The sequence below is a fragment of the Shewanella sp. GXUN23E genome (assembly GCF_050865035.1).
In the GTDB taxonomy this organism is placed as follows: Bacteria; Pseudomonadota; Gammaproteobacteria; order Enterobacterales; family Shewanellaceae; genus Shewanella.
Window position 1 is genome coordinate 115343 of record NZ_JBOZWP010000006.1, and the last position, 57671, is coordinate 173013.

The window sequence follows — 57671 nt, forward strand, 5'->3', positions numbered from 1 at the left end:
CCGCCATGCTGGCGGTGAGTATTAACGCCGCCTGTCGCGAATATATGGTGTTTGCCCATGAATCTTCCGAACAGGGGCATCAATTGATGCTGCGGCTGCTGGATGCCAGACCACTGCTGCGGCTTGGGCTGCGACTGGGTGAAGGCACTGGAGCAGCGCTGGCGCTGCCACTGATCCAGGCGGCTGCCAATTTCTACAATGATATGGCCAGCTTCGATGCTGCGCAGGTGACCGATGTCAGCACTCAAGACTGAATTGGCGCTGGTGTGGGTGGCCATAGGTTATTTCACCCGTATTCCTGTGCCCGCCTGGGTGTGGACCGATCAGCAGCGGCTGAATCGCGCCAGCCGTTATTTTGCGCTGGTGGGCTTGCTGGTGGGGCTGCTCAGCGCGCTGGTACTGTGGCTCAGTGAGCAGCTGTGGCCGGTTGGCGTGGCCGTTATCCTTGCCATGGTGACTTCGCTGCTGCTGACCGGTTGTTTTCACGAAGACGGGCTGGCGGATACCGCGGATGGTCTGGGGGGCGGCTGGCAGCTGGCAGACAAACTGCGGATCATGAAGGATTCACGTATCGGCAGTTATGGCGCCGCTTCGCTGCTGATGGCGCTGCTGTTGAAGTGGCAGCTGCTCAGTGAGCTGGCGCAAAACTCGGTAAATTTCACGGCAATTGCACTGGTCCTTGGTCATACTTTGAGTCGGGCGGTGGCCGCGAGCCTGATGTTCACTGAGTCCTATGTCAGGGATGAGGACAGCAAGAGCAAGCCGGTGGTGACAGCTCAAAGCCGTCAGGATTTGTGGGTCTTGCTGGCAACGGCCTTGCTGGTTTGCGGCCTGATGCCCTTGAGTCAGGCAGCCGTCATGCTGGTGGTGTTGTTGCTTGCCCGCCAGCTGATGGTTCGTTGGCTGCGCGCGCAACTGGGAGGCTACACAGGCGATACGCTGGGGGCCTGTCAGCAACTGGCAGAGCTGCTGGTGTATCTGGTTCTGGTAGCCTTATGGACAGGAGCGGCAGGGTGATCCATTTGATTCTGGGTGGTGCCCGCAGCGGTAAGAGTCGGTTTGCCGAGCACTGCGCCGCGCAATTTGCGGCCAAAGGTTATGAGTGCCACTACCTGGCGACGGCGCAGGCGCTGGATGAGGAAATGCGCCTGCGCATTGACAGGCATCGTCAGGACAGGCTGGGTTCAGGTCTGCAATGGCAGACTCATGAAGTGGGGACGCAGCTGCGTGCAGCGCTTGACCGCCTGGCCGCCCCGGGAACGCTGCTGTTGGTGGATTGTCTGACCTTGTGGTTGACGGGGCTTTTGTGTCGCGACACTCAGGCGTACCATGAACAGACAGAAAGTCAGATGCAATCCGGTTCACAGCGGGAAACTGAGCAGCTGGTTGAGTTACTGACCGGACTGCCCGGCGAAATTCTGCTGGTCAGTAATGAGGTGGGGTCAGGCATTGTCCCTCTGGGCAGTTTGAGCCGGCAGTTTGTTGATGATGCCGGTCGTTTGAACCAGTCGCTGGCCGCCATCGCCGATAGGGTTACCCTGGTGGTCGCCGGATTGCCATTAGCATTAAAAGGATAACAGGATGGGGAAATTAATATCGCCCAAGGCACCTGTAGGAAAGGAAGCATTGACACTGATGGTGCAGGGTACTGCGTCAGACGCCGGAAAATCGATTTTAGTCGCTGGCCTGTGCCGGCTTTATGCCCGGCAACATCCACAGCAGGTTGCGCCATTCAAGCCGCAGAATATGGCGCTCAACAGCGCCGTTAGCGTTGATGGCGGCGAAATAGGCCGGGCGCAGGCACTGCAGGCTGCGGCCTGTTTCCTGCCACCTCACACCGACTTCAATCCGGTATTGCTTAAGCCATCAAGCAACACTGCGGCGCAGGTCATCTTTCAGGGCAAAGCCCTGACTCAGCTGGAAGCGGCTGCCTTTTTTGGCAAGCATCGCTCTGAATATAAATCCCGGGCCATGGAGGTGGTGCTGGACTCCTGGCAACGCCTGAAATCCCGGTATCAACTGATTTTCGTTGAAGGCGCCGGCAGCCCGGCTGAAATCAATCTGCGTGACGGTGACATCGCCAATATGGGGTTTGCCGAAGCGGCTGATTGCCCTGTGATCCTGGTGGCCGATATTGACAAGGGCGGCGTGTTTGCCCAGTTGGTGGGGACGCTGGAGCTGCTCAGCGAATCCGAGCGGGCGCGGGTAAAAGGCTTTGTCATCAACAAATTCCGTGGAGACATCAGCCTGTTGCAGCCTGGGCTGGATTGGCTGGAAGAGCGCACCGGCAAGCCGGTTATTGGTGTGCTGCCCTATATTGAAGGCTTGCGACTGGATGCCGAGGATGCACTCGATGACAGTGGCAGTCAATCAGGCCGTGGTGAGCGTGGTTTTCGTATTCAGGTGCTGGTGCATCCCCGCATCAGCAACCACACCGACTTTGATCCGCTGCGGTTGCACCCTCATATCGACTTCAGTTACTTGTCTACTTCATCTCAGGCATTCAATGCGCCGCCGGCAGATCTCATGATATTGCCGGGTTCCAAAAGTGTCCGGAATGATCTGCAGATCCTCAAGGACAACGGCTGGGATGAGCATATTCGTCGTCACCTGCGTTATGGCGGCAAGCTGATAGGCATATGTGGTGGGTATCAGATGCTGGGGCTGGAAGTGGATGATCCAGCGGGGGTAGAAGGTGCCGCCGGCTGCAGTGAAGGATTGGAGCTGCTGTCCGTGGTGACTGAACTTAAGCCGCAAAAACAGGTACACAATGTCACCGGTACTCTACGGCTGAATGGTCAGCAACTGCCGGTAAAAGGCTACGAGATCCATTGTGGTTACACCCATAAGCTCAGACCCGGGGAAGCGCCGCTGACCTGGCAGCGGGCACTGGCAGATGAAGACAGTGTCAGCAGTCTGCATCGTGGTGATGGTTTGCTGGTGGATGATGGCGTGCTGTCCGAAGATGGACAGATCCTGGCTACCTATCTGCACGGGCTGTTTGATTCTCCTGAGGCTACCGCGGCGATTCTGCGCTGGGCAGGCTGTCGCACTGAGCAGGCCTGTATCAACATCGACGAGTTGAGGGAGCAGGAACTCAATCGTCTGGCGGATGTGCTGGCGCAGCATCTGGATATCAAGCTGCTCAACCGTATTCTGGCCGCAGAGCCGGATTATCAGGAAGAAGCTGCCGGGTGACCGGCAATCATCAGTTTTCAGGGAGTTGTGATTCAATCAATGTCAGCTACGTCAGAGCAGGAAGCCAATAAGGCCAGCCGTCATAAAGTCCGTCAGCAAAAAGTGAAAGCCGCTGTCGATGCCAGAATTGCCAGTGCCCAGATAGAACGCGGGGTACTGATGGTGATCACCGGTGATGGCAAGGGTAAAACCACCGGCGGATTCGGCACTGTGGCGCGCGCCGTGGGACATGGTCAGCAAGCCGCCGTGGTGCAGTTTATCAAAGGCAACTGGGACTGCGGTGAGCGTAATCTGCTTGAAAACGCCGGTGTCCCGTTTGCGGTGATGGCCACCGGCTTTACCTGGGAGACCCAGGACAAAGAGGCCGATACTGCGGCCGCGCTGGCCACCTGGCAGCAGGCTGAAGCATTCATGCAGGACAAGCGCATTAATCTGGTGCTGCTTGATGAGCTCACTTACATGGTGAGCTACCACTACCTGCCGCTGGAGCGGGTGGTTGAGGCGCTGGAAAATCGCCCCAAACATCAGCATGTGATCATCACAGGGCGCAATTGTCACCGACAGCTCATTGAGATGGCGGATACTGTCAGTGAAGTGAAGTGCACCAAGCATGCGTTTAACAGCGGAATTGCCGCCCAGCCGGGCTTCGATTTTTGATCCAGCTTCTTGATTGACGTTTTGGCGGTATTGCCATCGCTCCGCCACCCCATCACGTAGCGCTGCTACGCTCAGGGGCTGTCGAAACTCGGCGGCTTTGCCAAAACGCCAATCACTCTGCTGGTGCATCCGGCTTTGTCTAAGCCTCGAACAGATTGCACATCAATGATGGTAACTCCATCACGCACTCAGGGGCTGAAATCTTTGACGGCTTTGCCACCGCAGCGAGCACGGTGAAATAACCCATCTCTGATAGCACAGAATGCTTTGGAATATCTGACCGTCTTGTCAGCGCCTCATACAGACCTCTGGTTATAGTCGGTTAAACCTGATTGGCCTAAACTGTTTTTTTACAACATTTAAAGACAATGTTTTTCCCATATTGTTTTCACTCCAATATCACCGTATTATCCGCCTCGTTTGCCCCGGGATGGGGCGCCTACGCACTCCTCGAAAATTAGCGTGACTGGCTATTGAGTACAGCAAGGCGTTTTGCGTTTTGGAGTATTTGATGGCAGCTATGCCTTCTGAGTCCCAGCTGGATGGGATTGCTGATGCCCTGGTTAACTCGGGGTATGTGATCGTCGATGATTTAATGTCACAGTCCCTGGCTATGCGCCTGCGGGATAAGGCTGTGACCTTATCTGTGGCTGCCATGAAACCGGCCCGAATTGGTCGGGGATTTGAGCGGCATCTGGACAAGGATATCCGCCGTGACAAGATAGCCTGGCTGGATAAGCAGGATGCAACCGACAGCGAATTTCTCGCCTTGATGAATAGCCTGAAAGATGGCCTCAATCGCCGTTTATTTATGGGGCTGTTTTTCTTTGAAAGCCATTTTGCCCACTATCCCTGCGGCGGCTTTTACAAAACTCATCTTGATGCCCTCAAAGGCAGTCAAAACCGCATACTGACGACCGTCACCTTCTTTAACCCCGACTGGCAACCTGAGCACGGTGGCATGTTGCGGCTTTATGATGAACATCATCAGTGGCTGACGGATATCGCGCCGCTCCATGGTCGCACTGTGATTTTCCTGTCCGAGGTGTTCCCCCACGAAGTGCTGCCCACCACAGTTGACCGCTTCAGTATCGCCGGTTGGTATCGGGTGGCGGCTGCCAGACACGGGATTTAAATGGCATTAAAAGACAGTTGAATCAGCATCGCCAATTATGCCCGGGCGTTATTTGTGGCTGTCTGAATATATGGCAGTGATGCACGCTTGTTAGTTAAATTGGCCGATATCAGCAGTATTGGTGAGTGAAAATAAGCATTCAGATTGGCTATTTTCAACTCAACTACATATGCATCACTGTGTATATTTTGCCGGTATTTCAACTTTGAAATATTCCGTGATCGGGTTCGCGCTTGTATTGGCTGGTTAATTGATATTCTTGATTGTACTAAATGATTTATATCTAATTCATCGGCACAACATTGATTGTGACAATAACTATAAAGTTGATGATGGTATAAATAATGAAAAAGAAGTTGATCCCTGCGTTACTTTCTTCAATGTTTCTGATGGCCTGTAATTCTGATGAAACTGTAATAACCCCTGATCCTGCTCCTGTCTCCCAAGTTAAATTTGCTCAGTTTAATCTGTCATTCGCGGTGGATAATGATCCAACCGAAAACTATGACCGTTGGGTTGAGTATATGGGCCTGACCGTGGCGCAGCAGGATGCGCTGATCTCTGCCTGGAAAAAGGATGTGGAGTCCGGTGAAGCGGGCGGAGCTGAGCATCTGCTGGCAGAGCGCGTGATTCAAATCCGCAATGTCGCGGCCATTATTCAGAAGAACCGTCCGGATGTGCTGTTGATGAACGAGTTCAACAACGACGGTGATGCAGTTGATACCAGAGTGCTTGACGGTTTCCAGAAAAACTATCTGTCAGTGTCCCAGAGTCTGAGCAGTGTTGATGGCTTCATTAATGGTGAAGATATGCTGGAGCCTATCGAGTACCCGTTTGCCAAAAACTACGCCACCAACACCGGCTTGCTGACCGAGTTTGACCTGAACAACGATGGTCAGACCGGCGGCGCCGATGATGCCCATGGTTTTGGCTTCTACCACGGTCATTATGGCTTTGCGCTCTTGTCCAAGTTTGAAATTGACCACAGCAACACCCGTACTTTCCAGAAGTTCCTGCGCAAAGATCTGCTGGGCGCAGTTAACCCTGTGATTGAAGTCTGTGATGGCAGCAAGCCAATTCCTGACGGTATGGCCGGTGGTGATTTGTGGTTTAACGAAGCTGAGTGGAATGCTCTGCGTCTGTCTTCCAAAAACCACGTCGATGCGCCGATTCTGGTGAACACACCTAAGGGGAAAGTCGCCATTAACGTGCTATTGGCGCATCCAACGCCGTCAGGCTTCGATACCGTGACCTACAACAACCGTTATCGCAACAGTGAAGAAAACCTGTTCTGGCACCAATATCTGAATGGTGAAGAGAGCCTGTACGATGACAAAGGACAGAAGGGCGGTTTTGCCGGCCAGCATTTCGTGTTTATGGGGGATATGAACGCCGATAACGTGGTGGGCACTCAGGTGAACAAGCCCTGGGATGGCATCATCCAATTGCTGGGTAACGAAAAGGTCAACCAGAGCGTGGCGCAGGTAGGTCAGGAATTTACCCCAACCAGCCTGGGCGCCGCCGAGTCTAAGAACCCTGCCAACAACTGGAATCCGGTGCACACCTATCCTGAGATTCGCACCAGCGTATTTGGCTCCCGTGCCGACTATGCTGTGCCATCGGCCAGCCTGGAAGTGGTGGACTCAGGTGTTTACTGGGCCGCAGAAGGTTACACAGGCCGCCTGCTGTTTAACGATCCGCGCGTGGGTAAGTACGGTGACAGCAAAGAGGTCTCTTCCGACCACCGCTTTGTGTGGGTGACTGTGAAAGTCGACTAAGCATTCATTGAAGTGTGACACTGGCAAAGGCAAGCCTGCGGGCTTGCCTTTTTCATGAGTCTTGCCAAGCACCTATGTATCACTGTGTTATTCAGCCTGAATATCTGTTTGGGGCTGAATATGGATCTGACTGGCCACTGAGTTGGCGATATAGCAGGCCTTGTGGGCCATCTGGTGCAGCTTGGTAAGTTGCTCAGATGTAGGTTGTTTATCGCCACTGAAGCTGACCATGGGATACAGGGTGACTAGTCTGATGCCGGTAGTGCCATCAGGCATAGTTCCAAGCTCGCCTACGGGGGAGTCCTGATACTGACTGACAAGGTATTTGCGCTTGGCGGCAATGGTGAGAAACGCCAGCATATGACAGCTGGCGAGCGCGCCGATAAAGGCTTGCTGCGGATTAAGGGCATCGGCGGCTGACAAAGGTTCGGGGATAATCAAGGGTGAGGAGGAGGCGCTGAGCACCTGGCCATTGTCCAGACGCCATTGGTGGCTACGGTTAAACTTGCCGGAAGCAAAATCTGCCTCAGCATTCAGTCGCCACTCAAGCTCCAGCCTGTGCTTTGTGTTCATCCCTGATACTCCTGGAGGTCATGAAAGTTGGGTGGCCGATGTCTGGTGGTACTACTGCAAATATGCCTGACGGGCTTTATCCAGCACATCACAGGTGGCTTTCACCCCCTCTACCACCCGCGGGCCGGCGCGGTGCAGCAAATCGGCATTCAGCTGATAGATTTGCTGCTGACGCACTGCCGGAATGTCAGGCCAGGCAGACCAATCAATGCCCTGAATATTACCGGCATCCTGACTTTGCAGGATCACCTGGGGCGAGGTCAGCAGCACATTTTCCAGGCTTATTTGCGGGTAGGGCGAAGGGCTGGCAGCAAACACATTGTCGGCGCCGCATACCGTCAGAATTTGCTGGATCCAGCTGCCATCGGCCACCGTCATCAAGGGCTGCGACCACAGCTGATAAAACACCTTGATCCCGGGTTTGTGCTGGTTGGATTGGCGCAGCTGCGCCAGTTGCTGTCTGAGTGATGCTGCCAGCGCGTTTGCCTGTGTTTGATGGCCGGTCAGTTGCCCAAGCTGCTCAAGTTCATCGGCGACTGCATCCAGGGTTTTGGCGTCTGAGTTGTACAGCGGCAACCCCAGTTCCCGCATTTTATCTATATCCTGCTGCCGATTGCCGCCGCCCCAGACCACCACCAGATCCGGGCTGAGCGCCAACAGCTTTTCCAGCTGAATACCGTGGTAACCACCGATGCGCGGAATGGCTTTGGCGGCTTCGGGAAAATCTGCATGCTCTGTGGTGGCGACGATACTGTCACCGGCACCGATGGCATACAGCATCTCTACCGCATGGGGGGAGAGTGCGACGATGCGCTGTGCTGCGGCCTCTGCCACAGTCACAGGACCAATCAATATCAGGCAAAGCAGTAAAGCGCGCATCATCTCTCCGGCAGGCCTTCAGGCTCTCAAGGCATTCAGGGGGTTACAGGAACAGCAGCGTGGCCAGTCCCAGGAAGGTGAGAAAGCCAACCACATCGGTCACTGTGGTGAGGATCACCGAGCCGGACAGGGCGGCGTCCTGCTCGAATTTATCCAGTATCACAGGAATGAGCACCCCGGCGGCCGCAGCCACCAGCATATTGATCAGAATGGCGCAGGCGATCACCATGCCAATGCCCGTGCTGTCAAACCACCATCCGGCCACCAGACCAATGACGATGGCCCAGAGTACGCCGTTGAGGCTGCCGATCCCCAGTTCGTTTTTCAACAGCGCCACCACGTTGCCCGAGCTGATCTGGCCGGTGGCCATGGCGCGGATCATCAGTGTCAGCGACTGACTGCCGGCAATGCCGCCCATGGAGGCGACAATTGGCATCAATACTGCCAGTGCCACCACCTGAGTCAGCACATTTTCAAACAGGCCGATGGTGGCCGAGGCCAGAAACGCCGTCAGCAGGTTGATGCCCAGCCACACAGCGCGCTGGGATGCGCCCTTGATAATGGGGGCGAAAAGGTCGTGGGTTTCATCCATACCCGCGGTCGCCATCAACTGGGCTTCATAGTGTTCCCGCACCAGCGCGGTGGCAAAGCGCAGAGTGATGCGGCCAAGCAGGCGGTCGTCGGCATCAATGACCGGCAGTTCCAGCTGATCGCTGTGCTCCATGGATTCGGCGGCATCAAACAGTGAGGTGTCGGCGCGGATACTGCGGGCATCATCGGCCATCAGTGCGCTCAGCGGTGTTTCGGGATCGGCCTTTTGAATGTCGTAGTGACTGACGCAGCCGACCAGCACATCATTGTCATCGGTCAGAAACAGGGTGTCGTTACAGTCCAGTTCAATCCGGCGGATGAAGCGCTGCGCCTGTTTGACGCTGGCGTCCGGGCGCAGCACCAGCATCTGGTGATCCACATAACGGCCGATTTCATCATCTTCGTACAGATCAAAGCGTTCAAAGCGTTGTCGCTGACGCTCGCCCATCTGTGCCAGTGCCCGGTCGGTGTAGGCGTCGGGCAGCGAGTCACTCCAGTCGATCAGCTGCTCGGCGCTTAACTGGGCGAACAGCTCATCAATCTGCTCATCCGGCATTTGCCTGAGCAGATCCACCCGAGGATCGCCACGCATCAGGTTCAGTACCGCGACCTGCTCCTCCGGCGCCACCTGCTCCCAGCGTTCGTGACGTTCATCCCGCGGCAGGGCTTCCAGCAGCAAAGCGATGGTGCCGGGCTCTGAGGCTTCGAGAATTTCGTCAAACACCTCGGCCTGCTGCTGACCTTCTGCTTCAGTCAGTTGCTGGACGACCTGGCCGACTTCGGGCAGGGGGATGACCTCGGTGTCTGGGGTGTTGGGAGTTTGAGTCACAATGGGCTCTGGCGCAGGGAAATTTGGCGTCACTATAGCCAAGGGGCGCCTAAGCAGCAAGCTTGTCAGACCTGAAGGCGCTGCAAATGCCGCCGTAAATCAAAGGACTGACCATTGCGGCAGGCGTGTGGTTCGGTGTCATACTGACTGGTGTGCTGGCTCAGTTTGTTGGACATGCTGGCAAGGCGTGAGTTATCCAGCTGATTTTTCTGGCCTTAAGAAAACCTTAAGAAAGCCTGCCTATTGTCAAAATAGCCATAATTTAAGGGAGTTGCGCATGAAGTGGATGTTGGGGATGTGCATGTTGTGCTGGTCGCTGGCAACAATCGCCGCGCCGTCGCTGGATGTCCAGGTGCAGGACGCACAGGGGCAGCCGGTGTCGCTCAGTGAGTTTAACGGCAAGGTGGTGTATCTGGACTTTTGGGCGTCCTGGTGCGGCCCCTGTCGCAAGTCATTTCCCTGGATGGCGCAGATGCAGGCCAAATACGGCAGTGAGGGGCTGGTGGTGGTGGCCGTCAATCTGGACCCGGAGCAGCAGGATGCGGCACAGTTTCTCAGCCAACTGGCTGGTGAAGGGCTGAATGTCAATTTCGCCGTGCGCTACGACCCTGAAGGCAAGGTGGCCCGTCAATTCGATCTGCTGGGGATGCCCAGTAGTTATATCTTCAATCGCCGGGGCGAGTTAGTGGCCCAGCATACCGGTTTCTTTACTGCCAAAGAGGCTGCCTATGAGCAGCAACTGGCTGATTTGCTCAAGGAGTGATTCATGAAAAGAAAAATAAGCATAGTGTTGCTGACATTGGCGATGGCCGGCTGTTCGTCGCTCGGGGTGGAACCCTGGGAGCGCGGCCAGTTGGCCCGGGCTGATATGGCACTGGATCATGAGAAGCTGGATATGGCGCTGGATGACCATATCTATTTCAGCAAGGAAGGCAGCAGTGGCGGCCGCTCATTTGCCGGCGGAGGTTGTGGATGCAATTGACCAAAAGCAAAAACATTGCCTCGGCACTGGCAATGGCCAGTTGCAGCCTGATTGGCACAGCGCAGGCAGAGGATAATAAAGCGGACGACTGGAAAGTCGATGCCGCCATCATGTATTACGGTGAAAACGAGCGGGTGCAGGCGGTTGAAGGTATTGCCAATGTGCAGAAAGCCTTCGGCGACACCTCCACCCTCGACATGAAACTGGTGGTGGATGCGCTCACCGGCGCCTCAGCCTCCGGCGCGGTGCCACAGGGCACAGTACAAACCTTCACCCGGCCGTCGGGTCAGGGGCAATACCAGGTTGAGGCCGGAAAAACGCCGCTGGATGATACTTTCCACGATACCCGGGTGCAGCTCAGCGGCAACTGGACGGAAAAGCTCTCGCCAGTGTGGACGGTCAGCGGCGGTCTGTATGGCTCCAAGGAGTTTGACTATCTGTCCATGGGGGCCAACGCCGCTCTGGAGCGCAGCTTCAACAAGGACAACACCACGCTGGCACTGTCCGGCTCCTACTCCCACGACCAGATAGATCCTGTGGGCGGCACGCCGGTGGCGCTGTCAGCCATGGTACTCAGGGGCAATTACGCCTCCGATGATGCCTACTGGCAGGCGTTTAATGCCACCCGTGATGGCAATTCAGAAACCAAGGACACGGCGGATATCCTGCTGGGGGTCACTCAGGTGCTGAACGCCAACTGGCTGATGCAGGTGAACTATGGCTTGTCGTCTGTCTCCGGCTATATGACAGATCCCTACAAGTTGGTGAGTGTGGTCGACAGCGAAGGCATAGCACTTGAACAGTTGTATGAAAGTCGCCCTGACTCCAGACTCAAGCACAGTGGTTATCTGTTGTTTAAAGGCGCGCTGGACTCGGCGGTGATGGATGTGTCCTACCGTTTCACCACGGATGACTGGGGGATCAGTTCGCACACCCTGGAAACCCATTACCGGCATTATTTCAATGAAGGCTTCTACGGTCAGCTGCATCTGAGGTATTACCAGCAGAGCGAGGCGGATTTCTATACCCCGTATCTGCAGCAGGGCGCACCTTTGCCTGAGTTTGCCAGTGCCGACTATCGTATTGGCAAGATGAATGCCTATACGGTCGGGCTGAAATTCGGACACCGTTTGCCAGGTGGCCATGAATTGAGCTATCGCATTGAATATTATCAGCAGAACCCTGACAATCCAGGAGTAGAGTTACTCAATGGATTTAATGGCTACGATCTGTTCCCGGACGTCAAAGCCATTGTCGCCCAGGTCAGTTATTCCTTCTGAGCCCGGGCGCAGCTCACACAAGGAGACGGGCTGTTGTCAGGATGCACCCACAGCTCAGCTGCCCGCGCAGCTGAGTATCAACTCAAACAGGGTAGCTGGGGGCTGACCGGTTGCTTTCAGGCAATGGCCAGCCCCTGCGAATTACTGTTTGCCACCCAGGACAAAAAGCGGGTCGCCAGTGCCATGCAACTGGCGGTGACCGAAGCTCGCCGTATCGAGAGCAAGTACAGCCGTTTTCTTGAGGGCAATCCCCTATGGCATATCAACCACAGTCAGGGAAAGCCGCTCGCCATCGACAGTGAAACCTTCTCCCTGCTCGACTTTGCCCGCCAGTGTTATCAGCTCAGTGACGGTAAATTTGACGTCAGTGCCGGGCCGCTGATGCGCCTGTGGCGCTTTGATGGCAGCCACCGGCTGCCATCACAGGCTGATATTGAGGCCGCCTGCGACTGTGTTGGCTTTAACCGAATCGCCTTTGATGAGCAGAGTATCTGCCTGCCGGCGGGCATGTCGCTGGATTTTGGTGGCATAGGCAAGGAATACGCGGTGGATCGGGTAGCGAGCTTGCTGGCCCAGCGCTGGCCTAAGGTGCCTGTGCTGGTGAATTTCGGTGGTGATATCGCCTGTCCGGTTAGCAAGCTGCCGCCCTGGCAGGTGGGCATAGAAAACCCCTCACAGCTCGACAGTGCCGGCGCGCTGCTGAGCATCAGTCAGGGGGCGCTGGCCACCAGTGGTGATACCCGCCGATTTGTGGAGGTGGCCGGTAAACGCTATGGCCATATTATCGACCCTTTGACGGGTTATCCGGTGCCGGGGGCTCCCCGCTCGGTGACAGTGCTTGGGCCCAACTGTGTGGCCGCCGGCATGCTGGCGACCATGGCCATGTTGCAGGGCGATGGGGCCGAGGATTTTCTGGCCGCTCAGGGAGTGGAGTTTCAACTATTCAGACAGGAGATGGGGCAGGAGCAGGATGCGAATACTGGTCATTGAAGACAATCATATGCTGGCAGAAGCTATCTGCCAGGGGCTCAGGCAGCAGGGAATGCAGGCTGACAGTGTTGATACCTGCGCCCGGGCCGAGCTGGCACTGCCGGGGGAGAGCTGGAGCGCCATGGTGCTGGATCTGGGCTTGCCCGATGGCAATGGCGTGGCGCTGCTCAAACGCTGGCGCAAACAGGGGCTGGATATTCCCGTTATCATACTGACCGCCAACACCGACTTTGACACCAAGCTTATCTGTCTGGATACCGGCGCAGACGATTACCTTGGCAAACCATTCGATGTGCGCGAGCTGGCAGCCCGGCTACGGGCCGTGGTGCGCCGTCACTATGGCCGTCATCACAATCAACTGTGTGTCGGCCCGCTGACCTTAAATCTGGACACCTGTGACGTGACTTTTCGCGCCGAGCCAGTACAGCTGTCGCGCCGTGAATATCAGTTGCTGCTGGAGCTGGCCCAATCCGCCGGGCGGGTGCTGAGCCGTCAGCAGCTGGAGCAGCTGACCTATGGCTGGGAGGAGGTGGGCAGCAACTCGGTCGAGGTGCATATCCACCATCTGCGTAAGAAGACTGCCAATGAGCTGGTGAAAACCGTGCGTGGCATCGGCTATGCGCTGGTGGAACTGACGGATTAATCCCTATGTACTCACTGAGATTGTGGCTGGCGATACTGATGGTGGTGGGTGTGGGCTTGTCTGTGGTAGTGGCTGGCTGGTTCAGCACCCGGGATGCCACCAATCAGGTCGAAGAGCTGTTCGATGCCCAGATGCTGCAGACCGCCAAACTGCTGGAACGGATCTATACCAGCACGCCGATACCCGCGCAGCGACGAGGGGTGGTGTTGCCCGTGGATGAAACCGAGGTAGAAACCTTTGTGGAGGATCGTGAAGCCACCCAGCTGGCTTATGAACAGAAGCTGGCATTTATGCTCGCCTCAGCCCAGGGCGAGCCACTGCTGTCCACCGGCAACCTGCCATTTTCAGCTGCTGAGCTGATGCGCCCGGGTTACCGGAAACTGCATGACAGCCAGGGCAACTGGCATGTGTTCGGTTATTTCTCCCCTTCGCAGCATATCTGGATAGTGACCGCGCAGCAGGATGAGGTGCGCCGTGAATTGGTGGAGCAGATTGTCCGCAATGCGCTGCTCACTCCCTGGCTGATTATCCCGCTGATTTTGATTCTGATGCTGTGGCTGTCCGACTTGTTGTTGCATCCCATTCAGGCGCTGGCGAAAGTGCTGTCGGGCCGCAAGGCCGATCAGCTCGAGCCTATCAATATTCAATTGCCCAAAGAGCTGCTGCCTGTCGGCAAGGCGCTCAACGCTTATATCGCCCGCTGCGCCGCGGTGCTGGTACGCGAGCGGCAGTTCAGTGCCGATGCGGCCCATGAACTGAAAACCCCGCTGGCGTTGGTGCGACTGCATCAGAATGCGCTGCAGGAGCTTTTGAAAGAGGATCCGCAGGCGCAGGAGCACCTCATGGCCACAGAGCATGGGGTGGTGCGAATGACCCATATGGTTGAGCAGTTGCTGTTGCTGTCACGGCTGGACTCGCTGGCGCAGCTGGATGAGCGCGCCAGACTGGAACGTCTGCCGGTGGAGGCGCTGGTGGGCGAGTCGCTCAATGGCCTGCTGCACATCATCGCCGATTATCAGTGGCAGCTCACCATAGATCCGGCGCTCAGGGTCAAAGGCCAGCAGATTTATCTGCAGATAGTGCTCAGCAATCTGATTGAAAACGCCTGCAAATACAGCCCGCTCGAATCCCAGATAGATATTGTTGCCCACCGCGCCGATGAGCATAACTCGGCCTCAGAGGTGGTTATCTGTATCGCCGATCGCGGCCGGGGCATGACAGAGGCTGAGCTTGAGCGCGCCTCAGAGCGGTTTTTCCGGGTGGATAAACACAATATTGACGGTGCCGGGCTGGGGCTGTCGATTTGTCACAAAATTCTGGCCCTGCATGGCGGCCATCTGGAGATGCGCCCCCGGCAAGGGGGCGGACTGGAAGTGAGGATTTATCTGCCGGGGACTGGCGATTAACCTGCGCGGGCATGGGGTGTGGTGTCCTGCCCCGGCTCATTCCGGTCGTCGGCTTTGAGCTTTTTTTGCGCCTGACGATGCTCCTTAAGTTGCCGCTCGGCGCGGGAAAAGATGCTGCGCTCGCCTTCAACCGGGGTGCCGGTCAGCACGCTGGCGGCTTCAGTGACATGGTTGACCGTCCAGATATGGAATTCGCCCCTGTCGATGGCTTCCACTATGTCTTTGCGCAGCATCAGGTTCTGGCGGTTGGACTCAGGAATAATCACCCCCTGGCCCGGTTCCCGCCCCTTGATGCAACATACATCGAAGAAGCCTTCAATCTTCTCATTGACGCCGCCAATCGGCTGCGCTTCACCGAACTGATTCATCGAGCCTGTGATGGCAATATCCTGCTTCAGTGGCACTCCTGAGATGGCTGAAAGGATGGCGCAGCACTCGGCCATAGAGGCGCTGTCACCATCGACGCCGCCGTAGGATTGCTCGAAGGTGAGATACATGGTCAGCGGAATGTTGGCACTCTTGCCCAGACGTGCCGCTAAAAAGGCGGTGAGGATGTACACCCCTTTGGAGTGAATTTGCCCGCCAAGTCGCACCTTGTGCTCGATATCCAGTACTTCGCCTTCACCGTAGGCAGTGCTGGCGGTGATGCGGTTGGGCAGGCCAAACTCATGATCTGTCGTTGCCAGCACCGACAGAGCATTGATTTGTCCAATTTTTTCGCCGGTTACATCAATCAGGGTCGTGCCGTTGGTAAAGGATTCCAGCAATGCATCCTGCAGCCTTGATACCCGCATGCGCTGTGCTTCCAGTGCCTTCTCCACATGTTCCCGGCCAATGCTGCCGGCTCCTGCACCACCGGCGTAGTAATTGGTTTCCCGCAGCAGATTGGCCACATCGGCGGAGTACAGTGACAGCTTGTTCTGATTATCGGCCTGACGGGCGCTGAATTCGATAATCCGTTCCATGGCGCCGCGCTCGCAGGGCAGCATTTGATTGTCCTGCACTATGCTGGCGATAAAGCGGGCGAACTGAGCTTCTGACTCATCGGTGCGTGCCATGACATTTTCAAAATCGGCGGTGACCTTGAACAGCTCGCCAAAGTCGGGATCATACTGCTGCAGCAGTTGGTAGGTGTGACGATCACCAAACAGCACAATTTTCACATCCAGCGGCACCGGCTCAGGCGACAACGAGATGGCACCGGACAGGGTGACTTCCCGCTCCAGTGAGCTTAAATCCAGCTGGCGGGATCTCAGTGCCCGCTTGAGCCCGTCCCACACGTAGGGGCGCTCCAGCACTTTGACTGCATCCATCATCAGCACGCCGCCGTTGGCTTTGTGCAGGCTGCCGGCGCGGATCAGCGAAAAGTCGGTAAACACAGTGCCCTTGTAGGTGGCGTTTTCCACATAGCCAAACAGACTGTGATAGTTGGGGTTTTCCTCCACCACCACAGGGAAATTGTCTTCATCGCCGCTGACCAGCACATTGACCTGATAACGACGGGGCAGTTTCTTGTCCAGCGAGGCATAGGAGAAAGCGACTTGCTCATCGCTCTGTTCCAGGAAGATATCCAGATTATCGAGAATATCTTTTTGCATCTCGCCCAGATAATCCAGTAGCGGCTGCAGGCCTTTGTATTTTTTCTTCAGTGGCTGCAGATAGTGCTTAAGCACATCTTTGGCCACCTGCTCATCATGAGCCTGCTGCTGATCTGAGTATTCTTCTTCCCACTCAGTCATGTCGCGCACTATGCGCCGCAGCTTACTTTCCAGCGCTTTGATATCGGTTTCAAACTGGGCCTGCTCCTCGACGGGCAGGGCCTCGTAGCTTTCTTCACTGTGGGGCTCGTCACCGTTCAGCGCCACCAGTTGATAGTCGCCGTCACTGCTGATGGACAGGCTGATGTGTTTGTTCTTGGCATCTTCTGCCAGTTCGCTGAGTACTTCTTCCTGGCGGGAAGCCAGCTGGCCTTTGCGCTTTTCTGCGCGGCTGAAATACATTTCGTTGTCGAACGCCATGGGTAGTGCCTTGGCCAGCTTCTTCATCAGGTTTTCGATGGCCTTTTTGAAGTTGAGGGCGCTGCCGGCGGGCAGACTCAGCACCCTGGGCTGGCGGCTGTCATCGAAATTGGCCACATAACACCAGTCCTGCCGGGTGTTGCCATTAGCGGGGTGGGTACTTAAATAACGCAACATCATGGTGCGTTTGCCCAGGCCATTTTCTCCAATGGCGTAGATGTTGTATCCCTTGTCCTTGATGGACATGGCAAATTCCACCGCCTGCCGGGCCCGTTGCTGACCTATGATGTCATCCAGCGGCACCAGGTCATCAGTGGTCTGACAGTCACAGTGAGGCGTCTGTAACCGGGTGTCGCGGTACACTTGCTTGCTGCTGAGCGTCGTTATTGCCATATCCGATCCTTGTGTAGTAGGGATTCCCAATTACGACAATAAGATACGCAGTGGCAGATAGCAAAGGCCAGTTGTGCGTCAGGTGATTTTTTAAACAAAGTTCAAGCCGGATTTCAACGTCGCTGTGGCCCTGTATGGATTGGCCCTACGTCAGGGCGAGGGGATCACAGACTGATCCGTGTAAGGGGGTTATGCTGGGCGGAATAGAAGGAGAAAATACTGATGATGCAATCTGCCCCCCTGTCCCCACAAGCAGCCCGTTCCCACCAGTCACCTTTGCCGGTGATCCTCGATTGCGATCCCGGCCATGACGATGCCATTGCGCTGATCATGGCACTGGCCAATCCTCAGCTTGAGGTGTTGGCGGTGACCACCAGTGCCGGTAATCAAACACCGGACAAGACCCTGCGCAATGCGCTGCGGATCCTCACGCTGCTGGGGCGTACTGAGGTACCGGTTGCTGCCGGCGCGCCCAAGCCGCTCATCCGGGAGCTGATTATTGCCGACAATGTGCATGGCGAAACCGGGCTGGATGGTCCTGACCTGCCGGAGCCCGGCTTTGAACCTGTACCGCTTAAGGCCTGGGAGCTGATGGCGCAGCAGATACGCGCCAGTGAGCAGCCAGTAACTCTGGTGCCCACCGGACCGCTGACCAATATCGCCACCTTCTTGCTGGCTTACCCGGAGCTTAAAAGTAAAGTGGAGCGCATCGTTCTGATGGGCGGCGCTGCCGGGGTCGGTAACTGGACACCGGCTGCCGAGTTCAACATTTTTGTTGATCCGCAGGCGGCGGACATCGTTTTTCGCAGCGGCATTGCCATCACCATGTGCGGTCTGGATGTCACCCATGAGGCGCAGATTATGGAGGCAGATGTGGCCCGCATGCGTGCCATCGACAACCCAGTGGCCCAGTGTGTGGCAGATTTGCTGGAGTTTTTCGTGATCTATCATAAAGACCCCAAGTGGGGTTTTGATGGTGCGCCGCTGCATGATCCCTGCACCATTGCCTGGTTGCTGCAACCTGAGATGTTTCGCGGGATTGATTGCCATGTGGCTATCGAAACCCGCAGCGAATTAACTCTGGGGATGACAGTCGTCGACCGCTTCGGCCTGACCGGCAAACCCGCCAATGCCCATGTGTTGCTCGGTGTGGACCGGCAGCGATTTGTTGATCTGCTGGCAGACAGCCTCAGGGTTTGGTAATCATCACGCCGGATTAAGATAATTTCACCGACAGGGGTTATCACTGGTAAGGGCAATGCATCTATGATGAAACAAATTTTCTCATAAGGAGTCCTTATGACATCCCAATCCATTGATATGCATAACAGCGAGGTGTGGCAACACCTCAAATCCGGTGACGACTTTCCCCCAGGCTTTACCATGCGCGGCACACTGCCGGCCGATCCCGACGGCGTCGAGCTGATGCTGGAAGGCTGGGATGCCGGCAGCACTGAGCCACCCCATCATCATCCCGGTGATGATATGACAGTGATGAGCCAGGGCGAGATGCAGGTCCAGTTTTATCTGGAGCAGGACGGCAAGCTGGTGAAAGACGGCCCGGTGCAGGTCTTCAGCCAGGGCGAAACCGCTTACATCCGCAAGGGGCGTATTCACAGTGTGGTGTATGCCAGTGAATGTCGGCTGGTGTACATCCACAGCGGCGCGTTTGACTTTATTGAAAGCAAACTGCCTCAGGCATAAATTGCCACAGGCCTGAGCATGTTCACCATAAAAAATGCCGCAGATGACTGCGGCATTTTTTTGTGTCCATTTAACCTCAGATGGCCCGGGTGGCCTGGACCAGCCAATCGTGATCTGGCCCTTCAAGCAGCGGAGACAGCGCCGCGAATACCCGGCTGTGATAGGCGTTCAGCCAGTCGATTTCTGCCTGAGTCATCAACGAGGTATCCAGCAAACGCAGATCCAGCGGGATCAGGGTCATGGGCGCAAACTCATACATCTCCCGCTCAGCACCTTTGAGTGCCTCACAGGGGCGCACTTCCACCAGATTCTCCAGACGGATGCCAAAGCCATCGGCGCGGTAGTAACCCGGCTCATTGGACAGCACCATGCCCGGCAGCAGTGCCACGCCATTGGCATTCTTGGCGATGCGCTGCGGCCCTTCATGCACACTCAGGAAATGGCCGACGCCATGGCCTGTGCCGTGGTCATAATCAAAGCCGTGCTGCCACAGGTGCATGCGGGCGAAGGCATCCAGCTGCTGGCCTGTGGTGCCTTTGGGGAAGCGCGCAGTATCCAGGGCGATATGGCCTTTGAGCACCAGAGTCACCATCTTTTTGTGCTCGTCGGTCACTTCGCCAATGGCGATGGTGCGGGTCACGTCTGTGGTGCCATCCAGATACTGGGCGCCAGAGTCCACCAGATACAGGCTGTTCATGGTGAGTTTGGCCGGGGTGCCATTCAGATGGTTGTAGTGACACATGGCGGCATTGCTGCCAGCGGCGGAAATGGTATCGAAGCTGGGCTCAACATAGCTGTCGTCGGCCAGACGGAAGCTCTCCAGCTTGCGGGCCAGTTCGGCTTCATCATACAGACGACCGGCGGCCACTTCGCCATCCAGCCAGGCGAGGAAGCGGCTGACGGCCGCGCCATCACGCACATGACAGGCACGCATACCGGCAAGTTCCACCGGATTTTTGGCCGCCTTGGGCAGCAGTACCGGGTCCATGCCTGCCACCAGGCGGGCACCGGCATCCAGTGCGCTCAGCTGACTGGCGGCGTTGGCAGTATTGGGGTCGGCCAGCAGACGTTTACCACGGAGCTCTGCCATGGCACTGCTCAGCTCAGCTTCCTGCAGGAAGCTGACACCTGCGCCCACATGGGCGGCGATATCTGCCGGCAGTTTGCTGATGTCGGTAAAAAACTGCATGTCGCCATTGGCCCACAACAGGGCGCTGCCCAGCACTATCGGCAGGCAGGGAACATCGCGACCACGGATATTGAGCAGCCAGGCGATGGAATCCAGTTGGGTGATCAGCGCCAGATCGGCGCCCTGTTTGGCAATGAGCTCACCAATTTGCTGACGTTTCTCCAGACTTGAAGCGCCGGTATGTTTCTCATCCAGCAAGATCACCTGAGCATTGGCTGGTGCAGGTCTGTCCTGCCAGTTGCGGTCGACCGGATTGTGGTCCAGCGCCAGCAGCACTATGTCCGCCTTGGCCAGACGCTCCTGCGCCTGTTCAAACCAGGCCAGGGTATGCAGCCGGGCATCTACGCCCACTTTGCTGCCGGCTGGCAGTGTGTCGGCCAGGTAGTCTGCCAGCGGGGTGTCGGTCAGGCTTTCAAACGCGAATTGACTGGCGTCCACCTGCTGGCGCACCTGCACTGTGTAACGGCCATCGGTGAAGATGGCGGCTGAATCTGTCAGCACAATCACGGCACCGGCACTGCCGGTAAAACCGCTGATCCACTCAAGACGCTCGTTGTGGGCAGGCACATATTCGCCCAGATATTCGTCGGCGCGAGGGATGATAAAGGCCGCGAGGCCTGCCTGAGCCATGTCGCTGCGTACGGCATTGAGACGGGAGGCGATAACTTCAGACATAAAAATTCCTTGTTCTCAGGTTGGGCCGCCAGGGCGCTCAGCCTGTATGGGTTTGCTGCGGATTATGGCAGGCGCGAGGAACGGCGTGCAAGTGAGTGGCCGGAGATAATCCCTTACACAGCATGAGTTTTTGTTTACTGACATTCATGAAACAATGGCGTAACGATCAACAGGGCGCTGCGATCAATGGAGCGCAGCGTTCAACGGGGCGCAACGGCCAGGATGGGAGTGGGCGATGAACAGGGCGGTATGGATATTAACGCTGGCGCAGGCATTGGCGATGAGCGCAACGCCCATTATGGTGCTGCTGGGCGGCATTATCGGCGCGCAGCTGGCGCCCAGTGAGGAGCTGGCAACGCTGCCGATTGCGCTGACCGTGGTGGGGGTTGCGCTGACCGTGTTGCCGGCATCCAGGTTAATGCGCCGCTATGGTCGTCGGCCGGTGTTTCTGGGTGGCACCCTGTGGGGCGCATCAAGCGGACTGATGGCCATGACAGCTGTGCTGCACAGTCAGTTTTGGCTGTTCTGCGTGGCGGGTCTGATGCTGGGCGGCTCGGCGGCCATAGTGCTGCAGTATCGCTTTGCCGCCATCGAGGCGGTGGCTGTGCTGGATGCGCCAAAGGCGGCTTCGCGGGTGCTGCTCGGAGGGCTGGCAGCGGCCATTATCGGCCCGGAGCTGGCGCTGTTTGGCCGGGATCTGCTTGTCACTCAATATGCCGGTGCGTTTGTGATGCTGAGTGTCACCTGTCTGGCGGCTTTTGCCGTGTTGCTCTGGTATCGTCCGCCTGCGGTGCAGATTGCTGAGCATGATCGCCATGAAGCGGCCCGTCCCCTGAAGCAGATACTGGTATCGCCGGTGATCTGGGTTGCCATTCTGGCGGGCATGCTGGGCTATGCGCTGATGAGCCTGATCATGACGGCCACCCCTGTGCATATGCATCACCACGGCAGTCACACGCTGGCGGATACCAAATGGGTGATCCAGAGCCATATCATTGCCATGTATCTGCCGTCTTTAATCTCCGGCTGGCTGATTGCCCGTCTTGGCATACTGCCCATGATGATGGCTGGGCTGGTGGCTTATCTGCTGACCGTGGGGCTGGCGCTGGCCGGCAGTGAACTGCTTAATTACTGGAGCGCGCTGGTGCTGCTGGGCATTGGCTGGAACTTTCTATTTGTGGCGGCCACGGCGCTGCTGCCTGAATGCTATCGCGCGTCGGAGCGCTTTAAAGTGCAGGCTTTTAACGACAGCGTGATTTTCAGCGCCCAGGCGCTGGCCTCCCTGAGTGCCGGCTGGCTGCTATTCAGCTTTGGCTGGCAAACCCTGCTGTTGTGTACTTTGCCCTTTATTGGTGTGTTGCTGCTGGTGATGGTGAGTGTTCAGTGGCGTCAGCGCACGGTTGCTGCCGGTGGATAGGTGTATGCCGGAGCAGCAGGTTGAGGCTTGAAATGCACCGCAGATGCCAGTGTTAAAGGAGAATATGATGTCAGATAACCCACACGGGATTGCCAGAGGCGCCCTGTATGGTGCCATAGTTGGTCTGGTGTTCGGCACCGGCATTGGGCTGCTGGTGGGCGATCTCTGGTCTTTGATGGCGCTGTGGCTGGTGACCGGTGTCATCCTGGGTATGCTGGTGGATTTTGTCAGGTTGGATCGGCGTAAATAATGCGGCTAATAGTGCGGCCAATAGTGCTGCCAATAGTGCTGCCATCCACAGCAGGCCGCCAATGCAGGCAGCCATAAGAATTTCCACCGCTCTCTGTCCATCGTCATCAAAATTGTATATTTTATCCTGACTGTGATGGCGTACTGCCATCGACTCCTATAACCATGACAAAAATCAAAGGTGACCACATGACCCTGGGTGTCGGGGGCTCCAGCCCTGAAGTTGAACTGGCCAAACTGGCGGATATGACAGCGGGTATTGAACCCATTGCACAGGCTGAATTTCGTGCCCGTATCAACAAGGCGCAAGCGCTGATGCGTGATCAGGGGATTGCCGCCCTGTACCTGAATGCCGGCTCCAATCTGTATTATTTTACCGGCCTGAAGTGGTACGCCTCTGAGCGTATGGTGGGCGCCATTCTGCCAGCCGAGGGTGAGCTGGAATATATCGCGCCACATTTCGAGCTGGGCACGATTCAGGGCTTTATGAACATTCAGGGCAAGGTCAACACCTGGCATGAAGATCAAAGCCCGTATGCGCTACTCAGTGCTGTGCTGGCACGCATGGGGATCACCTCTGGCAAGCTGGCCATTGATGAGTCGGCAGCCTTCTTCCTGTGTGAAGGTGTGCGACAGGCCAATCCGGCCATGCAGCTACAGTCGGCGCAAAGCGTGACTCAGGGCTGCCGTGCCTGTAAGTCACCGGCGGAGCTGGCGATTATCCAGCGCGCCATGGACATGACGCTTGAGGTGCATAAAGCCGTTGCCCGCATTCTGCGCGAAGGCATAACCGTGGCCGAGGTGGAGGATTTCATTCAGCAGGCGCACATCAAGGTGGGCGCGCCGGCCGGGAACTACTTCTGTATCGTGCTGTTTGGTGAGGATTCTCAGTACCCCCACGGCGTGAAGACGCCCAAGGCTCTGGAAGCCGGGGAAATCGTGCTGATCGATACCGGCTGTGAACTGTTTGGTTATAAGTCAGATATCACCCGTACCTATGTGTTCGGTGAACCGAGCGCCCGTCAGCGTGAGATCTGGGACCTGGAGAAGGCCGGTCAGCTGGCTGCATTCAATGCCGCCAAACTGGGTGAGCCCTGTGGCGTGGCGGATATCGCGGCGCGCAATGTGCTGGAAGCGGCGGGCATGGCCAAAGACTACGGTCTGCCGGGCCTGCCGCACAGAACCGGTCATGGTCTGGGGCTGGATATTCACGAAGGCCCTTATCTGGTGCGTAGCGAGCAAACCCTGCTGGATGTCGGCATGTGCTTCTCCAACGAGCCCATGCTGTGTCTGCCCGGCGAGTTTGGTATCCGTCTGGAAGACCATTTCTATATGTCGGCCAATGGTCCGGTATGGTTTACCGAGCCTGCACACTCAGTGGATGATCCGTTCGGTTATCAGGCCTGATCTCCCCGTCTGAACAGCAAGAAGCCCGGCGAAATGCCGGGCTTCTTGGTATTTGAGGGCCGCAAAAACTATTCGTTGATGCCCAGCAGCTCCACATCAAAAATCAGTACCGAACCACCCGGGATTTTACCGGCGGCGCGATTGCCATAGCCCAAGTCAGCCGGAATAAAAAAGCGCACCTTGTCGCCCACTGTCATCAGTTGCAGGCCTTCGGTCCAGCCCTTGATGACCCGATTCAGCGGGAAGGAAATGGGTTCACCACGCTCCACCGAGGAATCAAATACACTGCCGTCGATCAGGGTGCCGTGATAATGCACTTTCACTGAGTCGCTGGCACTGGGATGCACTGTGCCTTCGCCCTTGCTCAGCACTTCATATTGCAGACCGGATGGCGTGACCTTGACCCCTTCGCGTGCCTGATTTTGCTGCAGGAATGCCTGACCGGCGGCCAGGTTGGCCTGAGCAGCCTTCTGATTATTCATCGTGGTAAAGAAGTAGAACAGCACACAGGCGATGACCACCACCGCGAGCAAGAGTCTCATACAGATTATTCCCTGAGTTAGATTGTCGCCTCATGGTAATAGTGTGCAGTCAAAGGGTAAAGCATAAACAAGCGGGTGTATCCAGTAGGCGACAATTGGTATTTTCCTGTGAAATCAGTTGGATTATTGGTTTTTTCAGGGGGTTTCAAGTGTTATATTTCGGCTGTCATTTAACCTTGGCAGGGGAATTTGCGCTGCGCTGAGTGTCAGCGGGCTGATGATGGTTCTGCCATGAATCTTTATGGATCGGAGTGTGTTATGGCGATATTCGCAAGGAATATTCCTGCTGCAGTCATCTTTTCATCGCTTGTCACCGGAACCTTTCCGCTGGTGGCTTTTTCCTTGGCGGCTGAGCCTGCCGCACCTTCGTCTGACGAGGCGCAAACACCGGGATCTGCTGAGCAGCCAGCTGAATTTTCTTCCTATTTTTATCTCGGTGCCAAAGCAGGCTGGATGCATTACCAACAGGCCTGTGAGGACTGGAGTATCGACTGTGAGGCTGACGATCTCGGCTGGGGGGCATTTGTTGGTTATCAGCTGACCGAAAATCTGGGGTTTGAAGCCGCTTACCTGGATTTGGGCGAGGCCCAGGCCATCTACTCTGAGTCAGGCGTCAATCAGACATACACCGGCAGTATGTCCGGCATTGAGCTGTCTGCCGTGGGGCGTTTATGGCTGACCGAAAACTGGTCGCTGTTTGCCAAGGCAGGTGCCCTGGGCTGGCACGGCAAGAACCGCGGTCCCTGGCAGACCACCAAGGATGATGGCTGGGCGCCCATGCTGGGGCTGGGCACTGAATATCTGCTGAGCGACAACTGGCAGCTAAGGCTTGAATACCAGTACATGGATAAGCTGGGCAGCGATCTTCTGGGGGGCAGTAATGGTCATTTCACTTCCCTGGGGCTGAGTTATCGTTTTGGTGAGCGTGCCAAGCCAGCGCCTGTGCCGCCACCGCCAACCAAGCCTGTCCCTCCAGTGGTGACACTGCCGCCACCGATTAAATTACCGGCACTGCATCAGGTGGTGCTGTTTGATTTTGACAGCGACCGTTTGCTCAGCAGCCAGGGGCTGGATGATATTGTCAAACGCCTGACCACTCATCCAGAGAGCAAGGTGCAGGTTAAAGGCTATACAGATAATGTCGGTAATCCTGCCTATAACCTCAAGCTGTCGACCCGCCGCGCGGTCAGTGTGGCTCAGTATCTGCTCAAGATGGGCGTTGCCCGGGCGCAGATTGAACTCGAAGGCTTCGGTGAAGCCTTCCCTGTGGCGGCCAATGATTCTGCCGAACATCGTCATCTCAATCGGCGGGTGGATGTGTTCCTGCCCGCTTATGAGCCGGAGATTTCTGATAAATCATCCATCGAGTCGCAACAAGATGCACAGCATAAGACTGAGCAAGTGACTGGGCAGGGAGAATCACAATGACGTATCTGATGAAATTTGTGCGGCTGCTGTCTTTAGGGCTGCTGAGCCTGCTGGCGGCCTGTGGCGGTGATGATGATGGTTTTCCAACCGGCAGCTGCGGCGGTCCGGACAATCCCTGTCCTGCCCATGTGGTGGCGTTGCAGGTATTGCCTGATCCCAATGTCATGGCAGTGGCGACGACCGCTCAGTATCAGGCCATTGCCACTTTGAGTGATGGCAGCCACAGAGATGTGACTGCCAGTGTGACCTGGTCGCTGGATATGCCTGAGGTCGCGTCTGTGGACAGCGCGGGTATGGTTAAGGCGCGGGCCTCAGGTACGGCTTTGGTCAGTGCCAGTTATCTTGAGGCTGTGCCCAATGCCAAGCCGGTGACTGACAGTGCCCGTCTGACAGTGACAGATGCGGCTCTGCTCAGTCTGTCGGTGCAGCCGCCTCAGGCGCAGATCCTGGTGGGTATGACTCAGGCATATCAGGCGGTGGCCCATTTTGACGATGGCCATATTCAGGATGTCACCGCTGATGCCAGCTGGAGCGTCAGCGAGGGGCTGATTGCGGACATCTCACTGAATAACCGTCAGGCCAATGCTGTGGGTAAACAGGCCGGTATAACCAGTGTGAATGCCGGATTCGCCGGTGCCTCTGCCCAGGCATCTTTGGTGGTGCTGGATGCGGCCGTGGCCGGACTTAAGATTTCCCCAATTGATGCCAGCCTGCCCAAAGGCACAGGGCTTGCGTATCAGGCCATGCTGGCGCTGGAAAACGGTGATGTGATTGATGTCACCCGGGTATCAAGCTGGCAAACAGACAGTTCAGCCATTGCTACTGTGGACACCGCAGGCTACCTGACCGCTCAGGCTCAGGGCACAACCCGCATCAGTGCAACCCTGAGTTATGGTGCGAATCAGTTAACCGACGCCACCCATGTCACGGTAACCGATGCGGCGCTGACCCAGCTGACCGTCTCCCCGGTTAATGCCAGTTTCCCTGCCGGTACCCAGGAGACCTTTATCGCCACGGCTTATTTCTCCGATGGCAGCACGGCTGACGTCACCCGTCAGTCAGCCTGGCAATCCAGTGCGCAGGATATCGCAACCATAGTGCCTGTGGGTGAAAGCGCAGGTGATGCCGTGGCTATCGCCCCGGGCGAGTCACAAATCACGGCTGCCTATCAGGGCATGCAGGCTGCGACTAAGGTGACAGTCACCAATGCGGTGCTTGAGAGCATCACTATCTCGCCGCTGGATGCGCAAACACCTGTGGGCACAGGCCTGAGATATCAGGCCAGCGCTGTGTATTCTGATGCCAGTGTTAAGGACATCACCCGTCTGGGCTTCTGGCAGAGCAGTCAGCCAGATATCTCTGTCATAGGTGCCAACGGTGCCCTGGCCGGGATAGCCCTTGGCCGCGAGATGGGCGCTACCCAAATCAGCATCAGCTATCAAGGGAGAAGCGCCACAACCTCGCTGACGGTGACGGATGCTGTGCTCACCGGCTTGCAGATCACCCCAAGGGATCTGGTCAAGCCGATAGGCACTCAGGGACAGTATCAGGCGACCGCTTATTTTTCCGATGGCAGCAGTCTGGAGGTCACTCAGGATGCACTGTGGCAAAGTGCCCAGCCGGATATCGTTGCCATAGTCACCAGTGGCGTGGATGCCGGTATGGCGCGGGCGCTTGCGACCGGCAGTACTCAAATTCAGGCCAGTTATGGCGGCCTGAAGGCCATTTCAGCTCCCAGCACGCGTATGGCCAGTACTTTGGCTGCAGGTGCCAAAGTGCAGGCCGCGGGGGCCAGCGATCAAACCGGCGCTCAGGTCACTGATGCCCAGTTGACCGGACTGACTTTGTTGCCCGGCTCCGCAACGATTGCCGCTGGCTATCAGCAGGCCTATCGCCTGTATGCCAGTTTTACCGATGGCAATACCCGGGAAGTCACTTCTCAGGCGTTCTGGCAGGTGGGGGATGTCAATATTGCCCATATCGACAGACAGGGGATTGCCCTTGGCCTGAGCGCCGGACAAACCCAGGTGCATGCCAGTTATCTGGGCAGCCGTGCCAGTGCTGAGTTGACAGTGACAGATGCTTTGCTGACTGAGCTGCAAGTCATTCCTGCCGTGACTGTGCTTCCTGAGGGGTATCAAACCCAGCTGAGCGCACTGGGGCGATACTCAGATGGTCAGGTGAAGGATGTCACCGCCCTTGCCGTCTGGCGCTCAGACACACCAACAGTGGCGCAAATTGCCGCCAGTGGCAGTCAGGCGGGATGGGTGACTGCCCTGTCTGCCGGTAATGCCGTGATGACCGCAGATTTCGATGGTATGCAGGCTCAGGGTGAGGTGCAGGTGACCTCAGCCATCCTGGAGTCGGTCAGCTTAAGCCCTGTGCTCTCTACCGTCGCCGCGGGCAATATCCAGTCCTATGAGTTCAGCGGCCTGTTTTCCGACGGCAGCGTGCGTGACTTAACCGGTGTGGCAGGCTGGCAGAGCTCTGATGTGACGGTGGCCAGTATCAACCGCTTCGGTGTGGCCCAGAGTCATAAGCGGGGCGTAGCCAATATTCTGGCCAGCTATCAGGGATTCCAGGCGGCGGCCAAGTTGCATGTGACCTCGGCTGAGCTGACCATGCTACAGATTAGTCCCCCAAATATCACAGTACCGGCCGGTACTCAGGGACAATATCAGGCCACCGCCTTCTATTCTGACGGTCATGCCAGTGATGTGACCGCTCAGGCCAGTTGGGGCAGTGTTGACGATGGCATTGCCGTCATCGTGCCTGTGGGTGTGCAGGCCGGTGAGGCGCAGGCCTTGACGCCGGGCAGTACTCAGATAACCGCCGCGTTTGAAGGCAAGACGGCGATTGCCGCACTGAAGGTGACGGACGCGGTATTGATCAGCCTGGAGGTCTCTCCGGCAAGGAGCGAGATCCCTGTGGGGCTTGAGCAGGCTTATCAGGCGCACGGTATTTTCTCCGACGGCAGTCGCCGGGATTTGACCGCTCAGTGCAGCTGGCTGGCGGAAGATCCTTTGGTGGCAACTGTTGGCAGAGATGGCCTGGCCACCGGCATGGTGGTGGGGCAGACCCGGATTATCGCCGATTACGCCGGTATTCGGGGTGATGCATTGCTGAGTGTGATGGCGGCTGTGCCCAAGACACTGCAGCTGACGCCACTGGAGGCCAGTGTGCCGGTCGGAACCCAGGGGCAGTTTGAGGCCAGAGTTTTCCTGACCGATGGCAGCAGCCAGAATGTCAATACACTGGCGGCCTGGCGCAGCTCCGCCGATACTCTGGTGCATGTCGCCAATGGCAGTGATGGTGGCCTGGCAACGGCGCTCGCCGTAGGTGAGGCGCAAGTGACGGTGACTTATCAGGGGCTGTCGCAAACCGCGCAGGTGCAGGTGAGTGCAGCGGTACTTGAGGAGCTGTCGATTGCGCCCCTTAATGCCAAAGTCGCTGCTGGCCTGACACTGCAGTATCACGCCTATGGTCGTTTCTCCGATGGCAGCAGCCGCGAGCTCACCCCCTGGGTGAACTGGCTCAGTGAGCATGATGATATTGCCAGTCTGGACCGCAGTGGTCTGGCCCATACCTATCAGTCAGGTGTCACCAATGTGACCGCTCACTACATAGGCTTCAGTGCATCGACGCCGCTGACGGTGGGCGAGCCTGCGCTGGTGAAACTGGAGATCTCACCGGATATTGCCCGTGTTGCCATTAACGCAGAAACCCAATATCAGGCGCGGGGCTTCTTCAGTGATGGCTTCAATCAGGATGTTACCTCAGCGGCCACCTGGAGTGTGCTGGATACCAGCATAGCGTCCATTGAAAATGGGCGTTTTCGCGAGGGCATTGCAACAGGTCTGGCTGCCGGCAGTACAGGCATACAAGCCAGTTATGATGGTATGCAGGCTCAGGCTCGCATTGACGTGATCGACAAGGTCTATCTTGGACTCTTGGTTGAGCCGGCGAACAGCTCTGTGATTAAGGGCTTGAGCCAACAATATACTGCCCAGGCTGTCTATGATGATGGCAGCCGGGAATGGGTAACCGACCTTGCATTGTGGGAAGTCACCAGACCTGAGATTGCCAGCATTGAGCAAGGTGGCCTGCTGACCGGGCAGCAGGTGGGCGTTTCCGGGGTCTTTGCTCATTATCAGGGCGGAGTCGGTGAGGCTCAGGTGCAGGTGGTGGATGACACCCCGACCAGCTTTAAGGTCACCCCAGCAGATCTGCTGGGGTCACCCGGTACCCGAGGACGTTATAAGGCCGAAGCATCATTCTCCGGTGTAAAACTGGACGTCACTGAGTTTTCTACCTGGTCTTCCAGTGACTCGCAGACAGTACAGGTTATCGCTGCAGGTAAAGATGCGGGAATGGCACATGCCAGAAAACCCGGTACAGCGCAAATCAGTGCGCAGTTCCGCGGCATGACTGACAGTGTGACCACCCGGGTTGAACCTTTGCAATTAACCGGCTTCAGCGTAGAGCCCAAGGAGCTTGGGATCCCGCTGGCAGATGGCGGGCAGCTCAGAGCTTATGCGCATTACCACAATGGCAGCCGCCAGGAAGTGACCCTGGACAGTGTATGGAGCTCAGATAATCCGGGTTTGTGGGTGGAGTCAGGTAACAGCAGTGCCGGTTGGGTGACAGGTGCCCATGAAGATCTTCAGGGCTTGATAACTGCCACCTACCAGGGCATGAGCGACAGTGCGACTGTGTATGTGTTGCCGCCACAGGTGATTGAGATCCGTGTAACGCCCTCTGTGGTGACTGTGGCGGTGGGCAAATTTGTCGAAGTGCAGGCCACAGTCGTGTTTGATAACGGCACTGAGCAGGATTACACCAAGTATGTGCATTACACCCCGGCAAATGAAGATTTGGTGTTTGCCAATAAAGGCATTATCGAGGGGCGTGCCGTTGGCAGCACTCAGGTAGAAGTGGAGTTTGAGGGTGTGACCAGTCAGATTGCGGTCACTGTAACACCCTGAGCCCAACGGGTTAACCCGGATAGGCAGGCGACAGTTATCGCCTGCGTTCTGTGATGAACCACAACAAGGCCCTGCAATGCAGGGCTTTATCTTTTGAGTCATTGGGGAAGGAGCCGGGTCAGTGTATAAACTTATCCAGCCCCAGATAACCTCCGGCTGCAAGCAGGGCAATGATGAGCAGGGCAATGTTGAGCAGCAGCATCAGATACAACACCAGACTGAAACGGGTCTTGCTGCTTTTATGCCTCAGACAGTGGCGGGCTAACAAAGCGCCGGGCCAGCCGCACAGCAGTGCCTGTAACTGCAGACTGAGTTCACTGATGCGCCAGCGGCCCTTGAGGGCGGCGGATTTGTCTCTGGCATAACTGATAAAGGTGATGACACTCATCAGCAGATAAGCGCCCAGCAGCCAGTCTGGCATTAACCGCAGCAGCGTCACGCCACACAGCGCCAGCAGGAACAGTAGGGCAAACAGTACGCCGGCGGACCACCATCCGCCATGCAGGGTCACGCGAATGGCGCTGGGGTTGCCCCTGGCGTCAGGGAGCTGCTCAAAACTCAGGGTATCGCCCACCCGGGGACGACGGCGCTGATTGCGCAGCTGTTTGATGTGCACAAACACCCGCTGACCTGATGTTCCGCCGTTCTGGGGCGTTTGTACAAAGCCAAATCCCCGGTCATCCTGCCATTCGATGAGTTTGCCTTTAACTCTTTGATTCAACGTTAATCCTTGTTCGGATTAGAATTACATATTGACGGCACGCTACTGAAATTCGGCGAGCAGTGCAAATCAGCAGCAACAAAAAACCGGCCATAGCCGGTTTTTTTACATGCCTTTATACCTTAACCCGCAGTTGTCAGAGTGCCAGCAGGGTGTAGCTGATTTGGGGCTGATCGTGGGCATCATCATATTGCCAGTTGCGGCTGGCGGGATTGTAGCCATCCAGCCACAGGTGGAAGCTCTGCCCATCAATCGTGATCAGATTGGCCTGATGCAGTTTGATGTGGTGCATTTTCCCCTCTGGAGTATGCAACATCAGGCTGCCATCGCGGTTGTGAGACAGGCTCAGTTGTTTGCTGGTATTGTTCAGCGGCACGTCAATCCAGCTTTGGCTGTTATCAACCCGGATGGCTCTTAAGGTTTCACCTTCATACAGATGATAACTGTTGCCAGCTGTATCTGAGCTGTGCTGTTGAATGGTGCAGTTGGCGCACGGGCCTAACGAAGTGCTCTGCCAGTCAATCAGTTGCTGACTGAGCATCAGCTTGCCTTTGGTCATTTGCCACTGCATGTCGGCGTGAGCCGTGTGATGGGCGCCCAGTGAGGCAGCCAGAATACAGGAAGAAAGCAGCAATTTATTCATAATCATTCCCTGAAATGCTTGTTGTACTTATTTTACGGAGATTGTGGTGTTAAAGCTGAGGCTTTGCAAATTAGCTGCAGGTAAAACAAGGTGTAACAGGCTGGCGTGCGAACTTTTGCGTCAACAGAATTCAGCACAAAATGATGAGGAAGTCGCTTTTGCTGTTATGCAATTCTGTATAAGTCACCAAATCATCAAGCGATAAATATTTTAAATTCATTGTGTTAAGTGTTTATTTTTGTGCGAAAGCGCAACCGTATGAGAGGTGTTGGTGCCCCGGCGGCATTTCAGCGTCAACTGTTATCTGTGCTTTATTTTTGTGCGGTTCGCGCTGTTGCTGCATCGGACACGTTGAAACCTTGGATTAACTCGCTTTATTATCCGGTTGATGCGAAGGATTGTATTGCGGATAGTTGGTTAAGTGGTTGAACTTTCTGTAAACAATCTGTTTACCTGAGTCTCCCTTCCTACGTCGCCCAAATCGATAATTACAAAGCAAAGCGAAGAACATTCCCTGCGCTGTCAACAAGCAAGAGACCTCTGAATGACGTTGGAACTTTTTACTGAAATACTCGGTTGGACTTCGGTCGCCTTTTATATCTCCATTACCATCTTCAACTCGATGAAATTTACCCGCTTTGCCGCCTTTGGCTCCGCGGCAAACGATACCCTGTGGGCCTTTTTGATGGGCTGGTGGCCCAAGGTGATCCTCAATCTGTCGGTGGCGTCCTTGAATACTTACCGCTATGCCAAGGATTTCACCCAGGCGAGTAAGTCGGTGATCCTGACGCTGGGCCTGATCATGGCTGCGGGCATTGGCTATATCTCCTATGTGGCGGTGACCGCCTTTATTGCCGAGCCAACCCTGGCGGTGGCGCTGCAATTTGTGGATCTGGGCATTATTCTGCTGGCTCTGTATATGACCACTCTGCGTAACTATCGTTTGCTGATGTTGTTGTCGGGGTTTGTCGGTATGGCGGCTTACTATGGCAATACTCAGATGATGATCATCAAAGCGCTGGTCATCGGTATCATGACCTTCAAGCTGCTGTTTGATAAAACCGAGCAGCAGGCCAATCAGGCGGCGGTAGTCAACAGTGACAGCCAGACGGCCTAACAACGAATGACCCAAAAGCACCTCTCGAGGTGCTTTTTTGTTTTGAGGCGGCGATAGCGGATGCAGTTTGAGTGCTTTGGTTGGCTTGCTCACTTGCTGAGCGGCAATCCGCTTGGGTAGACTGGCAGCCATTTAACAGGTTAAGGAAGACAAGATGGCATCCATCGCCAAGCCGCAGGACATACAGCCTGATGAGCCGCTGCTACTGTCGGAATTTGTGCAGGGATACTGGCGGCTGGCGCAGTGGCAGATGTCACCGCAGGCGCGGCTGACATTTATTAAGCAGCATCTGGAGCTGGGGGTAAGCAGCATAGATCAGGCCGATATTTATGGCGGCTACCGCAGCGAAACCTTGCTGGGCGAAGCCTTGCGTTTGCAGCCAGCTATCCGCCAGCAACTGCAGATCGTCAGTAAGTGCGGTATCAAACTCAATGTGCCCGGCGGCCCGGGCTGTACGGTCAATCATTATGATTCCGGTCGGCAGCATATGCTGCAATCTGTCGATGACTCCCTGCGCCGCATGAGGATAGAGAAGCTGGATTTGCTGCTTATTCATCGCCCCGATTTGCTGATGGACGCCGATGAGGTGGCCGAGGCGTTTGAGACCTTACACGCCAGTGGTAAGGTCAGTCACTTTGGTGTATCCAACTTTTCCCCATCCCAGTTTGCCCTGCTGCAGTCCCGTTGGCGTTTGCCGCTGGCCACTAATCAGGTAGAGATTAATCCTTTCAATTTTGCCGTGGCCGAGGATGGTACGCTGGATCAGTTGCAGCAGCAGAGGGTGCGCCCCATGGCCTGGTCCTGTCTGGCGGGTGGCCGTTTGCTGAGTGATGACTCGATGCAGGCACAGCGTCTGCGCACTGAACTCACTGCGATAGCCACTGAAGTGAATGCCGACTCGATTGAGCAGGTGGTATTTGCCTGGGTGCGAATGCTGCCATCAAAGCCAAGGCCTATTTTGGGCAGTGGCAATATCGCCCGGGTGCGCGATGCGCTGGCATCCACCAAGCTGAGTCTCAGCCGTGAGCAGTGGTATCGTATCTGGGTGGCGGCCAAGGGGCATGGAGTGCCGTAACCGCACAGCCATAGCAACAGAGAAAAACGAACTGAGTGATGGATATGGATATTCTGCTGCTGGCGCCGGAGGTGGCGCTGGGCAAGTTCAAACTCATGCTGTGGCTGGCCGCCGTCGCTTTTATCGTCACCTATTTTGCTGGCCGGGTGCTGGGGGATAGGCGAGGCAGAACGAGGTCAGTCAGCAAAGCGGTGATGATAGCTGCCTTGCTGCCGGTTTTTCTGGTGTGGCAGGGTTACCGCCTGCATCTGGATGTGTTTCATCATGTCGGTATTTCAGATGCCGGCAAAGTCTCGCTGGGGTTTGTGTATCCGGCTGGAAAAACGCTGGCGGTAGAGGTGATGACGGTGACTTTGCAGTGGCAGCGCGGCAGTCAGTGTGTGCTTGAGCTCAATACCCGTGAGGGCGAACTTCGTAGCGTGATGACAGTGGATCGCAAGGCGTGCAGGACGGCATATCAATCGCTGCAGGCTTTATCCCGCTGAGTCAGGCTGGGCGGCATTTGATTGCAAAATAGCGTGCCCAGCAGGGGTCATTGATGGCCAGGCGCTGCACTTTTGAAACGCGCGATATTGTCCCGCTCTCTGTCCATGACATTCAGCTCATGCTGGCGCAGGCGCTGCTGCTCTGCTTCCGGCAGCGGCGTGGGGGCGGACAGGTAGTGCTTTTGCCAATTTGGCAGCAGGGCATTGAAGATAAGCTCAGCTCTGGGCATGTGAAAATCTGAGGTAACAATAATCAGCTCAGTGTTGTCTGCCTGAACGCTTTGTTGCTGCAAGAGCCATGTCAGCGTCAGGCTGGCATCTTCAAAGGTAAAGCGGCTGTCGATACCGGCTGGCAATCTGTAGGCCGCAATCCCTTGCCGTTTGAGCTCAAGGTGAACCCAGTGCCAGTGCGGCATGACGGTTTGATTGAAATGCTCACCAAAGCCGCCGGTGCATAATATTGCGGCATCAGGATACTGCTGTGATAACTTCGCCGTGGTCTGACAACGGCCAAGGGCAATGGCGGAGAGACTGCCGTCGCTGTGGTTGGGCGCGCCGAGTTGGATGATTAGCTGTTGCAACACAATGCCTGAATCCTGAGTGAGAGAACCAGGCGAGTGTAGCGGTTTTAATCGCCTCTGCATAACCTGGATTATTTGGATTTCTTCTCTGAAATCCACAGTTTGATGCTGCCTTTGACCACCACTACATCGTTGGCATCATAGGCAGTGACCGTCACATCCATGTCGCCCGGCTGCCAGGCATGGGGATCAACCTCGGCCACACAACGGATATCTGTGCCGGCTTTGGCGGTGTAATCCAGTGTCATGCCCTTGGGGATCCAGCGCAAATGCGGTGGGATCGAGGCTTCAGCCATGGCGCCCATGGCGATTTCCAGCCCGTTGCAGATGGCAATCACATGCACTGTGCCTATGTGGTTTTGCACCTTGCGGCGTTTTTTGATGATGCATTCACAGTGGTGCGGATAGAGTTTGGTGACCAGCGGGCTGACACTGCCAAAATAGGGTGCCATGCGGCAAATTGCCAGTGAAAACAGCTTATTGCCCATGGGCCAGCGCTGCAGTTTCTGGTACAGATCCAGGGTTTTATTTCTGTGGGTATGGGGCATGGCCATGTTCCTTCTGGCTGGCACTGACTCATTTAATATCAGCGCGTTGGGTCAGCATGAATGTCAGTCTGGTCGGATGAGTTTAACACCGACATAACAGGTGAGCCAGATCACAATATCAGGGTAGATTTTGTAACTGGCATAACTCCCGTATAATCCGGCCATCCATGGGGCTGGAATTTGGCCTCTTAGTCTTCTTCAGCGACAAGGACATACTGTGAAATACCTGCTGACTTATTTCAAAGGCCTGGCCATGGGGGCGGCCGATGTGGTGCCCGGGGTTTCCGGCGGTACCATTGCATTCATTACCGGCATTCTCGACACCTTGCTCGACAGTATTCGTCGTATCAATCCCAGCCTGTGGGGCGTGATCCGCAAAGACGGCATCAAGGCTGCCTTTATGCACATTAATGGCCCGTTTCTGATCTGTTTGTTTGGCGGCATCCTCACCAGTATTGTCAGTCTGGCCAAGCTCATCACTTACTTGCTGGCCCATCACCCGATCCCTGTGTGGTCGTTTTTCTTTGGCCTGATCCTGATCTCTGTGGTGCACATGCTCAAACAGGTCAAAGGCTTTACCTTTGGCCGACTGGCCCTGTTTTTTGCCGGTGTGGCTGCGGCGTATGTGATCACCATTCTCAACCCGGTATCGGTTGAGCCGTCGCTGATCAATATCCTGTTTGGCGGCGCGATTGCCATCTGCGCCATGATCCTGCCCGGCATCTCCGGCAGCTTTATTCTGCTGCTGCTTGGCCTGTATGCCCCGGTGATCGGCGCGGTCAAAGCCTTTGATATGACCATTCTCGCCACCTTTGCCGTCGGCGCGATATTCGGCCTGCTCACCTTCAGCCATGTGCTGTCGGCGCTGCTGCGCAACTTCCACGACGCGACTTTGGTGTTCCTCACCGGTTTGATGCTGGGCACCCTGGGCAAGATCTGGCCCTGGAAGGAAGTGCTGAGCTGGCGCACCAACTCCAAAGGCGAGCAGGTGCCGCTGCTGGAGCAAAATCTCGCTCCCTGGAATTATGAACAGGTGGTGGGTCAACCCTCACAGCTGATGCTGGCCATCCTCTGCCTGCTCGCCGGTATTGGCATAGTGGTGGCACTGGAATACTTTGGTGACAAGCTCAAAACCGCTGAGTAATCCTGATTGAAACAATCAAAATAAACAACGCCCTTTGGCTTATCACCAAAGGGCGTTTTTATGTTTCCAGAGTCAGGTGATGGGCAACATAGAAAAATGCCTAAGACATCAGGATAATATCTGTCTGTGAAGCCTTGTTTGAAGGTTAAATCTGTCATTCTTTTTGCAAGTGTGACAAACAGAATATGATTTGTTCGGTGCCACTTTAACTTCTGCGGCACTGTATTGGCAGGACATTGGCAGCAAAATACCAGAGACAATCCACCTAAAGATGATATGCCTCAGTCATATTTGATACGGCAATGATTGATTTTTTTTACTCACCGACACATCAGTTTTTATCATCTTCAGGTAAATAAAACTCAAGTTTGCCACACGACTGACACGCAAAAATGTCGAACGTTTGTTTGTTAACAAATAACTCTGCAAGGTTACCCAGGGCTCCCCAACGCGCACCTTCATGAAATTCTTTCGAGCCGAGTTTTATCATTGGGGATTTGCAGCGTATACATTTTAAAGTCGATTGTCCGAGTTCTGCTGACCAGTTTTTTCCCTTTTCACAGCCGCAATTCCAGCATACCTCAAAACCACTCTCTTCAATCTTGGTATTGCAGTTCTGACATGTCCAAACCATAAAATTTCCCTTTAAGTAGAATTTCAATATAGGGGTGATATTACCAATACCCATATCACCGTCAGCGGAATGTCTTTTTTGTTGTTAAGTAGAATCGTGATGTAAGCGAATAGCATTGTTGCATACGTTGATTGAATTTTGTACATGCTCAGAGGGGTAAAAAACTGATACTTATTAAAATCAGCAACCTAAGTAAGGACAATTCAAAATCTGAGTAAAACAAAGGAGAAAGATTGCTTATATAGACCGGTGACAGTCAAGGTTCAGAGTAGATGATAGGCGAGTCGATAAACGGTTGAATGGCAGTGAAATTAAGAATGCTAAAAAACAGGCATCGTTGGGGATAGGTCAGATTGGTGTTTGGATATGGCGTGTGAAATCAATTTGCTGCCGATAGCAAAAAAAACGGACCTCTCTGAGAAGAGGTCCGTTTTGCGGGGTGTGAAATCAATTACGCCTTACGGCAGTAACTGTCACCACGAAAACCTTGTGTTGTTAGCGCAAAACTCAGGCTTTGGCGGTGTTATCTTCGGTTTGCCCGTCGGCAATACCGAGGATTTGGTCCTGCTCACGCTGGTGAGCCATGATGCCGTTGTAGTTAGTCTTCAGGTACTGCAGGGTTTTCACTGCAGCCACGAAGAAGATTGGGATAATCAGGGTCACAATCAGTACAGGGAACGACTTCATAATGTTCAGGTCGGCGTCGATCACCAAGAAGATGATTGGCAGTGCGGTCAGCAACATACACCAGAACAGACGGAACATAGGTGATACGTTGGCTTCATCATCCAGTTTCCTGGTGGCGATACCCGCCAGAGAGTATGACGTACCGTCCAGTGTGGTTACCGTGAACAGGATCATGGTGATGAGATAAATGGCCGTCAGTACCATAGGAATGGACGTGGTACCAAAGACCTCTTTTACCAGCTGGGCAGGTTGACCGGCTTCAATCAGCTTCACGCCATCGACAATGCCGTTGTTCACCAGATCCATGGTGAAGGTACCGCAGATACCGAAGATAACGGCTGAGCCCAAAGTGCCACCAACAACCAGCACCAGGATCAGGTCACGCAGTTTCTGGCCCTGAGCAATCTTGGTGATGAACACGCCGATACCAGGCGAGTAAGAGATCCAGTTAGCCAGGAAGAATACTGTCCAGTACTGAGGGAACAGGGTCGAACCAAAGGGATCTGTGCTGGTGCTCATGCGGATGTAATCACTCAGCATGATGCCCACGCCGTTGGACAGGTTGTTCACCATCAGCGCAGAGGGGCCGATGATAAAAATCAGGCCAATAAAGCCGGCACAGATATAGATGGTGGCGCTGGACAGGGCCGCCATGCCTTTCTCAATACCGATATAAGAGCTCAGCGAGAAGATCACCGCCAGACCCAAAATCACGCCCACACCCAGCATCAGGGTATCCGGAATACCGGTCAGGCTGGCAATGTTGGACGAGATCATCGGGATACCCAGACCCAGAGTCAGAGCCGTGGCGGCCAGGGTGGTGATAATGAACAGCAGGTCGATGGCTTTTTGTGCCCACACAGGCAGGGCATCGTTACACAGGCTGTTTACCACGCCAGACAGGCTCAGCGACTTGCTGCGCTTGAGGTAGAACACCACGGCAAATGGCACGGCAACAATCAGGTAAGAGAACCAACCGGCAGCACCCCAGTGGAACATGTTGTACGCCGTGGCGTATTCCATGGCCATGTGCTTGTCGTCGATACCGAACTGTGGGTCCATGAAGTAATAAACCGCTTCAATGAAACCCCAGTACATGGTGGATGCGCCCATACCGGCAGACAGTGCCATGGCGAACAGCTGGAATTTGGTGAATTTTGGCTTGCAGTCACCCATACGGATCTCGCCGTATTTGGAGAAGGCCAGATACAGCAGGGCAACTGTGGCAAAAATGATGTACCACAAAAAGCCGGTGCCCAGATTCACAACGGTGAAGTCGAGCATACTGCCCATGGTGCTTTTCACTTCAGCCGGGAAAAATACTGCCAGGATACCCAGCAGCAGTACTAAGCTGAAACTGCCCAGGGTGAGTTTCAGGTCGATACCATTTGTATTTAGTTTCATTGTGATGGTTACTTCTTTTTTATCATCAGAAGGATATAAGTAGCTGCAGGTGTTCTCTGTCATCATCCTGCAGGAGCTTCGGCTCGTTGACTTCCGAAGCTCCTGCGGATGATTTTGTAGGCAGAGATCAGCCAGTTTCTGTCTTCATATCGATTTTTTCGCCTTGCGGCGTGTTTGTCGTCATCAGATAGTGAGCGAGTTTCTCAGGCCACACTCAAAATCTTGAATATCCGATTACTCAAATACGTAAGAGGCGACAGACATCTCTTTGACTTTGTCCCAATCCATTTCAATCCCCAGACCGTTACCGTTTGGTGCATGGACAAAACCTTGCTTATCGGTACGGATCGGGTTTTTCGCACCCAGTTCGAAGTCTTCGTATGGATAGAACTGCTCGAAGTACTTACAGTTGTTGTGCGCCAGCGCCACATGCAGGTTGGCCGCCTGAGTCAGGGTGTAACCCATGGACTGGATCTCCAAATTCTTGGAGAAGCCTTCAGCAATGTGGAAGCACTTGTTCAGCGGGGTGATACCGCCACACACAGTGGCATCCTGGCGGATATCAGACCACATACCCTGAGACAGGGCGTAAGTCACTTCCTGCAACGTCAGCAAACAGTTACCGTGGCTGGAGATTTCCAGATCTGTCTTGGCAGTCAGGCGCTTGTAGGTGTTGTAGTCATAGTCAGACACAGGCGCTTCCAGCCATTCCCAGTCGTAGCTTTCCAGGCGCTTGGCCATCTTCATTGCCTGCTCAGGAGTGTAGAAGGTTGCGGTATCCAGCATAAAGCGGATGCCGGTTTTGCCGTAACGGGCCTGCACCGCATCCACCAGTTTGACGTCTTTGTCATACACGCAGTAGCAGTGCAGTTTGATGGCGGTAAAGCCGTGCTCGATACAGTCGTCTATGTAGGGGAAGTACTCTTCCACTGTGTCGAACATAGGGGTGGAGGCGTAAGACAGCATCTTGCTGCGTGCGCCGCCCAGCAGCATATACAGTGGCATACCGGCTTTCTTGCCCTTGATATCCCAGGCGGCGATATCGATAGGGGATTTGGCTGGCAGGCCGCCCCAGGTACAGCGGGCCATCAGCCAGTTGTACAGTTCCTGAGTCGCCAGTGGGTTTTTGCCCAGCAGGCCCGGCACGATAGTACGCTGGGATTCAATGATGCAGCGGTCGAAATCGTTTTCTGTGTAGCTGATGGTGGCACCGGCACCTTCGGTACCGTCGTTGCAGATCAGGCGCACAATGTTGTTGGTGTACAGCAGTGGCTCCTGGTTGTCGGCCCAGGGCACAGGCGCGGCCAGACGATCTGCAACGGCATAAAGTTCAACGCGGGCAATTTTCAAATCAGACATCTTCTTTACCTTACTCATCAAGCCTTACAGGGCTGAGCCATTGGCCATCATGGTTTTGCGGATATCGGCAACGTTCAGCTTGCGAATCGCAGTGTGGGTATCAATCGCTTTGACGGCGGCAACACCGGCAGCGTGGCCCATTTCAAAGCACTGGGCAGTGACGCGGGCAGAGGCCAGCGCTTCGTGCTCGGCGCTCAGGCAGCGACCTGCCACCAGAATGTTTTCACCCACTTTGGGCACCAGTGCGCCGAAGGGGATGTCGTAGTAATCGTTTATCAGCCAGTGCAGTTTGGGCTTGTTGCCGTTGTGCAGTTCAATCGGCCAGGGGGTGCGGCAGATACCGTCGTCGCGCTTGCGGCAGTTGACCACATCGTCGTTGGTCAGGGTATCCACACCGACAATAGAGCGGGTCTGACGGATACCCACTTCAACACCGGTATCCACCACATAACCCGCTTCACAACCGGGCACAAACTGGTTCAGGAATTTGCTGTAAGCACGCACCTGACGGCGACCGAACACTTCAGCTTCGGTGAAGTCCACCGGGTCAATCACGTTCAGCATACGGCCGTCCTGACCTGCCAGACGGGTGGCGTTCACCATCAGCTCGTTGGGACGGGTAGTGGGGAAAATCCAGATCTTGTGACGCGGCAGATCCCAGCCTTCCTGGTTGCACTTGAGGATGTCCTCAGTGACTTTGGGTGGGCAGATGGTGTCGCTGCCGAAGTAGTCCAGGTATTTATCCATATCCACGCCCGCCATGCGAAAGAACATGGTGGGGTTCTGGATACGGCCATTGTCACCAAAGTAGGTATCCAGACCAGCACGGGCAATCACGGCGGCATCGCCGGAGGCATCGATGATGATTTTCGCCAGGATCACACTCTGACCGGCGTTGGATTCTATCACCACGCCTTTGAAGGTTTCTCCGTCCATGATCACACCTGTCACAGCTGTGTGATACAGGATGTTTACGCCAACGGCGGTCAGCATGTCATCGGCGACTTCACGCCATACCAAAGGATCATGGGTGACGGTGTAGGTCTTGCCGTAGCGCTGTGGCTCGGTGACGCCATTGCGCTCGGCCAGTGCTTGGCGGAAACGCTCGGTAAAACCAAACACCACCTGTTCCGGGGCTGCACCGGTATCGTCGCTTGCCATGTACATGCCGCAGATAGTACCGGACAGGCCTGCCACGGCGGCACCACCACAGAAACCATATTTTTCAATCAAGTAAGTCGATTTACCGCAGGCGGCAGCGGTTTCGGCTGCGGCGACACCGGCAGGTCCACCACCGGCAACCAGCACGTCGATTTCAGCAAGAACCGGCAGATCCGGCATCTGCTCATAACGGCGGATGATTTTCCAGTTGTTCATAATAGCTCCAATATACGGCTGATATTCATCTGATATATCAGTTGTGTGGCGCTAATATATTCCTGTAAAATAACCGGCACAAATTAGCCTTGTCTGAACTGTGACAGGGATCGCGTGAAAGGATCGGGAAACACCATGAACCTCATCAATGATGCGGCGAACAAGTCTGAGTTCGCCTACGACAAACTGGAAAAGATGATCACGTTCAGAGAGCTGAAACCGGGTTCCATGGTGAGTGAAAAGCAGCTGGCCGACTTACTGGAACTGGGGCGCACGCCTGTGCGTGAAGCGCTGCAGCGGTTGTCTTACGAGCGTATGGTGGAGATCCATCCCCGTCGCGGCATTCTGGTGCCACCGATTTCGCTGGAATGTCAGCTAAAGATCCTTGAAGTGCGCCGGGATATCGAAGCCCTGTGTGCCCGTTTCGCTGCCAGCAGAGTCAGCCCGGCGCAGCAAAGCCGGATGGCGGCGCTGGCCACTGAACTGGAGAACTGTGCCGACGAGCAGGATGATTCGCTGTATGCCGAGCTGCTCAAGCAGATCCACATTCTGCTGGTACTGGCCGCCAACAACGAATATCTGCAGTTGGCGATGGCACCTTTGCAGGGGCTATCCCGTCGTTTCTGGTTTGCCTATAAAAATGACACCACAGATTTAACCGAAGCGGCGCATTTGCATGCCGCGACGTTGCGCCGCATTGTCGCCGGTGATGCCGACGGCGCAGTGCAGGCCTCCCATGAGCTGAATGATTATCTGACCCGCATGGCCCACGCCACCATCAATAAAAGCATGCGGGTAAATTAACTCGCCGTACCTGAGTAAAGATAAGCAACAGCGACTGCGCTCAGATAGCCGCTGTCGCGCTTGCTCAAAAGCCTGCTATGGCTTGTCCTGCTATTGCTTGCCTTGTAAGTGCGCCACCAGTTCGGGGGTTAACGCCTGGATAAGGGACGCTTCAATGACAAGTGGCAGCCAGCCATCTGTGCCCAGGATCTCCAGACGGGTGATGTGATTGAGCGTCGCCCGGTCAGTTGTATTGGCCTGAGTCCAGCTGCCCGAACACCTGAAAATGCCTTTATGGGTGTGGAGCCGGGTGATTTCAAAAGGCGTCATCATCTCTCTGTGACATCTCTCGTTTCATGCTCTGTCTCCGAATCAGATCACAAAACCAACTCAATCTCAGCAGGTTAGTTTAATTGTGGCCTATTGTCTGCTTATTCCTGTGACGACCGGCTTGGTCACTAAAATTTATGGACATTTTTACCCAAAGCTTGCTTTGGAAGGACAAAAAGAGGCAACACCCTATGAAATACACTGCATTGACCATTGCACTGCTGACCAGCGCCGCTGCCCTGGTTTCCGGTACTGTATCTGCTGCTGAGTGCAAGGCTGTATTTGGTGATGGCAAGCAGGAGTTTATTCTGGCTACCGGTAGTCCCGGCGAATTGGGGCTGTTGGAAGCGTTGGCCGATGCATTCAACCCAGCTCATGACAGCCGCATGTGCTGGGTGAAGGCCGGTAGCGGTAAATCCCTGTCACTGCTCAAAGATGGTCAGGTCGATATGGTGATGGTGCATGCGCCGGCTGCGGAAAAGCAGGCTGTTAAGGATGGCTGGGCGGCGCAGCGTACCCTGATTGGATCCAATGAGTTTTATCTGGTGGGGCCAGCGGCTGACCAAGGTCAGGTGCAACAGGCAAAATCTGTGGCAGAGGCTTACGCCAATATCGCCGCCAATCAGGCGCTGTTTTATACCCGTGCGGATAACTCTGGTACGCACAAGAAGGAGCTGTCCATCTGGCAAAGCGCAGATATCAAGCCTGTTGGAGACTGGTATCAGCCAACCAATGACTTTATGCGCGCATCGCTGAAAAAGGCAGATGCCAACGGTGGCTATTTCATGACCGACAGTTCAACCTGGGTGGCGACCCGCAAGGAATTGCCGAACCTGACGATTCTGTTCAAGGGCGATCCTGTGCTGATCAACACTTACCATGCCCTGCGGGCCAGCGATCTGAATGACCAGGGTGTCAGCCTGTCGCAGGCATTTATCGAGTTTGTGGCGTCGGATAAAGGCCAGCAGATCATCACTGACTATGGCGTCGCCGAGCACGGTCAGGCCATGTATGACAATGCTGTGGTTGCTGCCAAATACGATCACTAACCCCATAGGCGGGGCATGTGGAGGCCCCGCTGTAAGTGCGCTCTGCAAGTCCTGTAGGAGATTTGCCATCGGCTGGTTAGTTTTTTAACAGTAACTTCAGCATCTTATCCAATTTACTCAGCAATACTCAGGCACAGGGAGGTGCAGTACATTTCATTTAACCAATTGTTATAAAAAGCTTTTCATTGAGTAGGTTGACAACTCGTTGGCGGAGAACCTTCAACATCTGCCAGATGATTAGGCAAGTCTATGAATTGGTTGTTGTTATCTTCGCCACCCCGAATGTCGCCGATATCAGTAGAATGGCCGCCGCCTGTTGCAGTGCAGCTGCGCGGGCGTTTGTCTTTGGGAATGATCCGTAGTCATGGACATAACGAGAAAATAGGAATTTTAATGAAAAAGATCAGTTTGTTGGCAGCCTCTATCGGCCTAGTTCTGGGCGGTTGCGGTGGCAGTGATGACAACACAGTGGCGCCTCAGCGTTTTGCGGTAAAAGCCATTGATGGCTATCTGATGCACGCCGAGGTGTATGCCGGGGCCGGGTGCAAGACACGGGTGGGCACTACAGATCTGAATGGCGAGCTGCAGATCGATAACCAATATCTGGATCAGGCCCTGTGCGTGAAAGCCATTGCCAACAAAACCATCGACTCCAGTCGGGGAATTGTGACTAAAAGCTTTGAGCTGAAGGCGCCTGCCAAATCAGCCGTGGTCAGCCCATTGACCGATCTGGTCGTCGACAGGATGGCCGCCGACAGCACGCTGACGGTTAACGCTGCTCAGGCTGCCGTTACCGCAAGCTTTGCCGCCCTGAATTCGGATGCAGCAGTCATTTTCGGTGATTACATTGAAGAGGCTGCCAAAGGTAATCCGGCGGCAAAACGTATTACTGTCATCGGTGAAACCCTGGTGGACAAGGGGGAAATGGCCAAAGACAAACTGGAGCAGTTGATCGAAATCGTTGCTGAAAAGGCCGATGATGACGATTTGGAGGATTTCAATCCGGTGATCGGCGGTGATGGCAATTTCACGGCCAACCACAGACCTTATATCACGCTGAGCAAAGCCGAGCAGGACAAGCTGGAAGAGATTGAAATCGAGCTGGGTGCCGACATTGAGCCGATCTCTCTGGCCACGGCATTTGCCGATAAGGACAACGACAGCTTTACCCTGAGCGTACAGGATGAAGACGGTCAGGCGCTGGCCGCGCTGGGGCTGGCATTTGATCCGGATACCCAGATGCTGACCGGTAAACCACTCAATGCCGGTGAGATCGAATTGCATGTGTACGCCACCGATGTACACGGCGCGCGCTCCTACCCGCTGGAAATTGATATTGATGTGAATTCGCCCAATCTGCCGCCTGTGGTGGATACCAAAGAGCTTGCTGAAATCCAGCTGGAGCTGGACAAGTTGGCTGCGGTGCAGGGCGTCGCCATCGACAAGACGGTGGATTTGGATGATCTGTTTGACGATGAAGATGATGACAATCTCAGGCTGACTGTGGCGGCGCAAATTCCCGGCGTAGAGCTGACTGTGGTGCAGCTGGATGATCTGAAGATTAGCGGTACGCCAACGACAGCCGGTGAGTTCACTATCACCCTGACCGCCAATGATGGCATCAATGCGTCGGTGTCCACCGAGTTAACGCTGAAAGTCGCAGACAATGGCGTCACTCCTGAGCCTTCCCATCCGCTGGTGGGCAAGACCTGGTACGTGACTGAGTACGGCAGTGACAATGGATTAGTCGAGACCACACATGAGCGGGTATGGTGCGACACCTACAGGTTCAGCAATGGCAGCGTATTGATGAATGAGCGCAGCCTGGCGAATCTGACCGAATGCTCCGACGATGCCACCGTCGAAGTCGGTCAATATGAAGTTATGGATGGTCAACTGAAAGTCACATTGGTCATGGAAGATGGTGCCGAGGAAACCAGTGACATAGGTGTCAGCGACGCGCTGGCCGGTGTCGGTGAACATGCCAAAGTGGTGACAATTGACGGTGAACGTTACACCTTCTTCGCCAACGAGGATGACGCTGAGAAACGTCTTGATATTGAATCGGATGAGCAGGCCAGTGACCGCAGCTTTGCGGCCGAATTGCCAGCCATGGGTGAGCTTGAATATCAGTTGGGGATGATCACCCTGCAGATGCAGCCTCAGGGTAATGGTGAGGTCACCACTTCGGTATTTTTCGATGTGGCCGGTGCTGATTTCACCTGCGCTGAAGCCCGGGAGTTTTACCAGATGGTATTGACTGACGGTGACACTTACATGCCGATGCAGTTCAGTGAAGGTCAGGAAAGTCACAAATACTGTGTGGCGAATGCCCACTTTACCCCGGTGAAAGACACCGTATACAGCATCATTGGCTATGTGAGTGAGGGTGACGCTGCACTGGTGGAGACCATCAAAGCCAACATCAAATGGACTGGTCAGGGCAATAACGAGTAACGCTGACTGATAGTTTGTCAATCAGGGGGCTTTTGCCCCCTTTTATGCTGCTGAAGTGGTTAGATTGAAATATCTGAACGAAAAGCAGTAGACTTTTACAATATTTTTACCTGACAGGACGTCGGGATGTTGAACACGGGAGTGAGGCATGAAATTGAAGCACTGGATGCTGGGGATATTGGTTTTCGTCTGCTGCAATGCGCAGGCACAGCAGGATGCTGCGCTGCGTTTGTATGGTCAATCACTGCTGCTGGGGATTCCGCCTCAGTGGCATAAAGTACATGATGGTGAGCTTGGTGGCATGCACTCGGTGGAGTTTGTTCCTGCCGGTGAAACTATGGCGCAATGGCAGGAGCTGATTTGCCTGCAGGCATTCGACAGCATGGCAAAGCGTATTGAAGCCGCCGCCTTTCTGGCGGAGTTTTCTGCTCAGTATCAGGCTACCTGCCGGGGAGAGTGGTTTTATCAGCCACTGGGGGATATCCCCACGGGGGTGCAGGCCATGATGGGATGCAGCCGTATTGACAATCAGCACGGCAATGGACAGACCGCTCAACTGCTGGCTGAGGTAGGTTATTATCAGGTGCTGCAGGGGCAAAATGAGATCTATCTGTTGCACCGCTCCAGTCGTGGAACTGATTTCAAGGGATTGCAGGCTGACTATCAGTTACCCGGCAGTGAGAAGCTCAATTCGCTGAGATTGTCGTTCGAGAATTAATCTAATTAGACATTCATACGTTTAGATGGCTATAATTCCGGCCGTTTACAACTCTTCAACAGTAAACAGTCAACTCAGCAGGTGCCCCGGCCGTCATGGTCAGGGATAATCGGGAAGCCGGTGTAATGGCGTTCGCATTGATATGACAGGCGAGCGTGATGAGTCCGGCACTGCCCCCGCAACGGTGAATGGTGAGAGACAGGCGCGCCGCTTCGATGAAAGGGTGTTAAAAAAGTCTGTACTCGCGCGACGTCTGTATCCGGATAGTCGCAGATCCTCAGTCCGGAGACCGGCCTGGTCAGTGACTTTGGGATTTCGGAGGGCAGATCCCGGGGTGCGACATTGGCTGTCGGCTTATGCCATGCCAAAGACGTGACAACTTGCCCCATTTTCTTTTCAAGAGGTAAAAGGTAAATGGGATACAACCAATCTTATAAAATCTCCACCCTGTCTGCGGCAGTACTGACGCTGTTTGGCGCCTGCCAGTTGCCTGCATATGGCGCAGATATGGAACATATGCTGGTACTGGGCCGAACCGGTGACAATGCACTGAATATGGCTGCAGATGTGACCGTGATTGACGCTGCGGATATCGCACAAAGTGGCGTGACCACAGTGACCGAGGCACTGCGCAACATCAGTGGCATTCAGGTATCGGATAACAACACCAATGCCGTATTTGCCATGCGGGGTTTTTCATCCGGACAGGCGGCCAACAATACGCTCATCCTGGTGGATGGTCGCCGTCTCAATAATATCGATATCGCCGCGCCCAGCCTCAATGCGATTCCGCTGAATATGATCGAGCGGGTGGAGATCCTCAATGGCAGCGCCGGTGTGCTGTATGGTGATCAGGCTGTGGGTGGGGTGATCAACATCATTACCAGAGTGCCGGACCGTGATGGTGGCTCGCTGACCCTTTCCGGGGGCAGCTTTGATACCGCCGAGGGCCGCGGCGATCTGGCCGGGCAGTTTGTCGGCAACTGGCACTATTATCTGTCGGGTAATTACCGTAAATCCGACAATTATCGCCGCCACAATGCCAGTGAAACCGGTGCCGTGCTCGGGCGGATTGGTTATCGTGATGACACCACCGACTTCTATCTGGAGTCCAGCTACTACGACAATGATGTGCAAACACCAGGCGGCCTGACGGCCAGTGAATATGCCAAAGATCCGCGCCAGAGCAATGCCACTTTCGCCAATGACTATCAGCATGATGTGACCCGGGCGGTACGCTCCGGCGTATCGCAGCAGATCAGCGATAATTGGTTGCTGGCAGTGGATGCCAACTACAGCGACAGTCAGGTGACCTCTATTTTGTGGGGAGGCGCGGGGCGTAATGATCGCCGTCAGTTGCTGGTATCGCCCAAAGCAGTGGCCAGTTTTCCCACCCGTGACGGCGAACTGAGCATTGTGGTTGGCAGTGACCTCAGTCGTGGCGAATCGGCATTTGATTTTGGCCGCAGTAACACCCAAACCCAGTTAAGTACCTATGTTCAGGCCACGGTTCCACTGACTGAGTCACTCAGTTATGTGGTCGGGGGGCGCTATGCCGATGTGAAGGATGATCTCACCGACGCGTCAGTGTTCCCGCTGGGGACTGAGCTTAACCAGGATGCCAAAGCCTTCGAGCTGGGTTTGAACTGGCAGCTGGATGATGCCAACAAACTTTACCTGCGCGGTGAAGATAACTTCCGCTTTGCCAAGGTGGATGAACAGGCCTACACCCCGCCAACCGTGGTGGGACTCAAGCCGCAGACCGGCCGCTCCTATGAGGCGGGCTGGCGCCACAGCGGTAATCAGCTGCAGTCCTGGGTAAACCTGTACCGGCTGGATCTGGACGATGAGATTATCTTCGACCCAACAGCCCAAAAGCCTGAAGGCGGCAGTTTCGATGGGGCCAATATCAATGCGGAATCTTCCCGTCGTTATGGTGTGGGGTTGGGGCTGGACTGGCAGGTACTGACAGATGTGCAGGTCGGTGGTGAGGTTCAGTGGGTGGATGCCGAGTTCACTGCCGGCGTCAACAGAGGCAAGCAATTGTCCTGGGTTGCCCGTGAGTCCGGTCGCGTGTATGCCAGCTGGGATATCACTGAACAGTGGCAGTTGTATTCGGATCTGGCTTATACCGGCAAACGTTATGAAGAAGGCGACAATGCCAATGCGGCGTCTGAGCTGGCATCCTACACTCTGGTGAATCTGGCGGTAAATTATCGCCGGGGTGACTGGCTGGCCAGCGTGCGGGTCGACAATCTGCTGGATAAGGATTACGTCAGCGCGGCCTATTATGCCGAGGCTTTCCCCGGATATGAGCCTGCCAAATACTATGTCGGTACCGGACGTAATGCCCGTTTGACCCTCAGTTATCAGTTCTGATAATCCCCGGGTGCAGTGGCTTGTTGATGGGTTTCACTGCACCTGTTTTGGGTACGGAAGTTTCTTTAGCTGAACAATATTAATCCATAGTGTTAAATGCTATTCTGTTCGCAATAGTCAATTTACAGCTTTTAGCTTATTGATAACGATAAAAAATCCTTAGGTTCAGACGCTTCGATGACAGATCCAGAATTGCAGGTGTTGACCCGCATCCAGGCCATTATGGCCAATGAAGAGCAGGTGATTGGTCGCCGCGGCGTGTTATTGCCGCTCAAGCAAGCCATTATTGGCGATGGGGATATGCGGGTCGTTATCGAGATTGTCGCCGGCGATCCGGCGTTGTCGGCCCATCTGCTGTGGCGCAGCAGTTGCGCCCATGGCAGTACCAGCAACAGCAAAAACCGCTCGCTCAAAGAGGCGCTTATCCGCTTGGGCCATATCAATATTTATCGTTATGCCTTCACTTACTATCTGAAAGAACGTCTGGATGAATTACCTCAGCCATACCGTAAACTGGTGCATGGCTACTGGCATCTGACGGAGGGTATTGCCCGCGCCGCGGCGGAGTATCTGGCGCAGCTGCAAGATTGCAAAACTGATGCTGATGAGGTGCATACGCTGGCGCTGTTCAGTGTATATGGCCAGATTATTGCGCTGACGGCATTTGCCCATCTCAATGCCGAGTCCGAACAATCCTATCCTCTGGCGGTCATGAAAAGTCTTATCGACACCCAACAGTTGGCCCTGTCGATTGAAGCTTTTAACTCGCTGAATCTGGATGCGCAGTTGAGTAAAGAGTTTCTGGTCGCCCACAATATTGAAAAGAGCGATGACCCATATTCTCCAGGTATGTTGCTGCGTACAGTACTGGCCAGAAAAGGGCTGCTGCTGAACCCTCCGCCAGCCAGATAACGGCGGCATGACTTTGCTTTTGAATGAATAAGGCCCGCATTTGCGGGCCTTGTTGTATGACTTGCAGCGGTTTTACGCAGCCCGTCTGTGCTCGTTGAGCAGTGACAGCAGGCTCTGGATCAGTGCCGCATTGGTAGCATTGCGATGATAAGCACCGAACATGGGGCGCAGCATGCCTTCCTGTCCCAGTCGCACTGTGGTCAGACTCAGGCCCTGGGCTTCGGTCACTGACCAGCTGGGCAGGGCAGCAATACCTTCCTGGCAGGCGATTCGCTGCAGTAACATCATGGTCAGATCGCAGGTTTTCTGCTCACCGGGCAGTACCCCGGCCGGTTCCATAAAGTGGCGGTAAATATCCAGTCGCTCCAGTGGCACCGGATAGCTGAGCAGTGGTTGACCGGCCAGATCTGCCGGCGTCACAAAGGTGTTGTTTGCCAGTGGATGAGACTTGGATACCACCAGTTTCATTTCATAGTCGAACAGATGCTGATAGGCGATTCGATGGCTGGGGGTGGGGTCCGCAGTCAGCACCAGATCCAGTTCTTCCTGCTCCAGTGCGTGAATGGCGTTGAACAGATGACGACTGGACAAATTCAGCTCGGCGCCCGGGTGTTTCTGGCGGAACTTCTCCATCACCGGCATCAGCCAGCGCACGCAGGAGTGACACTCTATCGCCACCGTCAGTTGCTGGCGTGCTGAGGGAACACCGCGCTTAAGTACCTGTTCTATCTCCATCACTCTGGGCAGGATCTCCTCTGCCAGCTGCACCAGACGGATACCTTCCTGGGTGAACGACAGCGGTTTGCTCTTGCGGATGAAGATGGGCGAGTTGATCCGGGTTTCCAGCTCTTTAATCTGGTGCGACAGGGCTGACTGAGTCACAAAGCGTTTCTTGGCGGCGGCCGCCAGGCTGCCACTTTCTTTCAGTGCCATCAGGGTGCGCAGGTGCCTCAATTCAATCATTTTGCCTCCATCAGCTGAATTATCCTCAATCGCCCGGTGAATAAAGTTCGTCTGTAGCAGGCTAACATAACAAACTTCTAGACGTCTAGATGCCTACTGTTCTGCTGACAGAAATATTGTTTCTGATATCCGTGCGCCGGACAGGGTTATTCCTGCTGTTGCGTTGGTGTTTACGAGGGACCGTTGCGATTATGCCTCCTTGACCTGAACGCCAAGGAGGCATACTCATATATTGATGAATTATTGAACTCAGGAGGTTGCCATGAGCCATGTGTACAAAATCATTGAACTGACCGGGTCATCGCCCATCAGCAGTGATGACGCCATTCGCAACGCTATTGAAGCTGCCAGCCAATCGCTGCATCATCTGCGCTGGTTTGAGGTGGTGGAGACCCGGGGGCATCTCGAGGCCGGGGTAATTGCCCACTGGCAGGTGACCATCAAAGTGGGCTTTACGCTGGATCAGGATATCAAGGACAGCTGACTTAACTCTGCTTCAGCCCTTGGGCTCAGGCATCCCTGGGCAGACCCTTTTCGACGGCGCGGATTAGCCGCTGCTGTTTGCGGTTGATATCTGCCGGGGCGGCAGCCCGCAGGCTTTGCTGTGCCAGTGCCCAGCGCACATGTTCTTTGACCATATCACTCAGTTCCGCTGCATTCAGTCTGGCTTGCAGCGCCGCGATAATTGCTTCACTGTGAGGCGCATTGCCCAGCGCCACGGCAATATTGCGCTGCCATCTTTGCCAGCCGATGCGACGGATGGCGCTGCCTTCAGTAAATTTGAGAAACTGCGCTTCACTCCAGCCAAACAGGGTCAGCAGCTCCGGTTGCTGCAGCGCCTGGCGGATATGAAAGTCGGTCTCCCGGGTCAGTGGGGCGCCGGCATTGACCGGGCAGGCCAACTGGCAGTCATCGCAGCCGTAAATGCGGTTGCCCAAAAGCGACCTGAGATCTTCAGGTATGGCGCCATCCAGCTCTATGGTCAGGTATGACACACAGCGGCGGCTGTCGACCACATAGGGCGCGACAATAGCACCTGTGGGACAGGTTTTGATGCAGGCGACACAATGACCACACTGCTCAGCCACCGGAATATCCACCGGCAGCGGCAGATTGATCACCAGCTCCCCCAGAAAAAACCAGCTGCCGGCATCTTGGTTCAGCAGCAGTGAGTGCTTACCTGTCCAGCCTAAACCGGCCTTGTCGGCCAGCGGCCGCTCCATCAAAGGCGCCGAGTCGACGAAAGGGCGGTGATCTGCGGCGCTGAATCCCTGCTGGGTGAGCCAGGCATCGATACGCTGTCCCAGCTGCTTCATACGGTTGCGGATCAACTTATGGTAGTCCCGGCCACCGGCATAGCGGGATATATAGCCCATATTGGGATCGCGCAGATTGCTGGCAAAACCGGCATGTGGCGGCAGATAGTTCATCCGTCCGACAATCACCCGCTGAGTGCCCGGATGCAGTTCATGGGCGCGGGCGCGCATCATGCCGTGACTGGCCATATAGCTCATTTCACCGTGGAAGCCCGCATCCAGCCAAGCCTGCAGTTTAGGTTCCTGCTCGGTCAAATCGGTATCGCAAATACCTGTGTGGGCAAACCCCAGCTCCTGCCCCCACTGTTTTATCAGCTGAGCGAGTTGGTTGAGGTGATGGGCATCGACTGGGCAGGACATGAAGATTCGCAGTGAGTATCAAAATTGCCGTTATGATAGCCGCAGCGGGCGCAGGACTCCACTTCCGGCCCGATTAAAGGCAAAGCTTTGAGTTGCGGCGGGGTGACAACTTTGCAACCTGGTCGGGATAAAGGTATAACAGAGCGTTTTTTACCATTTGGGATAATGACTTGATGAAAGCTTTGATGACTCCCGGGCTGCTGCTGGCCGGATTGCTCAGCGCACCTGCGGCAATGGCCGGTGACTCACTGGAAACCTCGGGTGATGTGTTGCATCTGTTGCTGCCTGCCACAGCATTGGGCGCCACGCTGTTTTACGAGCAGGGTGATGAAGGCAGTTGGCAGTTCATCAAGGCAGCGGTCAGCTCCCGGGTGGTGACCGAAGGGCTCAAATGGGCAGTGGATAAAGAGCGTCCCGATGGCAGTGGTAATGATTCCTTTCCATCAGGCCACACGGCCGACAGTTTTATGGCGGCGACCTTTATCAATCAGCGCTACGGCTGGGAGTGGGGCGTGCCAGCCTACGCGGTGGCGACTTATGTTGGTTACACCCGGGTCGCCAGTGACAAGCATGAAGTGGAAGATGTATTGGCCGGTGCGGCCATTGGGGCGCTGGCCGGTTGGTTCTTTACCTCGCCCTATGAGGGATTGACCATAGTGCCGGTTGCCGGCAATGGGCAGTATGGCCTTTATGTCAGCGGCCGGTTTTAGCCGTGGCGCTTCGCAGGTATAATCGCCGCCGTTTTACATTCGAGAAAAGATGATGAGCGACTATCAAACAACCGCCCTTACTGTGGCAATGAATGTGGCTTCCAAAGTGATGCCGATGGACAAGCTGCCGGAAAACCTGAAATCAGCCTATGACGATTTGGCTGCGCAACTGCTCAAAGATGAGCAGCAGGTATTTGCTTCTCAATGGAATGCTCTGCCTGCCAGTGCGAAAAAGCTGATGACTCAGGCGGAGTTTCACGGCTTTTTTATCGCCCAGAGCTGGCTCAAGCTGAGCATGGCCGGCCAGCAGTTGGCTGAACTGGCTGATACTGATGATGCCATTGCCGAGAAGGAGTATCAGGGGATTTTCGCCAATCTGATTGAAGATGCCCTGAAAGAAAGCCTGAAGAAACTGAAAAAGGCGCGTACTGACCGCTCTATGCTCAACAGCTTCAGACAGGTGATGGCGGACTGACGCTATTGCCGCGCTGAGGCTGGTTACAGTTTCAGAACAGATGAAAAAACGCCCGGCTATTGCCGGGCGTTTTTATTTGCGAATGCGCGGTGACGCTGATCGTGTCAATTAGAATGAGGTACGCTTGTAGTGGCGATATTCTGGTTTCCAGAAGTTCTTTTCAATTGCCAGCTTCAGCAGATCGTCACTCTTGGGCAGCGCCAATCCCTGCTCGATTGCCGCCTTACCCACGGCAAAGGCGATATGCTTACTCACTTCGTGAATATCTTCCAGACGGGGCAGCAGGCTGCCTTCACCGTACTTGGCCAGCGGTGAGCACTCTGCCAGCGCGCGGCTGGAAGCCATCAGCATCTCATCACTGACATGATTGGCTCGGGTCGCCAGTATCCCAAGGCCTATGCCAGGGAAGATGAAGCTGTTGTTGCACTGGGCGATTTCATAGGTGTTGTCGCCAAATACCACTGGCTCGAATGGGCTGCCGGTGGCCACCAGCGCCTTTCCTTCGGTCCAGTGGATGATGTCCTTGGGGGTCGCTTCGACACGACTGGTGGGATTGGACAGCGGGAATACGATAGGCCGCTCACAGTGCTTGTGCATGGCGCGGATAATCTCTTCACTGAACAGCCCCGGCGCACCGGATACCCCGATAAGCACAGTCGGTTTGGCATTGTTGACCACATCCAGCAGCGAGATGTTGTCATTGACCGAGAAGGTTTCCCAGTGTTCTGTTTTGTCTGTGCTTTGCGCCAGTTTTTGCTGGAAAGGCAACAGATTGGGCATGTTGTCCTGCAGCAGACCCCAGCGATCGACCATGTACACCCGGCCACGGGCCTGCTCATCGGTCAGTCCTTCGGCCACCATCTGGGCGATAATGGCTTCGGCGATACCACAGCCAGCGCTGCCGGCGCCAAGGAAGGTCACGGTTTGCTCACACAAACGGGTATTGGCGGCTTTACAGGCGGCCAGCAATGAGCCAACAGTCACCGCCGCCGTGCCCTGAATGTCATCATTGAAGCAGCAATATTTGTCTTTATAACGCTCCAGCAGTGGCATGGCGTTTTTCTGGGCGAAGTCCTCAAATTGAATAAGCGCGTCGGGCCAGCGGCGGGACACGGCCTCCATAAAGGCTTCGACAAAATCGGCATACTCTTCGCCGCCGATACGGGGATGACGCCAGCCCATGTACATGGGGTCTTCCAGCAGATGCGGGTTGTCTGTGCCCACATCCAGGGTGATAGGCAGGGTATAAGCCGGACTGATACCGCCACAACTGGTGTACAGCGACAGCTTGCCAATCGGGATCCCCATGCCGCCAATGCCCTGATCGCCTAGTCCCAGAATGCGCTCACCATCAGTGACCACTATCACCTTCACCTTGTGACGGGTGGAGTTGTTGAGTATGTCGTCGATACGGTCTTTATTGGGGTAGGAGATAAACAACCCGCGGTTACGGCGATAATCTTTGGAGAAACGCTCACAGGCCACCCCGACAGTGGGGGTGTAGATGATGGGCATCATCTCTGTGATGTGATTCTGGATCAGCCGGTGAAACAGGGTTTCATTGGTGTCCTGAATATTGCGCAGGTAAATGTGCTTATCCACATCATTGCTGAATGCCCTGAACTGATCATAGGCACGGGATGCCTGCTCTTCGATGGTCTCGATGGCATGAGGGATCAAGCCTTCCAGGTTGAAGAATATCCGCTCTTCCTCAGTAAAGGCGCTGCCTTTGTTGATGAGCGGAGCTTCCAGAATCGCGGGGCCGGCGAAAGGCAGATATAGGGGGCGTTTGTTATCGTCCATGGTTAACCTTAGGCGTGTTATTTGTTTTAAATATCAATGCTGTTAAAGATAACACGAAATGTGACCTTTGTCGGTCTGAGCAGTGGGTGCAGAGATGAAAAAAAACGCTGCCGGGTGGCAGCGCTTGTTACTGTACATATTTACTTGCCGCGCAGTTTCACCGACAGGCCTTTGATGAAGTTTCTCAGCAGCTGATCACCACAGACCTTGTAGTTCTTGTGGTCCGGGTTACGGAACAGGGCGGAAATCTCGCCTTTGGAAATGCGGAAGTTGGCCAGTTTCAGTACTTCAACCATGTCATCATCCTTGAGCTCCAGCGCGATACGCAGTTTACGCAGGATAAGGTTGTTGTTCAGTTTGGTTGGCGCTGGAATGGCATCTCCTTCACGTATGCCACGTTTGAAGATGATCAGCCCATCGAGAAAGCGGCACAAATCCTGATCTGAGCAGGGTTTGAAGCCGGGCTCATCGTCTTTTCTCAACATGTCGTGCAGGGTTTCCTGCGGCATTTCATGTTTCACTTTGGCGTACAGGCGGATGACTTTGCCATCGCTGAGATCCAGTACGTAGCGCAAGCGGCGCAAAATATCGTTATTTGTCATTGGTTTTCCGGTGATCACATCAGGGCAACTGCAGCGTCTTCCATCGGGGAAAAGGCTGGCTGCCCGGTCTGAACAATATTCTACCACAGGC

Annotated in this window: 52 protein-coding genes and 1 riboswitch (1 of these 53 cut by a window edge); of the genes, 33 read left to right on the forward strand and 19 right to left on the reverse strand. The window is 55.1% G+C overall.

The features are described from left to right. The 7 genes from cobT to ACRRUX_RS07980 form a co-directional block, all read left to right on the forward strand. On the forward strand, positions 1 to 254 hold the 3' end of the coding sequence (gene cobT / locus ACRRUX_RS07950; RefSeq protein ID WP_432528965.1) for a nicotinate-nucleotide--dimethylbenzimidazole phosphoribosyltransferase. It extends 793 nt beyond the left edge of the window; 254 of the gene's 1047 nt are visible here — the last part of the coding sequence; the start codon falls outside the window, past its left edge; the stop codon is at positions 252 to 254. Then, complete coding sequence (locus ACRRUX_RS07955) at positions 235 to 1017, forward strand: adenosylcobinamide-GDP ribazoletransferase (protein ID WP_432528967.1); 783 nt, start codon at positions 235 to 237, stop codon at positions 1015 to 1017. Before cobT ends, ACRRUX_RS07955 begins: the two co-directional genes overlap by 20 nt. Then, positions 1014 to 1577: a bifunctional adenosylcobinamide kinase/adenosylcobinamide-phosphate guanylyltransferase gene (gene cobU / locus ACRRUX_RS07960; protein ID WP_432528969.1), complete on the forward strand. Its 564-nt coding sequence runs from the start codon at positions 1014 to 1016 to the stop codon at positions 1575 to 1577. The genes ACRRUX_RS07955 and cobU overlap by 4 nt, the downstream gene beginning before the upstream one ends. A 4-nt stretch (positions 1578 to 1581) precedes the next feature. Beyond that, positions 1582 to 3198 carry a cobyric acid synthase gene (locus tag ACRRUX_RS07965; protein ID WP_432528971.1) on the forward strand — a complete coding sequence of 539 codons (1617 nt, stop codon included), beginning with the start codon at positions 1582 to 1584 and terminating at the stop codon, positions 3196 to 3198. 39 nt (positions 3199 to 3237) lie between these two features. After that, positions 3238 to 3855, forward strand: a complete 618-nt coding sequence (gene cobO, locus ACRRUX_RS07970; protein ID WP_432528973.1) for a cob(I)yrinic acid a,c-diamide adenosyltransferase — start codon at positions 3238 to 3240, stop codon at positions 3853 to 3855. A gap of 511 nt (positions 3856 to 4366) precedes the next feature. After that, positions 4367 to 4990 carry a 2OG-Fe(II) oxygenase gene (locus ACRRUX_RS07975; protein WP_432528975.1) on the forward strand — a complete coding sequence of 208 codons (624 nt, stop codon included), beginning with the start codon at positions 4367 to 4369 and terminating at the stop codon, positions 4988 to 4990. Between the two features lie 344 nt (positions 4991 to 5334). Further along, positions 5335 to 6768 carry an endonuclease/exonuclease/phosphatase family protein gene (locus ACRRUX_RS07980; protein ID WP_432528977.1) on the forward strand — a complete coding sequence of 478 codons (1434 nt, stop codon included), beginning with the start codon at positions 5335 to 5337 and terminating at the stop codon, positions 6766 to 6768. Between the two features lie 87 nt (positions 6769 to 6855). Here ACRRUX_RS07980 and ACRRUX_RS07985 read toward each other — a convergent pair whose 3' ends face one another. Genes ACRRUX_RS07985 through ACRRUX_RS07995 form a run of 3 tightly spaced genes read right to left on the reverse strand, consistent with a single transcriptional unit; the run spans position 6856 to position 9640 of the window. Beyond that, positions 6856 to 7341 (reverse strand): OsmC family protein, encoded by a 486-nt coding sequence (locus tag ACRRUX_RS07985; protein WP_432528979.1) that lies wholly within the window; start codon positions 7339 to 7341, stop codon positions 6856 to 6858. 51 nt (positions 7342 to 7392) lie between these two features. Further along, the gene (locus ACRRUX_RS07990) at positions 7393 to 8223 is read right to left on the reverse strand and encodes a cobalamin-binding protein (protein WP_432528981.1); all 831 of its coding nucleotides are present in this window, start codon (positions 8221 to 8223) and stop codon (positions 7393 to 7395) included. 40 nt (positions 8224 to 8263) lie between these two features. After that, positions 8264 to 9640: a magnesium transporter gene (locus ACRRUX_RS07995; protein ID WP_432528983.1), complete on the reverse strand. Its 1377-nt coding sequence runs from the start codon at positions 9638 to 9640 to the stop codon at positions 8264 to 8266. A 277-nt stretch (positions 9641 to 9917) separates the two neighbouring features. Between ACRRUX_RS07995 and ACRRUX_RS08000 the strand changes: the two genes are divergently transcribed. From ACRRUX_RS08000 to ACRRUX_RS08025, 6 genes are all read left to right on the forward strand, one after another. Further along, a complete protein-coding gene (locus ACRRUX_RS08000; RefSeq protein ID WP_432528985.1) occupies positions 9918 to 10403 on the forward strand; it encodes a TlpA disulfide reductase family protein in 486 nt (161 codons plus the stop codon). 3 nt (positions 10404 to 10406) lie between these two features. Further along, on the forward strand, positions 10407 to 10622 hold the full coding sequence (locus tag ACRRUX_RS08005; protein WP_432528987.1) for a DUF4266 domain-containing protein: 216 nt from the start codon (positions 10407 to 10409) through the stop codon (positions 10620 to 10622). Further along, on the forward strand, positions 10613 to 11902 hold the full coding sequence (locus ACRRUX_RS08010) for a DUF3570 domain-containing protein (RefSeq protein ID WP_432528989.1): 1290 nt from the start codon (positions 10613 to 10615) through the stop codon (positions 11900 to 11902). Before ACRRUX_RS08005 ends, ACRRUX_RS08010 begins: the two co-directional genes overlap by 10 nt. A gap of 123 nt (positions 11903 to 12025) precedes the next feature. Continuing rightward, complete coding sequence (locus ACRRUX_RS08015) at positions 12026 to 12892, forward strand: FAD:protein FMN transferase (protein ID WP_432529095.1); 867 nt, start codon at positions 12026 to 12028, stop codon at positions 12890 to 12892. Beyond that, complete coding sequence (locus ACRRUX_RS08020; RefSeq protein ID WP_432528991.1) at positions 12873 to 13535, forward strand: response regulator; 663 nt, start codon at positions 12873 to 12875, stop codon at positions 13533 to 13535. Before ACRRUX_RS08015 ends, ACRRUX_RS08020 begins: the two co-directional genes overlap by 20 nt. A gap of 5 nt (positions 13536 to 13540) precedes the next feature. Then, positions 13541 to 14941, forward strand: a complete 1401-nt coding sequence (locus ACRRUX_RS08025) for an ATP-binding protein (RefSeq protein ID WP_432528993.1) — start codon at positions 13541 to 13543, stop codon at positions 14939 to 14941. Here the strand turns inward: ACRRUX_RS08025 and ACRRUX_RS08030 are convergent. Beyond that, on the reverse strand, positions 14938 to 17376 hold the full coding sequence (locus ACRRUX_RS08030; RefSeq protein WP_432529097.1) for a Lon protease family protein: 2439 nt from the start codon (positions 17374 to 17376) through the stop codon (positions 14938 to 14940). The two genes, ACRRUX_RS08025 and ACRRUX_RS08030, sit on opposite strands and share 4 nt — an antisense overlap. Positions 17377 to 17577: 201 nt before the next feature. Between ACRRUX_RS08030 and rihA the strand changes: the two genes are divergently transcribed. Next, positions 17578 to 18555, forward strand: coding sequence for a pyrimidine-specific ribonucleoside hydrolase RihA (gene rihA, locus ACRRUX_RS08035; RefSeq protein WP_432529099.1), 978 nt, complete (start codon positions 17578 to 17580; stop codon positions 18553 to 18555). A 96-nt stretch (positions 18556 to 18651) separates the two neighbouring features. Then, a complete protein-coding gene (locus tag ACRRUX_RS08040; protein WP_432528995.1) occupies positions 18652 to 19056 on the forward strand; it encodes a cupin domain-containing protein in 405 nt (134 codons plus the stop codon). A 76-nt stretch (positions 19057 to 19132) separates the two neighbouring features. On the opposite strand, the gene ACRRUX_RS08045 is transcribed toward ACRRUX_RS08040, so the two are convergent. Further along, on the reverse strand, positions 19133 to 20920 hold the full coding sequence (locus tag ACRRUX_RS08045) for an aminopeptidase P family protein (protein WP_432528997.1): 1788 nt from the start codon (positions 20918 to 20920) through the stop codon (positions 19133 to 19135). Positions 20921 to 21155: 235 nt separating this feature from the next. Here ACRRUX_RS08045 and ACRRUX_RS08050 point away from each other — a divergent pair, with 235 nt between their 5' ends. The 3 genes from ACRRUX_RS08050 to ACRRUX_RS08060 all read left to right on the forward strand — a co-directional run bounded on the left by ACRRUX_RS08050 (position 21156) and on the right by ACRRUX_RS08060 (position 23993). Then, a complete protein-coding gene (locus ACRRUX_RS08050; RefSeq protein WP_432528999.1) occupies positions 21156 to 22337 on the forward strand; it encodes an MFS transporter in 1182 nt (393 codons plus the stop codon). A gap of 64 nt (positions 22338 to 22401) precedes the next feature. Further along, positions 22402 to 22587 (forward strand): hypothetical protein, encoded by a 186-nt coding sequence (locus ACRRUX_RS08055; protein WP_432529001.1) that lies wholly within the window; start codon positions 22402 to 22404, stop codon positions 22585 to 22587. Between the two features lie 188 nt (positions 22588 to 22775). Then, positions 22776 to 23993, forward strand: coding sequence for a M24 family metallopeptidase (locus ACRRUX_RS08060; protein WP_432529003.1), 1218 nt, complete (start codon positions 22776 to 22778; stop codon positions 23991 to 23993). Positions 23994 to 24061: 68 nt separating this feature from the next. On the opposite strand, the gene ACRRUX_RS08065 is transcribed toward ACRRUX_RS08060, so the two are convergent. Further along, positions 24062 to 24535 carry an FKBP-type peptidyl-prolyl cis-trans isomerase gene (locus ACRRUX_RS08065; RefSeq protein ID WP_432529005.1) on the reverse strand — a complete coding sequence of 158 codons (474 nt, stop codon included), beginning with the start codon at positions 24533 to 24535 and terminating at the stop codon, positions 24062 to 24064. Between the two features lie 258 nt (positions 24536 to 24793). On the opposite strand from ACRRUX_RS08065, the gene ACRRUX_RS08070 reads away from it, so the two are divergent. Continuing rightward, positions 24794 to 25963, forward strand: coding sequence for an outer membrane beta-barrel protein (locus ACRRUX_RS08070; RefSeq protein WP_432529007.1), 1170 nt, complete (start codon positions 24794 to 24796; stop codon positions 25961 to 25963). Then, positions 25960 to 30948 (forward strand): Ig-like domain-containing protein, encoded by a 4989-nt coding sequence (locus tag ACRRUX_RS08075; protein WP_432529010.1) that lies wholly within the window; start codon positions 25960 to 25962, stop codon positions 30946 to 30948. Before ACRRUX_RS08070 ends, ACRRUX_RS08075 begins: the two co-directional genes overlap by 4 nt. A gap of 118 nt (positions 30949 to 31066) precedes the next feature. On the opposite strand, the gene ACRRUX_RS08080 is transcribed toward ACRRUX_RS08075, so the two are convergent. After that, entirely contained in the window at positions 31067 to 31669 is a 603-nt protein-coding gene (locus ACRRUX_RS08080; protein ID WP_432529012.1) for a DUF1294 domain-containing protein, read from the reverse strand. 136 nt (positions 31670 to 31805) lie between these two features. Then, the gene (locus tag ACRRUX_RS08085) at positions 31806 to 32312 is read right to left on the reverse strand and encodes a hypothetical protein (protein ID WP_432529014.1); all 507 of its coding nucleotides are present in this window, start codon (positions 32310 to 32312) and stop codon (positions 31806 to 31808) included. Between the two features lie 544 nt (positions 32313 to 32856). Here ACRRUX_RS08085 and ACRRUX_RS08090 point away from each other — a divergent pair. The 3 genes from ACRRUX_RS08090 (at position 32857) to ACRRUX_RS08100 (ending at position 34989) form a co-directional block, all read left to right on the forward strand. Next, complete coding sequence (locus ACRRUX_RS08090) at positions 32857 to 33429, forward strand: phosphopyruvate hydratase (RefSeq protein WP_432529016.1); 573 nt, start codon at positions 32857 to 32859, stop codon at positions 33427 to 33429. A 154-nt stretch (positions 33430 to 33583) separates the two neighbouring features. Next, positions 33584 to 34504 carry an aldo/keto reductase gene (locus ACRRUX_RS08095; protein WP_432529018.1) on the forward strand — a complete coding sequence of 307 codons (921 nt, stop codon included), beginning with the start codon at positions 33584 to 33586 and terminating at the stop codon, positions 34502 to 34504. Between the two features lie 38 nt (positions 34505 to 34542). After that, entirely contained in the window at positions 34543 to 34989 is a 447-nt protein-coding gene (locus ACRRUX_RS08100; RefSeq protein ID WP_432529020.1) for a hypothetical protein, read from the forward strand. A 47-nt stretch (positions 34990 to 35036) separates the two neighbouring features. Here the strand turns inward: ACRRUX_RS08100 and ACRRUX_RS08105 are convergent, their stop codons facing one another. Then, the gene (locus ACRRUX_RS08105) at positions 35037 to 35573 is read right to left on the reverse strand and encodes a YdcF family protein (protein ID WP_432529022.1); all 537 of its coding nucleotides are present in this window, start codon (positions 35571 to 35573) and stop codon (positions 35037 to 35039) included. 68 nt (positions 35574 to 35641) lie between these two features. Then, complete coding sequence (locus ACRRUX_RS08110; protein WP_432529024.1) at positions 35642 to 36118, reverse strand: hotdog fold domain-containing protein; 477 nt, start codon at positions 36116 to 36118, stop codon at positions 35642 to 35644. Between the two features lie 217 nt (positions 36119 to 36335). Between ACRRUX_RS08110 and ACRRUX_RS08115 the strand changes: the two genes are divergently transcribed. Beyond that, positions 36336 to 37262 (forward strand): DUF368 domain-containing protein, encoded by a 927-nt coding sequence (locus tag ACRRUX_RS08115; RefSeq protein WP_432529026.1) that lies wholly within the window; start codon positions 36336 to 36338, stop codon positions 37260 to 37262. Positions 37263 to 37593: 331 nt separating this feature from the next. Here the strand turns inward: ACRRUX_RS08115 and ACRRUX_RS08120 are convergent, their stop codons facing one another. The 4 genes from ACRRUX_RS08120 to ACRRUX_RS08135 form a co-directional block, all read right to left on the reverse strand. Beyond that, entirely contained in the window at positions 37594 to 37950 is a 357-nt protein-coding gene (locus ACRRUX_RS08120; RefSeq protein WP_432529028.1) for a hypothetical protein, read from the reverse strand. Positions 37951 to 38403: 453 nt separating this feature from the next. Next, positions 38404 to 39987 (reverse strand): BCCT family transporter, encoded by a 1584-nt coding sequence (locus tag ACRRUX_RS08125; RefSeq protein WP_432529030.1) that lies wholly within the window; start codon positions 39985 to 39987, stop codon positions 38404 to 38406. Positions 39988 to 40221: 234 nt separating this feature from the next. Next, positions 40222 to 41346 carry a mandelate racemase/muconate lactonizing enzyme family protein gene (locus ACRRUX_RS08130; RefSeq protein ID WP_432529032.1) on the reverse strand — a complete coding sequence of 375 codons (1125 nt, stop codon included), beginning with the start codon at positions 41344 to 41346 and terminating at the stop codon, positions 40222 to 40224. 24 nt (positions 41347 to 41370) lie between these two features. Continuing rightward, complete coding sequence (locus ACRRUX_RS08135; RefSeq protein ID WP_432529034.1) at positions 41371 to 42723, reverse strand: FAD-dependent oxidoreductase; 1353 nt, start codon at positions 42721 to 42723, stop codon at positions 41371 to 41373. Positions 42724 to 42858: 135 nt separating this feature from the next. Here ACRRUX_RS08135 and ACRRUX_RS08140 point away from each other — a divergent pair, with 135 nt between their 5' ends. Then, on the forward strand, positions 42859 to 43527 hold the full coding sequence (locus tag ACRRUX_RS08140; RefSeq protein ID WP_432529036.1) for a GntR family transcriptional regulator: 669 nt from the start codon (positions 42859 to 42861) through the stop codon (positions 43525 to 43527). A gap of 90 nt (positions 43528 to 43617) precedes the next feature. Here ACRRUX_RS08140 and ACRRUX_RS08145 read toward each other — a convergent pair whose 3' ends face one another. Then, positions 43618 to 43839 carry a hypothetical protein gene (locus ACRRUX_RS08145; protein ID WP_432529038.1) on the reverse strand — a complete coding sequence of 74 codons (222 nt, stop codon included), beginning with the start codon at positions 43837 to 43839 and terminating at the stop codon, positions 43618 to 43620. 188 nt (positions 43840 to 44027) lie between these two features. Between ACRRUX_RS08145 and ACRRUX_RS08150 the strand changes: the two genes are divergently transcribed. The 5 genes from ACRRUX_RS08150 to ACRRUX_RS08170 all read left to right on the forward strand — a co-directional run bounded on the left by ACRRUX_RS08150 (position 44028) and on the right by ACRRUX_RS08170 (position 51351). Next, positions 44028 to 44885 carry a substrate-binding domain-containing protein gene (locus tag ACRRUX_RS08150; protein WP_432529040.1) on the forward strand — a complete coding sequence of 286 codons (858 nt, stop codon included), beginning with the start codon at positions 44028 to 44030 and terminating at the stop codon, positions 44883 to 44885. A gap of 393 nt (positions 44886 to 45278) precedes the next feature. After that, positions 45279 to 47342: a hypothetical protein gene (locus ACRRUX_RS08155; protein ID WP_432529042.1), complete on the forward strand. Its 2064-nt coding sequence runs from the start codon at positions 45279 to 45281 to the stop codon at positions 47340 to 47342. Between the two features lie 148 nt (positions 47343 to 47490). After that, the gene (locus tag ACRRUX_RS08160; RefSeq protein WP_432529044.1) at positions 47491 to 48060 is read left to right on the forward strand and encodes a hypothetical protein; all 570 of its coding nucleotides are present in this window, start codon (positions 47491 to 47493) and stop codon (positions 48058 to 48060) included. 62 nt (positions 48061 to 48122) lie between these two features. Further along, positions 48123 to 48372, forward strand: a riboswitch (cobalamin riboswitch). A gap of 102 nt (positions 48373 to 48474) precedes the next feature. Beyond that, positions 48475 to 50439, forward strand: a complete 1965-nt coding sequence (locus ACRRUX_RS08165; RefSeq protein ID WP_432529046.1) for a TonB-dependent receptor — start codon at positions 48475 to 48477, stop codon at positions 50437 to 50439. 177 nt (positions 50440 to 50616) lie between these two features. Further along, on the forward strand, positions 50617 to 51351 hold the full coding sequence (locus ACRRUX_RS08170) for an HDOD domain-containing protein (RefSeq protein ID WP_432529048.1): 735 nt from the start codon (positions 50617 to 50619) through the stop codon (positions 51349 to 51351). A 72-nt stretch (positions 51352 to 51423) separates the two neighbouring features. Here ACRRUX_RS08170 and ACRRUX_RS08175 read toward each other — a convergent pair whose 3' ends face one another. Then, on the reverse strand, positions 51424 to 52314 hold the full coding sequence (locus ACRRUX_RS08175) for a LysR family transcriptional regulator (RefSeq protein ID WP_432529050.1): 891 nt from the start codon (positions 52312 to 52314) through the stop codon (positions 51424 to 51426). Positions 52315 to 52576: 262 nt separating this feature from the next. Between ACRRUX_RS08175 and ACRRUX_RS08180 the strand changes: the two genes are divergently transcribed. Continuing rightward, complete coding sequence (locus ACRRUX_RS08180) at positions 52577 to 52798, forward strand: dodecin (RefSeq protein ID WP_432529052.1); 222 nt, start codon at positions 52577 to 52579, stop codon at positions 52796 to 52798. 25 nt (positions 52799 to 52823) lie between these two features. Here the strand turns inward: ACRRUX_RS08180 and queG are convergent, their stop codons facing one another. Continuing rightward, a complete protein-coding gene (gene queG / locus ACRRUX_RS08185; protein WP_432529054.1) occupies positions 52824 to 53990 on the reverse strand; it encodes a tRNA epoxyqueuosine(34) reductase QueG in 1167 nt (388 codons plus the stop codon). A 173-nt stretch (positions 53991 to 54163) separates the two neighbouring features. Here queG and ACRRUX_RS08190 point away from each other — a divergent pair, with 173 nt between their 5' ends. Further along, the gene (locus ACRRUX_RS08190; RefSeq protein WP_432529056.1) at positions 54164 to 54700 is read left to right on the forward strand and encodes a phosphatase PAP2 family protein; all 537 of its coding nucleotides are present in this window, start codon (positions 54164 to 54166) and stop codon (positions 54698 to 54700) included. A gap of 49 nt (positions 54701 to 54749) precedes the next feature. Then, positions 54750 to 55175 (forward strand): DUF3069 domain-containing protein, encoded by a 426-nt coding sequence (locus tag ACRRUX_RS08195; protein WP_432529059.1) that lies wholly within the window; start codon positions 54750 to 54752, stop codon positions 55173 to 55175. Between the two features lie 108 nt (positions 55176 to 55283). Here ACRRUX_RS08195 and ACRRUX_RS08200 read toward each other — a convergent pair whose 3' ends face one another. Both ACRRUX_RS08200 and ACRRUX_RS08205 read right to left on the reverse strand, forming a co-directional pair. Then, positions 55284 to 56978 (reverse strand): NAD-dependent malic enzyme, encoded by a 1695-nt coding sequence (locus ACRRUX_RS08200; protein ID WP_432529061.1) that lies wholly within the window; start codon positions 56976 to 56978, stop codon positions 55284 to 55286. 140 nt (positions 56979 to 57118) lie between these two features. After that, positions 57119 to 57580, reverse strand: coding sequence for a DUF1456 family protein (locus tag ACRRUX_RS08205; protein WP_432529063.1), 462 nt, complete (start codon positions 57578 to 57580; stop codon positions 57119 to 57121). Between the last annotated feature and the right edge of the window lie 91 nt (positions 57581 to 57671).

Bases quoted from the DNA above. Each gene is read 5' to 3' on its own strand.
- ACRRUX_RS07955 (WP_432528967.1), top strand. From the start codon at position 235: ATGTCAGCACTCAAGACTGAATTGGCGCTGGTGTGGGTGGCCATAGGT.
- ACRRUX_RS07965 (WP_432528971.1), top strand. From the start codon at position 1,582: ATGGGGAAATTAATATCGCCCAAGGCACCTGTAGGAAAGGAAGCATTG.
- cobO (WP_432528973.1), top strand. From the start codon at position 3,238: ATGTCAGCTACGTCAGAGCAGGAAGCCAATAAGGCCAGCCGTCATAAA.
- ACRRUX_RS07975 (WP_432528975.1), top strand. From the start codon at position 4,367: ATGGCAGCTATGCCTTCTGAGTCCCAGCTGGATGGGATTGCTGATGCC.
- ACRRUX_RS07980 (WP_432528977.1), top strand. From the start codon at position 5,335: ATGAAAAAGAAGTTGATCCCTGCGTTACTTTCTTCAATGTTTCTGATG.
- ACRRUX_RS07985 (WP_432528979.1), bottom strand. From the start codon at position 7,341: ATGAACACAAAGCACAGGCTGGAGCTTGAGTGGCGACTGAATGCTGAG.
- ACRRUX_RS07990 (WP_432528981.1), bottom strand. From the start codon at position 8,223: ATGATGCGCGCTTTACTGCTTTGCCTGATATTGATTGGTCCTGTGACT.
- ACRRUX_RS08000 (WP_432528985.1), top strand. From the start codon at position 9,918: ATGAAGTGGATGTTGGGGATGTGCATGTTGTGCTGGTCGCTGGCAACA.
- ACRRUX_RS08005 (WP_432528987.1), top strand. From the start codon at position 10,407: ATGAAAAGAAAAATAAGCATAGTGTTGCTGACATTGGCGATGGCCGGC.
- ACRRUX_RS08010 (WP_432528989.1), top strand. From the start codon at position 10,613: ATGCAATTGACCAAAAGCAAAAACATTGCCTCGGCACTGGCAATGGCC.
- ACRRUX_RS08015 (WP_432529095.1), top strand. From the start codon at position 12,026: ATGGCCAGCCCCTGCGAATTACTGTTTGCCACCCAGGACAAAAAGCGG.
- ACRRUX_RS08020 (WP_432528991.1), top strand. From the start codon at position 12,873: ATGCGAATACTGGTCATTGAAGACAATCATATGCTGGCAGAAGCTATC.
- ACRRUX_RS08025 (WP_432528993.1), top strand. From the start codon at position 13,541: ATGTACTCACTGAGATTGTGGCTGGCGATACTGATGGTGGTGGGTGTG.
- rihA (WP_432529099.1), top strand. From the start codon at position 17,578: ATGCAATCTGCCCCCCTGTCCCCACAAGCAGCCCGTTCCCACCAGTCA.
- ACRRUX_RS08040 (WP_432528995.1), top strand. From the start codon at position 18,652: ATGACATCCCAATCCATTGATATGCATAACAGCGAGGTGTGGCAACAC.
- ACRRUX_RS08045 (WP_432528997.1), bottom strand. From the start codon at position 20,920: ATGTCTGAAGTTATCGCCTCCCGTCTCAATGCCGTACGCAGCGACATG.
- ACRRUX_RS08050 (WP_432528999.1), top strand. From the start codon at position 21,156: ATGAACAGGGCGGTATGGATATTAACGCTGGCGCAGGCATTGGCGATG.
- ACRRUX_RS08055 (WP_432529001.1), top strand. From the start codon at position 22,402: ATGATGTCAGATAACCCACACGGGATTGCCAGAGGCGCCCTGTATGGT.
- ACRRUX_RS08060 (WP_432529003.1), top strand. From the start codon at position 22,776: ATGACCCTGGGTGTCGGGGGCTCCAGCCCTGAAGTTGAACTGGCCAAA.
- ACRRUX_RS08065 (WP_432529005.1), bottom strand. From the start codon at position 24,535: ATGAGACTCTTGCTCGCGGTGGTGGTCATCGCCTGTGTGCTGTTCTAC.
- ACRRUX_RS08070 (WP_432529007.1), top strand. From the start codon at position 24,794: ATGGCGATATTCGCAAGGAATATTCCTGCTGCAGTCATCTTTTCATCG.
- ACRRUX_RS08075 (WP_432529010.1), top strand. From the start codon at position 25,960: ATGACGTATCTGATGAAATTTGTGCGGCTGCTGTCTTTAGGGCTGCTG.
- ACRRUX_RS08085 (WP_432529014.1), bottom strand. From the start codon at position 32,312: ATGAATAAATTGCTGCTTTCTTCCTGTATTCTGGCTGCCTCACTGGGC.
- ACRRUX_RS08090 (WP_432529016.1), top strand. From the start codon at position 32,857: ATGACGTTGGAACTTTTTACTGAAATACTCGGTTGGACTTCGGTCGCC.
- ACRRUX_RS08095 (WP_432529018.1), top strand. From the start codon at position 33,584: ATGGCATCCATCGCCAAGCCGCAGGACATACAGCCTGATGAGCCGCTG.
- ACRRUX_RS08100 (WP_432529020.1), top strand. From the start codon at position 34,543: ATGGATATGGATATTCTGCTGCTGGCGCCGGAGGTGGCGCTGGGCAAG.
- ACRRUX_RS08110 (WP_432529024.1), bottom strand. From the start codon at position 36,118: ATGCCCCATACCCACAGAAATAAAACCCTGGATCTGTACCAGAAACTG.
- ACRRUX_RS08120 (WP_432529028.1), bottom strand. From the start codon at position 37,950: ATGGGTATTGGTAATATCACCCCTATATTGAAATTCTACTTAAAGGGA.
- ACRRUX_RS08125 (WP_432529030.1), bottom strand. From the start codon at position 39,987: ATGAAACTAAATACAAATGGTATCGACCTGAAACTCACCCTGGGCAGT.
- ACRRUX_RS08130 (WP_432529032.1), bottom strand. From the start codon at position 41,346: ATGTCTGATTTGAAAATTGCCCGCGTTGAACTTTATGCCGTTGCAGAT.
- ACRRUX_RS08135 (WP_432529034.1), bottom strand. From the start codon at position 42,723: ATGAACAACTGGAAAATCATCCGCCGTTATGAGCAGATGCCGGATCTG.
- ACRRUX_RS08140 (WP_432529036.1), top strand. From the start codon at position 42,859: ATGAACCTCATCAATGATGCGGCGAACAAGTCTGAGTTCGCCTACGAC.
- ACRRUX_RS08145 (WP_432529038.1), bottom strand. From the start codon at position 43,839: ATGATGACGCCTTTTGAAATCACCCGGCTCCACACCCATAAAGGCATT.
- ACRRUX_RS08150 (WP_432529040.1), top strand. From the start codon at position 44,028: ATGAAATACACTGCATTGACCATTGCACTGCTGACCAGCGCCGCTGCC.
- ACRRUX_RS08155 (WP_432529042.1), top strand. From the start codon at position 45,279: ATGAAAAAGATCAGTTTGTTGGCAGCCTCTATCGGCCTAGTTCTGGGC.
- ACRRUX_RS08160 (WP_432529044.1), top strand. From the start codon at position 47,491: ATGAAATTGAAGCACTGGATGCTGGGGATATTGGTTTTCGTCTGCTGC.
- ACRRUX_RS08165 (WP_432529046.1), top strand. From the start codon at position 48,475: ATGGGATACAACCAATCTTATAAAATCTCCACCCTGTCTGCGGCAGTA.
- ACRRUX_RS08170 (WP_432529048.1), top strand. From the start codon at position 50,617: ATGACAGATCCAGAATTGCAGGTGTTGACCCGCATCCAGGCCATTATG.
- ACRRUX_RS08175 (WP_432529050.1), bottom strand. From the start codon at position 52,314: ATGATTGAATTGAGGCACCTGCGCACCCTGATGGCACTGAAAGAAAGT.
- ACRRUX_RS08180 (WP_432529052.1), top strand. From the start codon at position 52,577: ATGAGCCATGTGTACAAAATCATTGAACTGACCGGGTCATCGCCCATC.
- queG (WP_432529054.1), bottom strand. From the start codon at position 53,990: ATGTCCTGCCCAGTCGATGCCCATCACCTCAACCAACTCGCTCAGCTG.
- ACRRUX_RS08190 (WP_432529056.1), top strand. From the start codon at position 54,164: ATGAAAGCTTTGATGACTCCCGGGCTGCTGCTGGCCGGATTGCTCAGC.
- ACRRUX_RS08195 (WP_432529059.1), top strand. From the start codon at position 54,750: ATGATGAGCGACTATCAAACAACCGCCCTTACTGTGGCAATGAATGTG.
- ACRRUX_RS08200 (WP_432529061.1), bottom strand. From the start codon at position 56,978: ATGGACGATAACAAACGCCCCCTATATCTGCCTTTCGCCGGCCCCGCG.
- ACRRUX_RS08205 (WP_432529063.1), bottom strand. From the start codon at position 57,580: ATGACAAATAACGATATTTTGCGCCGCTTGCGCTACGTACTGGATCTC.